The organism is Propioniciclava sp., assembly GCF_047602245.1.
Lineage (GTDB): Bacteria > Actinomycetota > Actinomycetes > Propionibacteriales > Propionibacteriaceae > Propioniciclava.
In genome coordinates this window covers 1,874,063-1,931,733 of sequence record NZ_JASGHT010000001.1, presented here as the reverse complement: position 1 = coordinate 1,931,733, position 57,671 = coordinate 1,874,063, and the positions used below count along the sequence as shown (strand labels likewise).

Here is a 57,671-nt window from a genome sequence, read left to right as displayed (position 1 = left end):
GACCTTGGCCCATCCGGCGGCGTCGGTGTCGTTCGTGACTTCCCACTCGACGCCACCCTGGAGGCCACCACCCTCAACGTCGGCACAGAAGGGGAACACATCCGCGTACACCCCGGCGTCGGCTGACGCGAGCGCGACACGATTCTTCTGCCCCGCGCTGGACGCCTCCGCGAGACTGACCGGACGGGCCTTGACGACGTCGCCGGGATTGACGGGGGTGTAGCTGGGTGCGGCGAGGGCGCCGGGTGCGGTCGCCGCGAGCAGGCCCATGGTGGCCAACCCGACGCCGAGAGCACGAACGATGTGCTTCATGATGTCCTCTTTCACAGATGGCATCCACGCGGATGGCCTACCCCAACCAACACCGCCGACCGAATCCAGGTCAAACGCCGTTGCGCGGCCCATTCACAGCCGGAGTGAAATTGAAATCCACGCCAACGCGGGAGTCCATCAGATTTCACTCACACCCATTCACTTAAGAAGACGTGACAGCCGCCGGTCGGCGAGGAGCTTCCCGCTGGTCTGGCATCCGGGACAATAGTTGAGGAACGAGTCGGCGAAACTCACTTCGGCGATCGGAGTGGCGCAGACCTCGCACGGCGCGCCCTTACGTCCGTGCACCCGCAGGTGCGTGCGCTTGCTGTCCTTCAATGCCGACGGGCGCGCGCCGGCGGCCCGCTCGACGGCACGCGTCAATTCACCCCGGACGGCGGCGAACAAAGCCGTCACCTCCTCCTCGCTCAGCGAGCCGGCCAGTTTGAACGGGCTGAGGCGCGCGGCGAGAAGAATCTCGTCGGAATAGGCGTTACCGATCCCGGCGAACACCGACTGATCCTTGAGCAGCCCTTTGAGTTGGGTGCGCGGGTGGGCGGCCAGCACCGCGGCGAAGTCATCGCGGCCGAAGTCGCCGGCCAACGGGTCGGGCCCGAGGCGTCCGATCCCCGGCACCTCGTCCAGGCCGGCGACCACATAGACGGCCAGGTGCTTCTGCGTGCCGGCCTCGGTCAGTGTGAAGGCGACCTCGCCGGGGCCGGACGGGTCATCGGACGACCCCTCGGCCGCCGGATCAGCCGGTTCCCCCGCGAAAACGACCCGCAACGCGAGCGGGCCCTTGCCTGGACGCACGGGCGTCGCCGGGGCCGGATCGTGCCAGGTCAGCCACCCCGCGCGCGCCAGATGAAAGACCAGCCAGGTGCCACCGGCGTCGAGGGCAAGGAACTTGCCGCGCCGCTCGACCGCCTCCACCTCGGCACCGTGCAGTGCGCTGAGCGGAAGCGCGAAGGTCTTCAGCGCACTGAAAGCCGCCAGGTCGGCGCGCACCACCGTCCGGCCGATCAGGTTCGCGGCCAGGAACGAGCGCAGGGCCTCTACCTCGGGCATCTCCGGCATGCCTTTCACCCTAGCCGCGGGCGCCTCGCCGGGGAACCGTCCGGCACGCCGCCAGAACGCACCGGTTCTGCATGCCCCAGCCCGCTGAAGTCGATCGGCGGCAAGGACAGCGCCTCGTCGAGCAGGCGCAGGTAATCGGGGCGGTCGACCTCGACCGCGCCCAGCGAGGCCAGGTGGTCGGTGACCCATTGCACGTCGAGCAGGCGGCCCTCCACCCCGTCGTTCATCAGTGCCACCAACCCCACCAGCGCAACCTTCGACGCGTCGCGCCCGATGCGCGGGTCGTGGAACATCGACTCCCCCGCGAACAGCCCGCCGAGGCTGACGCCGTAGAGGCCGCCGGCCAGGTCACCCTGCGGCGTCCAGGCCTCGATCGAGTGGACCAGCCCAAGGGTGTGCAATTCGGTGTAGACGCCGACGATGCGCGGGTCGATCCAGCCACCCGGACGCCGCGGGTCGGCGCACGCGGCGATCACCTCGGCGAACGCCTGGTCGGCGGTGACGACATATCTCTTGGCGGACTTGCGCAACGAGCGCGGGACGCGCACGTCGTCGAGCGGAAGGATTCCGCGGCGCACCGGCGACCACCAGCCCATCGCGTCCGGCCAGCCCGATTCGGGCAGCCCCATCGGGAACACCCCTGCGCGATAGGCCTCCGCGACCAGATCGGCGTCGAATTCGGCCGACATGGCGATCAGGTCCTGCGCGGGCCACGTGGCCTCAGGACCGAACACCGTCGACAACCTCATGCGGGCAGTCTGGCACGCGCCGAGTCCGGCCCGCACCGCCCGGACCGCCTGCGGCCAGGCCGCCGGGGAGGCGTCCGGGCCATCACCCATCGCCGCCCGCGCCCGAGCGCCTAGGCTGTGCCCATGACCGAGAACGTTCCCGAGGAGCCCCGCACCATCGTTGCGCGCGCCTCCGAGGGTGCGGGTAACGCGTTGCGAACCCTGCTGGAGATCGCCATCAACGGCTCCGGCGTCCTGCCCGGAGCGAAGACCGCCGCGGCCAAGCAACTGGTCAAGGCCGATTCGGTCGAGGAAGCCGTCGAGGCGCTCGTCCTGGGCCACGCCGGCCTCGCCGCCGCGCAAGGTTTCGTCACCAATCTGGGCGGACTGGCCACCATGGCGGTCGGCCTGCCCGCCAACATCGCCGGACTGGCCGTGGTGCAGACCCGGCTCGTCGCCGCGATCGCGCACCTGCGCGGCTACGACATCGACTCCCGCCAGGTACGGACGGCGCTCGTCCTCACCCTGCTGGGCGCCGACGGCGTCGACCGCCTGATCCGTCTCGGCACCCTGCCCACCACACCGCTCGCCATCGCGACCGCCCCCGTCTTCGACCGGTCGCTCGACCGGGTGGTCAGCGAGAAAGTGCTGGCCTCCCTCGCCGGACGGATCGGCGGACGCAACGCCGCCGTGCTGTTCGCCCGCCGCATCCCCTTGCTCGGCGGTGGGGTGTCGGGCGCGATGGACGGGGTGGCCACGGTCGAGATCGGCGCCTACGCACGCGAGCAGTTCGTCCGCCGGCGCCGCCTCACTCCCGGCTGATCCCGGCGGTTCCCATCGGGAGCGCCCCTGGCCCGCACGGACAGGGTGAGGCCCCGGACCGATCTGCTGCGGCCAGCGCCGGCCCGGTCTACGATCAGAACAAGGTCACCTTCTTCACCCCTGCGTGGCCCCAGAATTGAGGCAATGATGCGTCGGTCCATCCTGCTACGGCTGTTCTCACTACTGCTGGTGCCAGCCCTGCTCTTCACGTCCGCACCCCCGGCACAAGCGGCGACACCCACGTTCGTCGATGTTCCCCAGGGAACCCAGTTCCAGCGAGAGATCGAGTGGCTCGCCACTCAGGGCATCTCCGAAGGCTGGACCGAGAACGGCAAGCGGTACTACAAGCCGCTCCAGCCCATCGCGCGCGACGCCATGGCTGCTTTCCTCTACCGCTTCGCCGGACGCCCCGCGTACACCCCGCCGGCCACCTCGCCCTTCGCCGACCTCAAACCCGCCGACCAGTTCTACAAAGAGATCACCTGGCTGTACTCCACCGGTATCACCACCGGCTGGGTCGAGAACGGCAAGCGCTACTTCAAGCCGCTGGCCCCCATCGCCCGCGACGCCATGGCCGCCTTCCTCTACCGCTACTACGTCCGTGCCACCGGCGACACCAGCTTCGACCCCAATGGCTGGGACTTCTTCGACGATGTCTCCTCCCAGGACGCCTTCTTCAAGGAGATCACCTGGGTCGCTTCGAACGGCATCTCCACCGGCTGGCTCGAACCGCGTGACACCGGCCTGTTCAGCTTCTTCCGCCCGCTCGATTCGGTGAAGCGCGACGCGATGGCCGCCTTCCTGTTCCGCACCAGCCTCGTCCTCGCGATGCACGGTGACACGCCTCAGCGCGGAAACATGCCTGCGGGCTTCTCGTTCACCGACGTGACCCGCCAGTCGACCGACTTCGGACCGCTCATCCTCTGCTTCCCCCAGCGCATCCCCTATTACGCCAGCCTCGGCGCCCGCACCGCGGGACGGATGGTCGAGAACGGCGGCGGTTACGGCGATGAGGGCGAAGAGCACTACTACTCCGAGGCCGCGCTGGTCTTCCCGACCGCGGCGGCCGCGCAGCAGTACGTGGCGGACATCGCGGCGGCGTCCGCCACGTGCGCCAGCTCGGGCTACCCGGGCTTCGAGTCCCGCACCACGCAACCCACCGGAAACTGGACCGAAGCCATCTCCACGATCAGCCAGTTCGCCGATACCTGGACTCCGTGGGGTACCGAATCGCTGGTGGCGCGGCGGGGCCGCAGCGTCGTCCATGTGTTCTATGCCGCGCAGCCCATCGAGGCACCCGACTCGATCACCCAGGAGGCCCGCACCACCGCGACCACGCTGCTCGACAAGTTGCCGGGCTGACCACCAGCCCCCACGTGGTGGACGGCACGCTCGCCGCAGGCCGTCCACCACCACACCATTGATCCGGCGCCCCGCCTGACCGACGCGTCCCTTAACCGGTGGCCTGGCATCGCCTGGAACCACCGGTTAAGTTCGTCCTTAACTTTGGCTGAACGTTGTCAAAACCGAGGAGTGCTGGTTTACCATCGAGCACCAGGCCACGCTTCGCCACGGCGGTACGGACCACGAATCGAGGCAACGATGCGCCACCCCGCATGCTCCGACTGCTCACACTGCTCCTCACCGCAGCACTGCTCCTCACGCCCGCGCTGCCAGCACGGGCAACAACGCCGCTTTTCAAGGACGTGCCCTACGACAGCCAGTTCCACTACGAGATCGAATGGCTGGCCTCGCAGGGCGTCTCCACCGGATGGGTCGTCAACGGCGACCGCTACTACCGGCCGCGGCAACCCATCGCCCGCGATGCCATGGCCGCCTTCCTCTACCGATTCGCCGAACACCCCGCGTTCACCCCACCGGCTGTCTCACCGTTCGCGGACCTGAATCCAAGCGACCAGTTCTACAAGGAAATCACCTGGGTCGCCGAGTATGGCGTGGCCACCGGCTGGAGCCTGGGCAATGACATCCAGGTCTACCGTCCGCTGGACACGGTGAGGCGAGATGCCATGGCCGCCTTCCTCTTCCGCATCGACCCCGTGATCACCATGTTCGGGAGCGGTCCACAGCGCGGCCCCATGCCCGAGGGTTTCAGCTTCGTCCATGCCACGCGGCAGTCAGAGGATTACTGGCCCCTGTCGCTGTGCCGCTGGACGTACACCTCGTTCACCGCGAGGAGTTTCAACGCTCGCACAGGCGGGCGCATGGTCGAGCATGGCCAGTACGGAGACGAGGGCGAAGACCACTACTACGCCGAGGCCGCGCTGGTGTTCCCGACCGTCGCCGCGGCGCAGGCGTACATGGACGACGTCAACCGTGCGTCCCTCGTCTGTTCGGTCGAGACCTCGATCGGCACCGCGACGACGTCCTATCCCACCCACAGCGGCTGGGACCAGGCTGTCGTCACCCTCAGCGGCAACGACCGCGGCCGGCCGCCCGGGGGAACCGAATCACTGATGGCCCGGCGCGGCGCCCATGTCGTCCACGTCCTCGACAGGCGCGAACTCGCCGAGTTGCCCATCTCGATCTCGGAGCGCACCCGCACCACCGCCATCACCCTGCTCAACCGGCTATCCGCCTGAGGGCATTCCTAGCGCAGATGCGCCGGGCGCTGCAGGAACAACACGGCGATCACGCCGAGCAGGATCGCCGCGTTCGGTAACAGCAGCGCCTGGCTCATCGCGGCGGCGAAACCGTCGGCGACCAGCGGCGGCAGGGCGCCCTGGCCGAAGCCCTCGGCGTCCGCTGCGCCCGGAAGGTGTGCAGCCAACCGGTTCTGCATGAACGCGGCGATCGCCGCCGAGCCGAGCACCGAGCCAACGGTGCGGGTCGTGTTGTAGACACCCGAACCCGCGCCGGCCTGGTGGGGCGGAAGGTCGCGGTTCGCGGTGGTGGCCAGCGGACCCCACATGCCCGCATTGCCGATGCCCATCAGCGCCGACGGGATCAAGAACATCCAGATCGGTGTCTGCGGCGACATCAACAAGGCGTACCCGCCGAGCCCGAGCGCGACGAAACCGAGCCCGGGCACCAAGAGCACCCGCGGGTCGTGCCGGTCGAGCAGGCGTCCGGCGTAGGGGGCCAGGACGCCGGACAGCACCGCCTGCGGGATCAGCAGCATCGCCGACTGCGTCGGCGACAGCCCGCGGGCCAGCTGCAGGAAGAACATCAACGGCAGCGACATGCCGGTCACCGTGAAGCCGACCGCGGCCACGCCGATGTTCGACACGGTGAAGTTGCGCAGGCGGAACAACGACAGCGGCACCAGCGGTTCGGAGCGGGTGCGCGCCTGATACCGGACGAAGACCGCCATCACGGCCACCCCGGTCGCGATCATGCCCCACACCCATGGCGCCCAGTCGTGCTGCTCGCCCTCCTGCAGCCCGAACACGATCAGGAACAGCCCGGCGCCGCTGAGCGCCACCCCGGCCAGGTCGAAGCGGTGGTCGTGGGTCTCCAGGGCGGGGACCAGGCGCATCGCCAGGATGAAGCCGACCACGCTGACGGGGAGATTGATGAAGAAGATCCACTCCCAGCCGAAGCCGTCGACCAGGAAGCCGCCCAGCAGCGGGCCGACCAGCGCCGCGACCCCGGCGGTGGCACCCCACAGCCCCATCGCCGCGCCACGGCGGTCGGCGGGAAAGGTCCGCGCGATCACCGCCATCGTCTGCGGCGCCACCAGCGAGGCGCCCAGCCCTTGCACGGCGCGCATGATGACCAGCATCTCCAGGCTGCGGGACAGGCCGCACCCGAGCGAGGCCAGCGTGAACACGGTCAAGCCGGTGAGGTACATCTTCTTGGGGCCGAACTTGTCGCCGAGGCGTCCGGTGACCAGCAGCGGCACCGCGTAGGCGAGCAGGTAGGCCGAGGTGACCCACACCACGCGGTCGAGATTGGGCGTGTTGGGGTCGAGAGCGGCCTTGATCGCCGGGTTGGCCACCGACACGATCGTCGTGTCGACCAGGATCATGAAGAACCCGATCACCAGCGCCCACAGGGCCGGCCACGGATTCTCGGGGAGCGAGGGGCCGCTCGCGACGGGTTCAGTGCGCACGGCGAGCGACTGTACGCCCCGGACGCCCGATCGCGGCGCGGTCCTGCGATCCGGCCGCGACCGCCCCGGCACGCGGGCCGTCCGGATCTGATCGTGGGCAGCGCCGGCGGGTGGTCAGGGGCGAGCGGCCGTCCGGCCCACCCGGCCGGTGATCAGGCAGGTCACCTCATAGGGAATGGTGCCCATCAACTCGGCGATCTCGGCGACGGTGATCTCCTCCTCGCCTTGCCGTCCGACCAGCGTCACCACCGCGCCGGGCGCAAGCGCGGCGTCCGGGCCGAGGTCGACCATGGCCTGATCCATGCACACCCGGCCCACGAGCGGGAACGACCGGCCGCCGATCAGCACCCGCCCGCGATTCGACAGCCGCCGGGAATACCCGTCGCCGTAGCCGACCGGGATCGTCGCGATCTGCGTGTCGCGTGCGGACGCCCAGGTGCGGCCGTAGCCGACCGTCTCGCCCGCGGCGACGCGCTTCACGAACGAGACCCGGGTGGTCCATTCCAGGCCCGGCCGCAATGCGACGGTATCGGGCGTGGCCGGATCGGGTTTGGAGCCGTAGATCATGATGCCGGGGCGCACCAGGTCGAACCAGGCGTCCGGGTGCATCATCACCGCACCCGAGTTGGCCAGGTGGGCCAGCTCGACCCGCCCGCGGGCGGTGGTCACGGCGTCCAGCACCGCGGCGAACCGCGCGATCTGAGCCTGGGTGAACTCCCGGCCGTCCTCGGTGTCGGACACCGGCAGGTGCGAGAACAGCCCGCGCAGCCGGACGCCGGCGGCGTCCGCCCGGCGGGCCAGGCCGGGCGCGTCGGCGGGTTCGCAGCCGATCCGGCGCATGCCGGTGTCGACCTTGAGGTGCACCGACGCCTGCCGCCCCAGCGCCGACGCCACCCGCGCGACCTGGTCGATGCCGGCGGCGTCCACCACCGCGAGATCGACCTCGCGCTCGACGCACGCGGTGATCTGGGCCTCGTCGAGCGCCTGGCTCAGTTTGAGCACCGGCAATCGCACCCCGGCCTCGCGCAGTGCGACCGCCTCACCGGCGGTCGCCACCCCCAGCCAGTCGGCGGACGCGGTGGCCTCGATCATCCGGGCCACGTCGGCGAGGCCGTGACCGTAGGCGTCCGCCTTCACCGCCGCCAGCACCCGCCGGCCGCCCACCCGGGCGCGGACGCCGGCCAGGTTGGCGGCGATGTGATCGAGCCGGGTGGTGGCGATGCTGGTCGCGAGATCGTCCATCGCCAGACTCAACGCTGCCGGAAATCGCCGTCGCGGCGCGAGGCGATCTCATCGACGCGGTCGTGGATGCGGATCAGCGCGACGATCGCCTCGAGGATGAAACGCATATAGGCGATGAACAGCAGCGCAGGGATCCAGCCGAACAGCAGCGCCACCACGCCCATCGCCGGCCCGCCGGCGTAACGGCCCGCCCCGAAGCCGGAGATGATCGCCATCACCCAGACGAGCACGGCGCCGACCACCGAGAGGATGTAGACGACCTTCACGATGCCCGGGGTCGCGAACTTGGTGAACCCGAAGTCGAACAGGGCGGCCAGCGGGTTGGCGTCATGCCGCGACGGCGGCATCGGCGGGGCGGCCCAGGTGGGCGGCGCCTGCGGCGGCGGAACCGACCCCGCGCCGTAGGGCGCATAGGGGGCCTGGCCGTAGGACTGCGGCGGCTGATCCGCCTGCTGCGGGTCGGTGTAGGGCTGCTGCGGGTCGCCGTAGGCCTGCGGGGCGGAATACGGCGGCGTGGGCGCGCCGTAGGGGTTCGCGGACTCGGCCGGCGACGGCCAGGGGCTGTCGGACGGCGCCGCGAACGGCGGAACGGGATCGCCCGTGGGAGGCTGCCAGGACTGATCAGGACGCTCGGGGTTGTCAGCGTTGGTCATGCGTCCATTAGATCAGAGCCCACCGACAACCAAGCGGCCACCGGGCAATCGGCCGGACGCCGGCGCTCAGAACAGCAGCGAGAGCCCCGGATCCTCCAGGATCGTGGCCACGTCGGCGAGGAAACGCGAGGCCTGCTCGCCGTCCAGCACCCGGTGGTCGATGGTGAGGGTCAGCTTGGCCACCGAACGGATCTCGATGCGTTCCTCCTCGCCGGTACCGACCACCCACGGCCGCCGGTTGAAGGTGCCCAGCAGCAGGATGGCCGACTCGTTCGGGTTGAGGATCGGCGTGCCCCCCTCGACCCCGAACACGCCCACGTTCGTGATGGTGAAGGTGCCGTGCGCGGCGTCCGAGGGGGTGATCCGGCCCTCGCGCACCTTCGCGACCAGGTCGTTGAGCGCGTGGGTCAGCTTCAGGATGTTGTGCTCGTTGGCGGCCTTGATGTTGGGCACGATCAGCCCGCGCTGGGTGGCGGCGGCGATGCCGAGGTTCACGTCCGGGTGGACGATGATCTCCTGGCGCGCCAGGTCGAGCGTCGAGTTGACCTCGGGATGCTGGGCGAGCGCCAGGCAGACCGCCTTGGCGAGCACCACGATCGGCGAGATGCGTAGCCCCGAGAACTCCCGGCGCGCCTTGAGCTGGTCGATGAGCTCGACGGTCTTGGTGACATCGACGTCCATCCACACCGACGCCTGCGGCACCTGCACCGAGGCCTGCATGGTGTGCAGCATCTGGCGCCTCACGCCGCGGATCGGAATGCGGGTGGGACCCTTGCGCCCGCTCGCCTCACCGGCTGCCGCCTGCGCCACGTCGGTGGGCGTGATCAGGCCGCCCGCCCCGGTGCCGGCCACCGTGCCCAGATCGATGCCCAGGTCGCGGGCGAGCCGGCGCACCGCCGGTTTGGCCAGCGGACGCCCGACCGGATCGGTCGCCACCTCGGTGCTCGCCGGACGCCCCTCCTCGGGACGCGGCAACGGCGGTTCCTGCGGCTCGCCGGTCACCGCGGGCGTCGGGTACACCTCCTCGACCCGGTGCCCGGGAGCCTCGTCGAGTCCGTAGCTGTCGTGCACCTGATCGGTCTCCGGGGTCGCCATCGTGGCGCCGCCCTTGCGCGGACGCCGGGTGACCCGCGCGGACGCCGTCCCGTACCCCACCAGCACCGACCCGGACCCCGCCGGCGCGGCGGGAGCGGAGGGCGCGGCCTGCGCCGTGGGAGCGGTAGGCGCGGCGTGCGCCGTGGGAGCGGCGGGCGCGACTGGAGCGGACGCCGTCGGCTGCGCGGCGTGAGCCGCCGGGAACACACCCGCCGCACCGGAGACCGGGGCGCCCACCGTCGGCTCGGATGCGGGCTGCGCCGACACGGCGGCCGCGGCGTCCGTGTTCGCGGGACCCAGCGGACCGCCGGCGTCCGCGGACTCGCCGGGAGCGAGAATCGTCATGATCACCGACCCGACCGGGACCGTGTCGCCCTCGTTCGCCAGCAGCGCGCCGACGATGCCCGCCTCGGGGGCGGGCAGTTCGACCAGCGACTTGGCCGTCTCGATCTCGATGACGATGTCGTTGACCTTCACCTCATCGCCCGGCTTGACCAACCAGGTGACGATCTCGGCCTCGAGCAGGCCCTCGCCCGGATCGGGCAGTTTCATCTCGAACATGTCGCTCCTGTTCAGTACGCCAGGGATCGGTCGACGGCATCGAGGATGCGGTCGAGGTCGGGAAGGTACTGGGCCTCTACTTTGCTGGGCGGGTAGGGCATGTCGTAGGCCGCCACGCGCAGCACGGGTGCTTCGAGCGAGAAGAAGCAGGCCTCCTGGATGCGGGCGGCCATCTCGGCGCCGATCCCCAGAGTGCGGACCGCCTCGTGCACCACGATGGCGCGGCCGGTCCGTTCGACCGACGCACGGATGGTGGCGTCGTCCAGCGGCGACAGGCTGCGCAGGTCGATCACCTCAAGTGAGCGGCCTTCGGCTGACGCCGCGAACGCGGCCTCGACGCAGGTCTTCACCAGCGGACCATAGGTGAACAAGGTGGCGTCGTGGCCCTGCAGCACGGTGCGGGCGGCGTCCAGGGCGAGCGGCGGCTCGCTCAGATCGACCTCACCCTTCTCGTGGTAGCGCCGCTTGGGTTCGAGGAAGATCACCGGATCGTCGGAAGCGATCGCCTGCTGGATCATCCAGTAGGCGTCCAGCGGCGTGGACGGGGAGACGACCACCAGGCCGGGTGTGTGCGCGAAGTAGGCCTCGGGTGACTCCGAATGGTGCTCGATCGCGCCGATCGCGCCGCCGTAGGGAATGCGGATGACCATCGGGACGCCGAGGCGTCCCATCGAGCGGAACCGCATCCGGGACACCTGCGAGACGATCTGGTCGAAGGCCGGGTAGACGAACCCGTCGAACTGGATCTCGACCACCGGCCGGTAGCCGCGCAGCGCCAGTCCCAGCGAGGTGCCGACGATGCCGGACTCGGCCAGTGGCGAGTCCACGACCCGCTCGGCGCCGAAGTCGCGCTGTAGGTGCTCGGTGATCCGGAAGACGCCGCCGAGCTTGCCGATGTCCTCCCCGGCCAGCAATACCTTGGGGTCGGCCTCCAGCGCGCGGCGCAGGCCCGCGTTGAGCGCCTTGGCCATGGTCATGGTCTCACTCACGCCTCATCCTCCTGCTCGAAGCTGGCCTCATAGGCGAGGTACTCGTCGCGCTGGGTGGCCAGGCCGGGCGGGGTGTCGGCGTAGACGTGCTGCCAGTAGTCCTCCAGCCGTGGGACGGGTAGTTCCAGGCAGCCTTCGCGAATCCGGACGCCGAGGGCTTCGGCTTCGGCGTCCAGCGCGTCGAGCCAGGCCTGGTCGATGGCGCCGCGCCCGAGCAGGTAGCCGCGGACCCGGGCGATCGGGTCCCTGGCCTTCCAGCGCTCCTCCTCCTCGCGGCGGCGGTACTTGGTGGGGTCGTCGGAGGTGGTGTGCGCGCCCATCCGGTAGGTGAACGCCTCGACCAGAGTGGGGCCCTCGCCGCGCCGGGCGCGATCCAGCGCCCACTCGGTGACCGCCTGCACCGCGAGCACGTCGTTGCCGTCGACACGGACGCTGGGAATGCCGAAGCCGGCCGCGCGCCGGTAGAGCGGAATCCGGGACTGCACCTCGATGGGTTCGGAGATGGCCCACTGGTTGTTCTGCACGAAGAAGACGACCGGCGCCTGATAAGAGGCCGCGAACACCAGCGCCTCGCTGACATCGCCCTGGCTGGTGGCGCCGTCGCCGAAGTAGACCAGCACCGCCCCGTTGTCGGACTGGTCGGCGTTACCGACGAGTCCGTCGCGCTGCATGCCCATCGCGTAGCCGACCGCGTGCAGCGACTGGGTGCCGATCACGAAAGAGTAGAGGTGGAAGCGGTGGGCGCGGGAATCCCAGTCGACCATCGCGGTGCCGCGGAAAGTCTTGAGCATGTCGAGCGGGTCGATGCCGCGCATCAGCGCGACCGAGTGCTCGCGATAGCTGGGGAACACCTCGTCGAGCCCGGCCACCGCCGCCCCGGACCCCACCTGGGCGGCTTCCTGGCCCAGCGCCGGCGGCCACAGGCCGAGCTGGCCCTTGCGCTGCAGCGCGGTTGCCTCGGCATCGAATCGGCGCCCAAGCACCATGTGGCGCAGGTTCGCGGCGATCACGTCGTCGTCATGCCGGAACTCGAACACCGGATCGCTGACCCGCTCCCCTGCCGGGGTGAGCAACTGGATGAACTCGTGCCCGCGCTCGATGCGGGTACCGCCGGGCGTCGTGGTGACTTCGACGGGCTGTGAACCGGGAGTGCCGGTGACATCCGCGGGATCGGAACCGGAGGTCGTTCGTGTGACGGTCACACCCTGACTATACAGTTACGTAACCGTAGGTTTTGCTGAGGTGGTCGCGACAGCGTGGTCATTTTCTATGTCCAGATTCATCGCCCGGCACATTCCCCCTAGTCGTAGCACCCCGTCTCCGATCTGGACATAGAAAAAGACCACCACCCCCGCGACACCCCTCACCCCACCGCGTACCGGCCACCACCATCGGGCCGGCACAGGCCCCGGGCACGGGAACCCCTGGTGTGGAAGGCGGCCTCCGGCTAACCTTTCAAGGCTTTGACCCGCGACCGAGGAGCCCGATGGCCCACGCCGACTACCGGCGCAGCTTCACCGCCGTACTCGTCAACACCCTGATCGCCAACGTCACCACCAGCTTCTTGTGGTTCTGCGTCACCTTCTGGATGTACCTGGAGACACGCAACGTGCTGGTGACCTCGATCCTGGGTGGCACCTACATGCTCGGACTGGCGATCTTCGGGGTCCCGTTCGGGAGCTGGATCGACCGCACCCGCAAGAAGACCGTCATGGTGATCGCGCAGATGATCACCACCGCGTGTTTCGCGGCGGCGGCCGCGGTCTACTTCGCCTTCCCGCGCGAGGAGCTGCTGCGCCTGGGCAGCCTCCCGTTCGTGTTGTTCATCCTGCTGTTGCTCACCGGCGCGATCATGGAGTCGGCGCGCGGGATCGCGTTGTCGACGGTGGTCACCTTGTTGGTGCCCGACGGTGAGCGTGACAAGGCCAACGGCATCGTCGGCATGGTGAATGGGCTGTCGTTCATGATCACCTCGGTGATCGCGGGGCTCGCGGTGGGCCAGCTCGGTATGACCGCCGCCCTGCTGATCTCACTGGGGCTGACCGCGGCGTCGCTGGCGCACATGGTCACCGTGCCGATCCCGGAGGCGGAGATCGTGCACGCCGATGGCGCACCGAAGCCGGTCGACTTCGCGGGCGCCTGGCGGGCGGTGCGCAAGGTGCCGGCGCTGATCTGGCTGATCCTGTTCTCGACGTTCAACAATCTGCTCGGCGGCGTCTACATGGCGCTGCTCGACCCGTACGGCCTGTCGCTGATGTCGGTCGAGGCGTGGGGGTTCGCGTTTGGCCTGGTCGGCATCGGGTTCCTGGTCGGCGGGGGGCTGGTCGGTAAGTTCGGCCTCGGCGTCCGCCCGTTGCGCGCCCTGCTGCTGGCGAACATCGTCATGTGGATCGTGGGGGGGCTGTTCACGATCCGCGAGTCGGCGCCGCTGCTGATCGTCGGCCTGTTCGCCTACATGCTGCTCATCCCGGTGGTGGAGGCCGCCGAGCAGACGGTGCTGCAACGGGTGGTTCCCCTGGAGACCCAGGGGCGCGTGTTCGGGTTCGCGCAGAGCATCGAGGTGGCGGCCTCCCCGGTGAGCTCGTTCCTGATCGGCCCGATCGCGCAGTTCTGGCTGATCCCGCTGATGGACAGCGATGCGGGCCAGGCCACCTGGGGGTGGCTGCTCGGCCCGGGCGAGGCGCGGGGCATCGCGCTCGTGTTCGTGCTCGCCAGCCTGATCGGTCTGATCTTCACCACGGCCGCGCTGCTGTCGAAGCCGTACCGGACGCTGTCGCGGGCCTACCTGGAGGCCCCCGCTCAGGGCGCCTCGGTCTGACCAGGCACCACGGACCACCCCGGACGCCGCACCATCCCCCTCCCCCTCGGGGCATCGCTCAGGCAGACTGAATGCATGATTCGCGCCGTCGTGTTCGACCTTGGCCACACGCTCGCCTCGGGCGAGGGGGTGATCAGCGAGCCGGCGCGGCTGCTCGATGTCGACGAGGAACGGTTCGCCGCGCTCTATCCGGTCGGGCGCGACGCCTACGACCGGGGCGAGTCGGACGCCTCGTACTGGGGCCCGATCCTGACCGCCCTCGACCGGCCGGCAACCCCGGAGAACATCGCCCGGCTGGCCCAACTCGACGCGTCCTTGTGGCTGCGGCTACGCCCGACGGCCCGCCGCCTGCTCGGCGAGGTGCGCGAGGCGGGGCGGACGATCGCGATCTTGTCGAATGCCCCGTTCAGCATCGATATGGCCTTGCTGGACGCCGACTACGCCAACGAGGCCGACTACTGGTTCGTGTCGGCGTCGATGGGTGTCGCGAAGCCCGATCTGGCGGCCTACGACCGGGTCACCGAGGTGCTGGAGCTGGATCCCGCCGAGATTGCCTTCCTCGACGACCTCGAGGTCAACGTCGAGGCAGCCAGGCGCGTCGGCTGGCAGGCCGCGGTGTGGACCTCGGACGCCGACTCCCGCGGTTGGCTGATCTCCCTCGGCGTCCTCGACGACTGAGCACTCCGGGCCACGATCGCGTGCGGCTGCCCGCCTCGCGTCCCGGCCGGGTGGTCAGGTCAGCGTCGCGACCAGGACTGCCTTGATGGTGTGTAGCCGATTCTCGGCCTGCTCGAACACCAGGGACGCCTCCGACTCGAATACCTCATCGGACACCTCCAGTTCCCGCAGGCCGGTCAGGTCGTGGACCAGCTGGGCGGTCGAGGTGTCGAGGTTGTGGAAGGCCGGCAGACAGTGCATGAACTTGGCCCCCGGCGCGGCCATCGCCATCACCTCAGCGGTCACCCGGTAGGGCGCCAGGACGCGGCAGCGCTCGGCCCACACGCCGCGCGGCTCGCCCATCGACACCCAGACGTCGGTGTGCACGAAGTCGACGCCGGCGACCCCGGCCTCGATGTCGTCGGTGACGGTGATCCGCGCGCCGGTCTCGGCGGCGATCACGCGGGCGGCGTCCAGCAGCGCCCATTCGGGTGCGAACGCGGGTGGGGTGACGAGGCGAACGTCCATGCCCATCATCGCGGCCATGGTGAGCAGCGAGTTGCCCATGTTGAACCGGGCATCACCCAGGTAGGCGAACGAGATGTCGCAGGGGCGGCGTCCGGAGGCCTCAACCATGGTGAACGCGTCGCACAGCGACTGGGTGGGGTGCCATTCGTCGGTGAGCCCGTTCCAGACGGGCACGTCGGCGTGAGCCGCCAGCTGCTCGACGGTCTCCTGCTTGTCGCCGCGGAACTCGATGCCGTCGTACATCCGCGCCAGCACGCGCGCGGTGTCGGCGGCCGACTCCTTCGATCCGATGTGGGACGCCGACGGGTCGAGGTAGGTGGTGCGCGCACCCTGGTGAGCGGCGGCCACCTCGAAGGCGGCACGAGTGCGGGTCGAGCTCTTCTCGAAGATCAGCGCGAGGTTGAGACCTTCCAGGCGTCGCTCCTCGCGGCCTTCGCGGCGAGCGGCCTTCAGCTCGCCCGCGAGGTCGACCAACCCGGCCCACTCGTCGGGGGTGAAGTCCACCTCTTTGAGGAAGTCCCGTCCGGTCAGATCTGCCACGATCAGCGCCTTTCTGCGACCCGGCCCCGGCCGCCCGAGCGAGGGGCGAACGCGGGTTGCCCCGGGGACGCCATTGTGCCCCACATGGAAGGATGGACGCCGTGATCCTACGTATCCTGGTCAATGCGCTCGCGCTGGCGGTCGCCACCTGGCTGTTGCCGGGCATCCGCCTCAGCTACGAGGGTGAGCCCGGTGGCGCCGCGCTCACCATGCTGATCGTCGCGGCGATCTTCGGCGTGGTGAACGCCGTGATCCGCCCGCTGTTCATCTTCGTGACCTCGCCGCTGCTGTTGATCACGCTGGGCTTCTTCCTGCTGGTGGTCAATGCCGCCCTGCTGATGCTGACCTCGTGGGTGTGCACCCAATTCGGCGTTCCCTGGCATGTGGACGACTTCTGGGACGCCTTCTGGGGCGCGTTGATGGTCTCCATCGTGAGCTTCGTTCTCAACTCGTTCGTCCGCCCCCGCGGCCAGGTGCATTCCTGATGCGCGCCGTCGAGGTCGTGTTCGTCTGCTGGGGCAATATCTGCCGCTCCCCGATGGCCGAGCGGGTGGCCCAAGGCTGGGCCGAGCGCGAGGGCCTGGAGGGCGTCCGGTTCACCTCGGCGGGCGTGAGCGCCGAGGAGTCGGGCAACCCGATCGATCCGCGCGCCCGGAGGGTGCTCAGCGCACACGGCTATGACGTGGGCGGGCATCGTGCGCACCGGATCACCGCAGCAGAGATCGAGCGCGCCGATCTGGTCATCGGCTTGGAGCGGTTGCACGTCGACCGGATGCGCCGGCTGGCGCCGGGGGCGTCCGGTTTGTGCCTGTTGACCGACTTCGATCCGGACGCCGAACCCGGCTCGGGAATCGACGATCCTTGGTACGGAGACGCCGCCGGATTCTCCGGCACGCTGGCCTCGATCGAGGCCGCGATGCCCGGAGTCCTCGAACGTGTGCGCCGGTTGCAAGGCCGCTAGGGGTAATCCCGTTAGGATGGCGGCATGCACATCCTTGTAGTCGACGACGACCAGGCCGTCCGGGATTCGCTGAAGCGGTCGCTCCAGTACAGCGGCTACGAGGTTGCGGGCGCCGGCGACGGTGTCGAAGCGCTCGCGCACCTGTCCTCGCACAAGGCCGACGCGGTGATCATGGACGTGATGATGCCCCGGTTGGACGGCCTCGAGACGACGCGCATGCTGCGCGCCCAAGGCAATGATGTGCCGATCCTGATCCTGACCGCCCGCGACGCGGTGGGCGACCGGGTCGATGGCCTGGACGCCGGCGCCGACGACTACATGGCCAAGCCGTTCGCGCTCGATGAGCTGATGGCACGGCTGCGGGCGCTCACCCGGCGGTCGGGCCGCGATCCCGAGGACGCCTCCGCGCCGGAGAACCAGGTGCTCACCTTCGCCGATCTGCGCGTGGATCTGGCCACCCGCGAGGTGACCCGGGCCGGCCAGCGGATCTCGCTGACCCGCACCGAGTTCGCCCTGCTGCAGACCTTCATGGAGAACCCGCGCCGCGTCCTGGAGCGGTCGTGGCTGCTGAACGAGGTGTGGGGCTTCGAGTTCCCCACCACGGCGAATTCGCTCGAGGTCTACATCGGTTACCTGCGCCGTAAGACCGAAGGCGGCGGCGGTTCGCGGCTGATCCACACCGTGCGTGGCATCGGCTACGTGCTGCGCGAGTCGGCCCCGTGAGCTGGCTGCGTACTTTCTTCTCCGCGGCTCACCGGCCGCTGCAGGATCGGCTGGCGATCCTCATCGCCGCTGCCGTCACGGCCGCCGTCGCCACGACGGGCGTGGCTGCGTATGCCCTCACCCTGCTGACCGTCTACGACCAGCTCGACAACGAGCTGGTCGAGGTGGCTTCCATCATGTCGGGCGCGCTGGCCTCCGACCTGGAGAACATGGGCGGCATCGATGATTCGGTGTGGCAGGCGGCGAACGTGATGGTCACGGTGGTCCGCGCCGACGGGGGGGAACTGCCTCAGCCCGACCGGCAGACCACACAGCTGATCTGGGACCATGACGAGCTGGCCATCGCGCGGACGTCCTTCGGCTGGTCCTCGCGCACCGGCATCGACTCGGCGGGCGATGCCGTCCGCATCGTCGCGGTGCCGCTGGTCGACAACAACACCTATTACGCGCTGGTGCTGGGGCGTCCGCTCACCCCGACGCTGGCGATCCTGCAGACGACCGGGTTGTCGCTGTTGGTCTTCGGAGGCGTGGGCGCCCTGCTCGCGGGCGCTACCGGGTATGCGATCGCCCGCTCCGGGATGAGCCCGATCCGCAAACTGGCCGATGCGGTGGAATCGATCACCGAGACGAACAAGCTGACCCCCATCGAGGTCACCGGTGATGACGAGGTGGCCAACCTGAGCCGGTCGTTCAACCAGATGCTGTCGGCGCTGGAGAGCTCGCGTGAGCGGCAGAAACGCCTGATCGCGGACGCCGGCCACGAGTTGCGGACGCCGTTGACCTCGATGCGCACCAACGTGGAGCTGCTGGTCGCCGACGAGCGCCAGGGCATGCTGCCCGAGGGTGCCCGGTCGGAGATCCTGCGCGACGTGGCCGCGCAGCTGGGCGAGTTCACCCAGCTGGTCGGCGACCTGGTGCAGTTGAGCCGCGACGAGACGGTGCAGCCGGCGCCCGAGCCGGTCGACCTGCGCGACGTGATCGAGTCGGCGCTGGCGCGGGTGAAGCGCCGCGGCCCGGGCCTGGTGTGGGACGTCCATCTGGAGCCGCTGTACCTGATGGGCGAACCGGACGCCCTCGAGCGGGCCATCACGAACCTGCTCGACAATGCGGTCAAATTCTCCCCCCCAGGCGGGACGGTGACCGTGAGCCTGGTCGGCGACCGGTTCCGGGTGGCCGATCAGGGGCCCGGCATCGCCGAGGACGACCTGCCGCACGTATTCGAACGGTTCTACCGTTCCGAGGACGCCCGGACGACGCCCGGCTCAGGTCTGGGCCTGTCGATCGTCGCGCAGACGATCCAGGCGCACGGCGGATGGGTGAAGGCCGGCCATGCCCCCGAGGGCGGCGCGGAGTTCATCGCGCGGCTGCCCGGCTCCCCCACCCCGCCCGAGGACGAGCTGGACATCGAGGACGAGGACGTCGGCCCGTTCGTGGACTGAGCAGGGGGATCAGTGTCCACCCACCGATTGTGTGAACAACCCTGTGGATAGCGTTTCTGAGGAAACTAGGCGCTGGTTGCCGCGTGAATCATCCATTCCTGATTATCTCGACGTGAAGCTACACGGGGTTCTGCACCGGGTTATCCACATCCCAGTCCACAGCTGGGGAGAACTTACACGCGTGTGATTCACACCCGCCGAGCGGACGCGTGCCCCGCATCGACGACGCCCGTCAGTGTCGAATCGTGGTGCGTCTACACACCACAACTCGACACTGATGACGCTTCCGGGCAGCCAGATGCGCATCCCCAGTGACCGAGACTCGCGTCCTGGAGCTCAGGCGCGCAGTGCGGTGGCGGGCGACACCTGTGAGGCGCCGACGGCGGGCACCAGTCCTCCGAGGAATCCGATCACCCCGCCGAGGAACGGCACCAGCAGCACCCCGGTGGTGGACACCACGACCGGCCACCCATGGACCAGGGCGACCGCGATCACGGTGAGACACCCCAGCGAGGAGCCGAGCAGCCCGCCGATGAATCCGATCGCGGACGCCTCCAAGCTGAACAGGGCGAACACGCCGCCGGCCGAGTAGCCGACCGCGCGCCGCAGGCCGATCTCACCACGTCGTTCCAGGACGCTCACCGACATCGTGTTGCCGATCGACAGCACACCCACCGCGAGCGAGATGCCCGCCATCACGCCGTAGAGCACCGAGAGATCTGCCACGACTCCTCGCCGCAGCGCGTCGGGACTCGGCGGCACCGACACCGTCCACTGCCCGACGCTCTGCGGCGCGACGACCTGGCGGGCGATCTCTCCGACGGACGCCGCCCAGTTGGGCCGGGTACGCACGACGATGTCGGCCACAGCGCAGTCGTCCCCCCAGTGCTGCTGCATGGCCGCCAACGGCAGGACGACCTGGTTCAGCATGATCGGCAGACGGGGCACATCGTCCACGATGCCGCTGACGCTCACGTTGCGTCCGTCGACGCGCAGAGACGCCCCGTGCTGCGGCGAACCGAGGGCGAGACGGCGCGCCACTGAGGTGCCGACAAGGGCCACCAGCCGGTCGTCGAGCATGGACACACCGCCGGCGTCCGTCCCCGCGGCGATGCGCGGCTCGAGGACGCCGACCGCGCCGGGGCTGACGCCGACGACTTCGAGCGACACCGGTTCGCCGCCCCAGGCGTCCGACACCTCCCGGAACCCGAGATGGCAGACCCATGCCACTCCTTCGACACCGTCGACGGCACGGAGCCGATCGAGGTCGGCCGCCCTCACCTGCGCGGCAGCGGCCCCGGGCGCCGACAGCAGTACTTGCGTCGCGGCGTAGCGGTCGAACTGGCGCACGACGTTCTCGCTCATACTGCCGGTCACGCCCGAGATCGCGACGAGCGAACCCAGCCCGAGCAGGACTCCTGCCGTCGTGAGCAGGGTGCGCATCCCGCGGCTGAACAGGCTCAGCGCGGCGTCCGCGATCAGGTCGAACAGCGTCGGCATCAGCCCTCCGGTGCGTCGTCGCGGGCGTGGCCGTCCGTCACCTGCAGCACCCGCTGGCCCCAGCCGGCCCAGCGCGGATCGTGTGTGACGAGAACCACCGTGGTTCCCTGCTCGTTCAGCTGGGTGAGCAGGTCCATCACCGAGGCGCTGGCGGCGCTGTCGAGGTTGCCGGTCGGTTCGTCACACAGCAGAATCCCCGGATCTCCGGTGAGGGCGCGCGCCACGGCGACCCGCTGTTTCTCGCCTCCCGACAGATGTTTGGCCAGGGCGTCCGCGCGCGAGGTGAGACCGACGCGCTCGATCAGCGCCTCGCAACGCCGGGCGCGCTGCCGCCGGTCGACGCGTTGCACGGCCATCGGCAGCGTGACGTTCTCGCGCACGGTGCGGTCGGGAACGAGATGGAATGACTGAAAGACGAACCCAAACTCCCGAGCCCGCAAGGCGGCCATCTCGCGGTCGCCGAGCGAGCCGCCGTCCTCGCCGGAGCCGAACACGGTCCGTCCGCGGCACCACAGCGCACCCGAGGTCGGGCGTTCGAGAAGCCCGAGAACGTTCAGCAAGGTGCTCTTGCCCGAGCCGGATGGCCCGATCACCACCCAGCGTTCGCCGGTGCGGATGTCGAGCGTCACGTCGCGCAGCGCGGTGAACGCCGGCGGCCCTGGGTAGGCCACGCCCACCCCTCGCGCGCTCAGAAGAACCTCGCCCTCCATGTCAGCCCACCACCCAGACGGTGTCGCCCTCCCGTAACCCATCGGGGCTCCCGGGCGTGACCTGTGCGTAGCCATCCACGACCAGGCCGACCTGCACGGGTACCGTCGCGCGGTTTCCGTCCCGCATCACGGTGACGGACGCCGACGAGCCCCCACCCTGCAGGCAGGAGACCGGCACCGCCAGCACCCGGCCGTGAGTGGACGCGATCGTCACCCGGCCACGCAGCGACGTGCCGTCGGCCAGCGCCGTCTCGTCACCGATCAGCGACACCCGCGCTTGGGCGCTGCTTCCGCTTCCCTCGCTCGCTTCACCCGCTGCGGGGGTTTCCTCGGAGTGCTCGAAAGTGCCGGTGACGCCGGAGTCGCCGAATGCCACCGCCGCCCCCTGAACCAGTTCCCCGATCCGGGGCGTCGTGCAGGACGCATAGGGCTGCCCGGTGTAGTAGGACGCCAAGTCGGCGTCCAGGGTGGTGCCGACGCTGGGAAGCGGGCGGGTGAGTGTCACCGGGCTGTCCGGAACCATCAGCAATTCGGTGGGACGCGCGATGGTCGCGCCGGCGTCCGGCGTTGCCGGAGCGGTATGACCCAGCCCGCGGTACAACCCGGCCAGGGAACTGCTGGTGGCCGCATCGAATGTGCCCGTGACCGGGATGTCGCGCCGGACGCGGTTGAGCGCGCGTTGCAGCATCTTCACGTCGTCGCCCTGATCGCCCATGGTGAGCGGACGGTAGAGCGGATAGGGCCCGACCAGCAGGATCAACGGACGCCCGGCGACCTCAAGCAGGATGGTCCCCTCGTCCGCGACCGTTCCTTCGAGAGGACGCCTGGTGACGATCGCAGCGCTGCCCTCGGGCGGCGCGGGCGGTTCGATCCGCCGGGAATCACGGTGAACGACACATTCGACGGACGCCGTGTCGCTGAGTTCCAGCGCCCGGACAACGGTCGTGGGCGGCGGCTGGGTCGGCTGGACCTCCGGTGTGGCATTGGCGCCCCCCAGCGCCAGCCCGGCCCCGATGCCCAGACCGCCGACCGCCAGCACGCTGACCGGCCACAGCCAGCGAGCGCGCCGCCCGGGGACGCCATCGCTCACGTCAGCTTTCCGTCCAGCACGTCACGGACGCGCTGGTAGCGGGCATCCATGAGTTCCTTCCACTCGGTGACCAGACCCGGATTCGCTGAGGCGTAGCGGCGCTCGGCGGTAGCCACCGCAGCCTCGGCGGTAGCGACATACCCGGTCTCGTTCTTGCAGTCCAGGTCCGCGATGGCGTCCTTCCACGAGCGCAGCGTCACCCCGGGAGTACGCGCATTAACCACGTCCGTGGGAACGTCGTACGCGAACCCCTTGCCTCGCATGCACTGCGACCACTTCGCGGCCGCGTCCCGCACCTCCGCCGAGTTCGCCGCCTCATTCCCCGCCCGGGCCAGTCCGTTGTGGATGCGGGCGACCAGTACCCGATCTGCCTTGTAGGAGTCGATCCCACCCGACAGTGTGATGAACGCCTCGGCCTGGCACCCGTCGGTCTGGACGCTGCTGACCACCACACCGTCGATGACGATGTCTTGGCGTTCCTCTCGCCCATTCAGCGCCTCCAACCCGGCCCTGGACAAGGGTGGCCCGTCGTGGGGCTCCGGGCCATCCCCGGACCCGCCGGGGCCTTCCTCCAGGCTGGTGTACCCGAGGAACCCGAGCGATGCCTCCGTGTGAGCCACCGCGACCGAGGTGGTCGTCTTCCGGCGGTAGTCGAAGCCGGCTTTCTTCATGCACGCGTTCACGAGCATGTCGATCGCCTGGTTGCCGAGTTCGTCGGAACGGGCTGCATAGTCGAGAGCGTCCGTCAGTGGACGGCCCTGCGCGGCGTCCGGCTCGTTGCTGCCGCTGCCACATCCCGTGAGCAGCACCACACAGACGCCGGCGGCGATCAGCCAGATGGGCGCGCGTCGGGCACGCGATGGGCTCGGATTCATGCACGCCACTCTCGCGCGACTGCGCTCGCACGCGCCTGACAGCAAGCCCCCGAACAAGGTCGGGATAACCCCCGGAACCGGCGGAATGCCAACCCCACACGGGTCACCGACGCCCGTCAATGTCGAGTTGTGGTGCGTCTATTCACCACAACTCGACACTGGTCGCCTTTTCCGGACGTCAGTGGGCGTCCCGCGCCGCCGCGATCGCCGCCCGGACGCGCTCGACTCCCTGGGCGAGAGTGACGGCGTTGGTGTCGACCACGATGTCCGCGCCGATCTTCGCCCGCTCTGCCGCCCATCGCTGGTAGACGCGACTGAGGAAGCGGTGTTCCTTCGAGATGCCGCGGGTCGGATCCGCTTGAGCCCGCGCGAAGGCGACCTCGAAAGGGCAGGTGGTGACGACCGTGACGGTCACGGAGCCCGGGGGCGCCTGGTCGAGCAACCTCGCCACCTCGTCGTGCGATCCCGAGCCCTCGGCGATGACGCAGGTCAGCTCCGCGTGGGCCCACAGGCCGGTGACTGATTCGAAGATGTGGTGAGCCGTCTCCCATCCGGGAAGGGTCGGCAGCGCCATCGCCGCGATCTGGTCGAGTTCGACGAGCGCGACCCGCTCGCCGTCCTCACGCAGCGTCGCGCTGAGGGACGCCGCCAGCGTGCTCTTGCCGGACGCCTGCGGCCCGGCGACCACGACGAGCGCCAGCGGAGTTGAAGCATCCATCGCCCCAGTCTGCCGCCGCGCCTGCGCGGCCGCACATCCACGTCCCCGTCGGATGACGCCGATCAATGTCGAGTTGTGGTGAATAGACGCACCACAACTCGACATTGATCGGCCCGGATGTCAGCGGCCGACAGCGCCCACGGACGCCAGCCGCGCGGCCAACTCTTCCAGCACGTGTACGTAGGTCTTGCCGGTGGCTCGGGTCATGCCGAGTTCGCAGGTGCGGTTCAGGGACAGGTAGAGGTCGGCGTCCAGCGCCTTCGCCTCACGGGCCTCCTCGCGGGTGGCGGTCGCGGTGAGTTCCTCGTGCAGCAGGCCGCGGTCGCCGGCGAAGGCGCAGCACCGCCAGCCGTCCGGCACGATGACTTCGTCGGCGACCAGCCCGGCCAAGAACAGCAGGTGGTCGTTGACGCCCATCAGTGTCGAGGAGCAGGTCGGGTGCACCACGGCGCGCCCAGCCCGCGGCAGTTCGGGCAGCCGCGGGGCGACGTTCTCAGCGACCCATGGGGTGGCGTCCATCACCCGGACGCCGCCGACGCGGCGGTTCTTCAGCGCCACCTCGATCCCCTCGGAGCAGGACACGTTGTCGCAGACCAGCGGCAGCCGTCCCTGCTCGGTGGATTCCAGGATCCAGGCGACCAGCTTGTCGGTCATCGTGTCGTAGCCCGGGGCGAGGCCCTTCGACTTCCACGGCGTCCCGCAGCACAGGGCCTGGACGCCCTCGGGCGTCCGCAACGACAACCCTGCCGCGGCGGCGAGTTGGCGCACCGCGCCCGCGACTCCGGTACCGCAGGCATGCCCGGTGCCGAACATGGTGCCCACGCAGGCGGGCAGGAAGATGGCGTCCGCACGGTTGGCCGCCTGCGGCGTCCGGAGCGGGCCACCACCGGGCAACTCCTCAGACAGGGTCGGCACCACGTCGGTGCCCACCACCCGGCGGGCCGCGCCGAGCGCCCCGCGCACCACGGTATTGGGCACCTTGTCGACGGTGCTCATTCCCAGGCTGGCGACGCGGAGCACCGCGCCCCAATGTTGGGCGGCCACCTTCCAGCCGGCGTCCAGCACCGCGGATTGGCGCTCACGCCGCAGGTCGCGGATCAGGTCGCCGGTGTTGATCTGCACCGGGCAGGCGGTCGAGCACATGCCGTCGACGGCGCAGGTCTGCACGACGTCGTAGCTCTCCTGCTCGTACAGCGCCGTCGCGAGCTTCTCATCGCCGGTGGCCTCGGCGTCCGCGATCGCCCGCTGCACCACGATGCGCTGCCGCGGGGTGGTGGTCAGGTGCTGGCTGGGGCAGACCGGCTCGCAGTAGCCGCATTCGACGCAGTCGTCGATCACCGGGCGCACCGGCGAGGTCGCCTTGATGTTCTTCAGGTGCAGGGCCGGATCCTCGGTGAGCACCGCGCCCGGGTTGAGAATGCGGTCGGGATCGCAGGCGTCCTTGACCGCCCACATCGCCGCGTACAACTCGTCGCCGTACTGGCGGCGGACGAACGGAGCCATGATCCGGCCGGTGCCGTGCTCGGCCTTGAGGGTGCCCTGCGCGCCGAGCACCAGGCTGACCATGTCTTCGGTGAACTCCTCGTAGCGCCGCAAGGACGCCGGGCCGGCGAAGTCCTCGGTGACCAGGAAGTGGATGTTGCCGTCCTTGGCGTGCCCGAAGATCACCGCGTCGGCGTAATGGTGCTTGTCGAACAGGCCGTGCAGTTCGGTGCACACCCCGCCGAGGGACTCCATCGGCACCGCGACGTCCTCCAACAGCGCGGCCGTCCCCTGGGGCCGGTTGCGCGCCACCTTCGTGTACAGGCCCTTGCGCATCACCCACATCCGGCCGCGGCGGGCGGCGTCCTGGGTGAGTTCGGGGGACGCCTCCAGGCCGGTCAGCCCGGCGAACGCCGTCTCGCCGGCGGCCAGGCGCGCGGCGAAACCGTCGCCATCGTCGGCGGAGTACTCCACGAGCAGGGACGCCTGCTGCCGCGGCTGGAAGCCGGCCGGCAGGACGTCGGCCGCGTCGGCTCCCATCGCCCGGATGGACGCCGCGTCGATCAGCTCCACCACGTCGGCGCCCGAGTAGACCAGGTGCGGCAGCGCCGTGGTGGCCGAGGCCAGCGAGTCGAACAGCAGCAGGCCGGTGGCGGTGCGCGCGGGCACCTTGACCGTGCGGAAGACCGCCTCGGCGACGAAGCCGAGCGTGCCCTCCGAACCGATCATCAGGTGTTCGAGGATCTTCACCGGGGTGTCGTGGTCGAGGAACGAGTTGAGGCCGTAGCCCATCGTGTTCTTGATCGCGTAGCGGCGGCGCAGGTCATCGGCGACCGCCTCACGGCGCAGTTCGTCGCGCAGCCGTTCCAGCACCTCGACCAGCGCCGGTTCAGAGGCTCGCAGGTCGGCGTCCGCGGTGGGTGATGCGGTGTCGACCACGGTGCCGCTGGGCAGCACGATCGTCATCGACTCGAGGGTGTTGTAGGCGTTCTTGGTGGTGCCACAGGTCATGCCCGAGGAGTTGTTCGCCACCATCCCGCCGATGGTGCAGGCGATCTCGGAGGCCGGATCGGGCCCCAGCTTGGTCTTGTGCCGGGCCAGGGCGGCGTTCACCTGGCGGATCGTCGCCCCGGGTTGGACGCGGACGCGCGCGCCGGCGTCCAGCACCTCGATGTGGCGAAAGTTGCGCCGGACGTCGACGGTCAGCCCGAGCGACATCACCTGGCCGGACAGGCTGCTGCCGCCCGAGCGCAGCGTCAGCGGCCAGCCCGTCTGCCGGGCGACCGTCATCGCGACGGCGACGTCCTGGGCGGTGCGGGCGCGCATGATCGCGTCCGGCGTCCGCAGGTAGTGGGACGCGTCGATCGCCAGGGCGATCCGGTCCAGTTCGCGGGTGCTGACCGCGTCATCGCCCAGCGCCGCCCGCAGCGCGCTCACCGCCGCGGTGTTGACGGGTTCGAGGAATGCGCGTGAGACCGACACCGACATGAGTCACCTTCCACCATCGCTGAATGGTCCGACCCTCGTCACGATAACCACGCCGCGACCGGTTGGGGGCCGATCGCGCCACCGAATTAGCGCACCTTTGCCTCCACAAAAGACCTTGTCATCCGAGTGCTGCCGCCGCTGCCCGGCGTCCGAGCCGGTAGCGGGCGAGGACGCGGCAGGCGTCCGGCTCCCACCAGGTCAGCAGCAGCTCCTCGGCACGACAGGACGCCGGGAGCAGCCCCGCCACCGACGCCCGGGTGCCCTGTTCGGTGACGCCCCAGCCGATCCGGTCCAGGGTCAGGTGCGGCACCGGATCGAACCAGCCCCAATACGGGACGACCTCGGGCACGGCGCGGCGGGCGGCGTCGGTGAGCGCGCGAAAGCCGTCCTCGGGCGAGGGCGGCAGGTAGATCACGCCGTTGGGGAACGAGCGCACGCACGTCAGCGCGTAGTCGAAGGGCTCGACCGCGGAGGCCACGGCCGCGGCCTGCGCGAAGCCGTCGGGTGGGAAGGGGGCCAGAACCGTGATGTGGGCGTGCGCGAAGCGCGGATCGCGGGAGACGTAGGTCGCGTCCTGCTCGGCCGTCCGGGCCCGCACCCACCCCTCCAACTCGGGGACGCCGACCAGCAGCACCGCGTGTCCGCTCATGAGGGACATCGTGCCCGACATGCCGCCCGGCGCGGCGGCGTCCGGGAATACACGAGCGCCGCGACCCCCAAGGGGCCGCGGCGCTCCAGCGCTGTTTGCGTCTGCGCGTCAGACGGGGACGATGTTCGTCGCCTGCATACCCTTGGGGCCGCGCTCGGTCTCGAACTCAACCTTGTCGCCCTCGTTCAGCGAACGGAAGCCCCGCGAGTTGATCGCGGAGTAGTGGGCGAAGACGTCGGCAGAGCCGTCGTCGGGAGAGATGAAGCCGTAGCCCTTCTCGGCGCTGAACCACTTGACGGTTCCGGTGGCCATGTTTCCTGCTTTCCTGATGTGATGCTCACCCCCCAGGACTGGGAGGCTCGGGTGACGCTCGAACTTCTTCCCGACAGGTGCCGCAAGAACTACCAACCTCAACCGCCTACGACCCTACACGCCTCGGGGCCGGGAACCGGCGTCGCGATGTCCCTCCGGACACCGAAACTGAAGATCGATAAACAATCGTCATCTTCGTCTGGCGTCGAAGCGGCATTCAGAGCACAATGCGTTACAGGGTAGGAGCCGGGCATTGTGTGCCTGGTTGGTTGTAAGGGGATCTATGTCAGACGTGCTGGGCACCGCCACGCCCAACAGACGGTACCGGCGCGCGGTCGGCGCCATCGCGGCGAGCGCGTGCGTGTTCTTGTCCGCGGGCTTCGCCGGCTCACCCACGCTCACCGCGTCAGCGATCGGCAGGACGCCTGTGCGTCCGGTCGCCGCGCCGGCCTCACCGGTGTCCACGGCGGAGTTGCTGTGGGCCCAAGGCCGCACGTCCGGGCCCTCGCTCGATACGGCGATGGCCGAAGAGCTCCCCGAGTTGCCCGAACTTCCCGAACTGCCGGCGCTCGACGAGGACGAAGCCGTGGTTGATCCGGCCACCGAGGCCAGTGCGCTCGCCGCCACCACCCGCTACGTGGCTCCGGTGCCTGGCCCGATCACCTCGCGTTTCGGCCCGCGGTTCCACCCGATCCTTCACTACGTCCGCAACCACAATGGCGTCGACATGACCGCCCCGTGCGGCACTCCGGTCGTCGCCATGACCGACGGCCGCGTCACCCGCGCCGGACGCGCGGGTGGCTACGGGAATCTCGTCGAACTGGACCACGGCACCGTCGATGAGGACCGGATGTCCAGCCGGTACGCGCACCTGTCGGTGATCGGCGTTCAGGTCGGGCAGCGGGTCGTCAAGGGGCAGCAGATCGGGCTCTCGGGAACGACCGGATTGTCCACAGGCTGCCATCTGCACTTCGAGGTGCTCATCAACGGCTCCTACGTCGATCCGGCGGCCGTCCTCTCAGGCGCGCCGTACACGCGCCTAGACATTCCGATGACGCCGGTCACCACGCCGGCCGATCTGACGCCGTCGGCGTCCGCACCGACACCCAGCACCACGCCCACTCCTGGCGCCACGCCGTCCCCGACGCCCGGTGGCACACCCACGCCGGCACCGACACCCGGGGGGACCCCGGCCCCGACCCCGGGCAGCACGCCGACGCCCACGCCGGGCGGAACACCGAAGCCCACCCCCGGCGCCACGCCGACACCGACCCCGGAGCCGACTCCCGAACCGTCGGCCAGCCCGGAGCCGAGCGCCACCGCGCCGGCGCCCAAGCCCACGCCGACTCCGTCCGCCACGGCCCCCGCGCCCGAGAAGACGCCCGGCCCTGAGCCCACCTCGACCCCGGCACCCACGCCGTCGGCCACGCCCAAACCGTCGGCGACGCCCAAGACGTCGGTGAAACCGGGCCGTCCGACACCTCCGGCCGCTTCACCGGCGGCCACGCCCAGCACGGCTGCGCAGGAGTCGGCGCCGGTGCAGACGGATGCCGCAGGCACAGCCGGCTCCTAGGTCCATCACCTAGGATGCGGTCATGCCTGAGACACGCAAGCATCGCGTGACACCACGCGACGAACTGGACCGAGCACTGTTCGCCGCCCTCGGCGAACCGCTGCAACCGCTCACCCCAGGTTCACTGGCGCCACCGGAGACCTTCTCCGACGACGTGGCCGAGGACGCCCCGAGCCAGAAGCCGGCCGAGAGCATCGTGCACACCACGCCGATCGTGGCCCGCGGTACCGCGTTGGGCGGCTTCACCTTCGGCGGACACTCGCGCTGACCGCGCCGCCGAGCCGACGGCCCACCGAGCAGGACGCCCGCCGAGCACGGCCCGCATACTCAGGACAGCCACTCAGCACACCGGAACGCAGTAACGCCGGTCACCCCAGACAGGGTGACCGGCGTTACTGCGTGTGGGTCGCGTCAGGCGGCGACGACCTTCACCGGCAGGTGCGCGGTGACGGCGTCGGTCAGCTTCACGCCGACCTTGTGCTCGCCCACGGTCTTGATCGGCTTGGCGATCTTGACGGCGCGCTTGTCGACGGCAGGACCGCCGGCCTTCTTGATCGCGGCGGCGATGTCGGCGGCCTTGACGGCGCCGAACAGCTTGCCCTCGCCGGCCGAACGGGCGGCCAGCTCGACGGACAGGCCCTCGAGCTGCGCGCGCAGCGCGACGGCGTGCTCGTTGTCGCGGACCGTACGGGCGTCCCGAGCGCGGGTGATGCCCTGGATCTGCTTCTCGGCGCCACGCGTCCAACGGATCGCGTAGCCACGGGGCAGCAGGTAGTTACGGCCGTAGCCGTCCTTGACCTCGACGATGTCACCGGCAATGCCGAGGTGGTCGACAGCAGCAGTCAGAATGAGCTTCATCGTGGTGTCTTCCTTTCTCAGCGAGCGGTGGACGCGTAGGGCAGCAGGGCAACCTCGCGCGCGTTCTTGATCGCGATGGCGACCTTGCGCTGCTCCTGCACGGACAGGCCGGTCACACGACGGGCGCGGATCTTCCCGCGCTCGGAGATGAACTTCCGCAGGGTCGCGGTGTCCTTGTAGTCGATGTGACCGATCTTGATGGACTTCGCCGGAGCGATCTTCTTCTTGTTCACAGGCTTGCGCTGTGGAGCCATTGTGGTGCTCTCTTCCTCGACAGAGCCCGGCATACGCCGGAATGACATGGGGATCAGGTGGTGCGATCAGGCACCGGGGACGATCAGAACGGCGGTTCGTCGCTCTGGGCGCTCGCCCACGGATCGTTGACCGGCTGCTGCGGCTGCTGCTGCGGACGTCCGCCGCCGTAGCCGCCGCCACCACCATGGCCCTGGTTGGACGACCAGTTGTCGCCGCCCCCGGAGCCGCCCTGGCTGTAGCCACCGCCGCCGCCACCACCGCTGGAGCGGGTGACCTTGGCGGACGCGTAGCGCAGGGAGGGACCGATCTCGTCGACCTCAATCTCGAACACCGTGCGGCGTTCGCCCTCGCGGGTCTCGTAGCTGCGGCTCTTCAGCCGGCCCTGAACGATGACGCGCATACCCTTCTGCAGGGTTTCGGCCACGTTCTCGGCGGCCTGGCGCCACACCGAGCAGTTGATGAACATGGCATCCCCGTCGCGCCATTCGCCGGTCGCCCGGTCGAAGTTGCGCGGGGTGGAGGCGACCGTGAAGTTGGCCACCGGGGCCCCGGAGGGGGTGAAGCGAAGTTCGGGGTCAGCCGTCAGGTTGCCCACGAGCGTGATGATGGTTTCGCCGGCCATGTGAGATTCTCCGATTTCGGACGTGTCTGGTGAGTCGCCTACCAGCCTGCCAGCCCCGTCCGACATTTTCGCCGAAGGGGGAAACGGGCGGTACGCGCTCGGCGTCAGTGGTGCAGGTCGGGGCGGATGACCTTCGTCCGCATGATCTGCTCGTTCAGCGTGTACTGGCGGTCGAGTTCCTTCACGACGGCCGGCTCGGCGGTCACGTTCAGGACGGCGTAGATGCCCTCGGACTTCTTCTGGATGTCGTAGGCCAGACGGCGGCGACCCCAGTGATCGATGTTCTCGACCGTGCCTCCGGCGGCCTTGAAGGCCTCCAGCGGCTTCTCCACGACACCGGCGACCTGACGATCGTCGACGTCGGGGCTCACGATCACCATGATTTCGTAGCTGCGCATGTGTGTAACCCCACCTCCTCTGGTCTTGACGGCCACGGGAATCTCCCGGGGCAGGAGGGTTCATGCAAGGTGAGCGCCCGGGTGGGCACTCAGATGGTCAACCTTACCGGACGCCGCCCGGCCCGGCCGAATCAGCGCGGCGATGTCACGGTCGAGCGAGGCCCGCTCGGCCAGCACCCGGGCCACCAGGCCCTCGGCGCGCTCGATCGAGCCGAGCAGCGCGATGATGGCGCCCTTCTCGTTGGCCGGCACCTCGGCCGAATCGATCACGCCCCAGCGGACCGCCTCGAAGGCGGCCAACTGGGAGCCGTCGCGCTCCACATGCGGCTGCGGCGTCTCGGGGCCTTCCAACAGGTGCAGGGTCGACTCGAGGCGTCCGAGCGCGGTCTCGACGAACGCGTTGCCGGCGTCGCTGTAGCGCTCGCGCTTGACCCGGCGGGCGATCTGGTTGAGCGTCTCGGCGAGCGATCCGGTGAAGTCGACCTCTTCGATCATGCTGGCGACCAGGTTCATCTGGTCGCGGTCCAGATCGTTGCGGAACAGGTGCGCGGAGTACTCGCGGATCTCGCGGGCCAGCGCGTCCACGGCCGCATAGTGCTCGCCGGGATCCTTGGGCACGTCCGGCTTGCCGCGAGCGATGTCGAGGAAGACAGCCGCGCCGTGCATCAGCCGCGCCGATTCGGCCTGCATCAGCGGCACCGCGCGTCCGTAATCGGCCAGCGCAGCACGGTCGAGGTAGCGGGGCTGGGTGTAGTCCTCCAGGTCCTCCTCGCTGGTGTGGCCGATGCGCAGCAGGAAGCGCTCCATCTGGTTCACGAACGGGAACATGATGACCACGTTGAAGATATTGAAGAAGATCGAGAACAGCCCGACCGCGACCGGCACCAGCGGGAAGGTCTCCTGGCCGTCGGTGATGACCGGGACACCGGGGTCGCCACCGAAGAAGCCCATCACCCAAGTGAGCACCGTGATCGCCGGGAAGAACAGGGCCAGCACCACGCTGACGCCGACCGCGTTGAACATGATGTGCGCGTACGCGGTGCGCTTGGCGTTCTTCGACAGGTTCAGCGAGGCGATCCACGAGGTGATGGTGGTACCCAGGTCGGCGCCGATCGCGAAGGCGATCGCGGTCTGCCAGTCGAGAACACCGGACGCCCCCAGGCCCATCACGATGCCGATGGTCGCCGACGAGGAGTGGATGAGCGCGGTGACCAGGGCGGCGATCAGCGCGCAGGTGAGGACGCCGACGATGGTCGAGGAGTCCAAGCCGGAGATCAGGTCCATCACCTGCGGCATATTGCGCAGCGGCTTGAGGCCGCCGGTGAGCAGGTTGAGGCCGTAGAAGATCAGCGAGAAGCCCATGGACGCCAGCGCGATGCTCTTGGTCTTGTCGGACTTCGCGAAGCAGTACATGGTCGCGAAGACGCCGGCGCACAGCAGCCCGATCGGGCCCAGCGGCAGTGCGATCAAGCCGTTGCCGAGGGTGGTGCCGATATTGGCGCCCATGATGACGCCGATGGCGCCGCGCAGGCTCAGCACACTCGCGTTGACCAGGCCAACCGTCATCACCGTCATCGCGGTCGACGACTGGATGACGCCGGTGATGATCGTGCCGGCGAAGACACCGCGCAGCGGGGTACCGGCCATCTTGCTCAGCAGATCGCGCATCTTGTTCGCCGACAGCGACTGGATGCCCTTCTCCATGAACTCCAGCCCCAGCAGGAAGATGCCGAGGCCGCCGACGACGGGGACGATGACGTCCTTGAACAGATCCACATCCATGAGTGAGGTCCTTGCTTCGTGCGGCGCGGCCGCGGGTTGGTCAGGAGGCGGCGGGGTAGCCGAAGGTCGTCTGCCAGGTGGCGGTCACCGCGCGGGCGGCGTCCTCGGGCAGCGGCAGGTAGCCGAGGTCGCGGGCGGAGGCGTCCGCCTCGCTCAGCAGTGAGCCGAGGAAGCTCAGCACCTGATGGGCGCGCGAGGTGTTCTCGGCGCGCAGCAGCGCGTAGATGGCGACCGTCATCGGGTAGGCCTCCGGGGCGTCGGCGGCGATGATCGGCTCGGCGTAGCCGCCGTCGCCCGACCAGTCGGCGCCGGCGACGGCCGCCGTCATCGCCGCGGGGGTGGCGGTGACGAATGCACCGGACGCGTTCCCCACCGCGACCGGGGCGAGTCCGGCCCGGGCTGCCTGGCCGTGGTCGACGTAGCCCAGCGCGCCGGGGTGGGCGCGGAGTTCGGCCAGGACGCCGCCGGACCGTTCGGCGCCGCGGCCCACGGCGTCCGGCCAGCCGACCAGCGCGCCCGCGCCGGGCCCGGACGCCCACGCCTGGCTGGTGGCGGACAGCCAGCCGGTGAAGCCGAACGTCGAACCGGAGCCGTCGGTGCGGTGCACCGGGACGATCGGCTGCCCGGGCAGGTCAAGCCCAGGATTGAGCGCCCGGATGCGGGCGTCGTCCCAGCGCGCGATCTCGCCCAGATAGATGGCCGCGACCGTGTCGCCGTCGAGCCGCAGCTGCGCGCCGGCGGGCAGGTCGAGGGTGTGCACGAGCGCCACGGCGCCGACGGCGAGGGGGAACTGCGCCAGGCCGTCCTCGGCGAGGGTCCGCTCCGACAGGGGGTAGTCGGAGACGGCGAAGTCGACCGCGCCGGCCCGCAGCCGCATCAGGCCGCCCAGCGAGCCGACCGCCTCGTAGTCGATGCCGCCGCCATCGACCGCCGGGTCGCCACCGGAGGGGCGTCCGGGATCATCGGCGGACGCCGCGGCGCGGAAGTCGGCGGCCGCGCGCTCGATCAGCGGCTGGGCGAGCGTCGAACCGCTGCCGGTCAGCGCGCTCTGCGGACGCCCGGTGAGCGCGATCGCGAGCGCGACACCGGCCAGGACGACCGCGACGATCAGCGGGACGACCAGGTTGCGGCGGCGCGCCTCGGGGGTGCGCAGCACGGGCACGCCATCATCGGTGGGACCGAACACCAGACCTCCTCGGGAACGGCACGGGGCGGCCGTCGCGGAGATTCTGTCCGGCCCATCCCCACCAACCGGTGACCCCTGAGTGGACGGGAAGTGAACTCTTCTGGTCGGGACGCCCACGCCCGCCCGGCGACGGTTCCGGCACCGTCCGAAGACCTCCGAGCCGGGCGCGACCTCTCTTCTCGGCGAGAGGAGGCGTACCGACGCCGAGCGGGGCAGGATGGTGCCAACGACGCAAGAGGGGGCAGGCATGGGCATCGTGGAGTCGGTCCTGGTGGGCCTGGTCGGTGTCATCACGACGGTCTTGTGGGTGTGGGCGCTCGTGGTGACCGCCCGGCGCGTCCTCGGCGCCCCGACCGGGCTGCTGCGCACCGCGCTGATCATGGGCGGCGTCCTGGTGGTGTCGGCTCCGGTGCTGCTGGCGGTGGCGCGCCAGGCGAACGTGCTGGGGCCGGACGGGATCATCGTCGACGAGGGCGCCGCGGTGATCGTCACCCTGGCCGCCTTCGGGCTCACCTTCGGCATCGCGCTCACCCTGCTGGTCATTTCCGAACTGGTGCTGCCTTCGCGCCGCGACGTGGTCGGCTTCCGCTCCCCGTTCGCGCTGGGCGCCACCGTGCGCCAAGGGGTCCGCTCGCTGCGGATCAGCACGATCTTCGCCCGCCACGGCGCCGGCCGGATGGTGCTCACCGCGCTCGGCAGCGCGAGCGAGGCCGAACGGCGCCGGACGGCGGTCAACCTCAAGCTGGCCCTGGAGGACTGCGGCGCCACCTTCGTGAAATTCGGGCAGATGCTGTCCACGCGTCCCGAACTGCTGCCGGCCGAACTGATCGACGAGCTGGCCAGCCTGCACGCCGACGTCGCCCCCGAACCGTACGCACGCCTGCAGCGGGTGCTGGCCGAGGACGCCGACCCTCGCGCGTTCGCGTCCTTCGACGAGAAGCCGTTGGCCGCGGCGTCCGTCGGGCAGGTGCATCCGGCCGTCCTCACCGACGGCACCGAAGTCGTGGTCAAGGTGCAGCGCCCGGACGCCCGCCGCCAGGTCAGCGACGACATCGCCGTGCTGACCCGGCTGTCGCACCAGTTGGCCAAGGCGAGCGCCTGGGCGCGCGGGTTCGGCCTCGGCGCCCTGGTGGACGGCTTCTCGGCGTCCCTGTTCGAAGAGCTCGACTACCGGATCGAGGCCGGCAACGCGCTGGCGATCGCGGCCCGGCCGTCGGCGGCCAGCGCGGGCACGATCGTGATCCCGAAGGTGTACACCGAGCTGTCCAGCGCGCGGGTGCTGGTGCAGGAACGCATCTACGGCGTCCCCGTCTCGTCGGCGTCCGGACAGCTCGCCGCACTCGGCGACGAGCGGCGCGCCCAACTGGCGGACGCCCTGCTCGGCGAGGTGCTGCACCAGGTGCTCGACACCGGGCTGTTCCACGCCGACATCCACCCCGGCAACGTGTTGATCACCGACGACCGGCGCCTCGCCCTGCTCGACTTCGGGTCGGTCGGACGCCTCGACTCCGGCTCCCGCTCGGCGATCACCATGCTGTTGTTCACGTTGCGGTCGGGGGACGCCGCGCAGGCGACCGCCACACTGTACGACCTGCTCGGGCGTCCGGACGGCGTCGACGACCGCACCATCGAACGCCAACTCGGCGCCTTGCTGCTGCGGGTGCAATCCTCGACCGGCGACACCTCGGGGCTGTACTCGGCGCTCACCCAATTCGCGTTCGGCAACGGGTTCAGCATTCCGCCCCAGGTCGCCGCGGTGTTCCGGACCCTGTCGGGCCTGGAGGGCACGCTGGCCCTGATCAGCCCCGGATTCAACCTGCTGTCGGCCGCCGAGACCGCCGGGCGCGGCCTGATCGCCGCCAAGCTGACCCGCGAGAACCTCACCGACGAACTCACCAACCGGCTCGTCCCCCTGCTGCCCACCCTGGAACAGCTCCCCCGCCGCATCGACCGGCTGCTCAGCACCGTCGAAGAAGGACGCCTCGAGGTCGGCCTGCGCCCGTTCGCGGCTCCCGCCGACCGGGCCTTCATCGCCGGCCTGGTCAACCAAGGGTTGATCACGGTGCTGGCCGCGACGAGCATCGTGTCCGGCGTCCTGCTGCTGATCAACGGCCCCGGCCCGATCCTGACCGCCAATATCGGCCTGTTCCCGACCCTGGGCAGCACGTTGCTGTTCATCGGGCTGATGCTGTCGTTGCGGGTGCTCGCCCAGATCTTCGTCCGGCGCCCGGAGTAGCGCGGCTCGCTCGCCGGGGATGCCGCGAACTCTAAGCCAACTTTAAATAGGCACTTTCATTTAGAGTTACGCTGGTGTCGTGAAGATCCCCGCCTCACCACCGCCACTCTCCCTCGATGTGTTCGAGGGTGCGATGGACCGCTGGCTCGACGCGGCATTGCGGGTGAACGCCTCCGAGGATCCCTACCTCCCCTGGGAGAGATTCCGGTTTCACACCCCTCCCCACGGCCTCACCCCCACCCAATGGTGGGTCGCCACCGCGCTCCAGCGGAAGGGCCAGCGCCGCAAACTTCCACTGACTGATCTCAACGGAGACTCGTTCAGCTACGCGCTTCCGGACGAGGTGCTGCGACTTGCCACACAGGTCGCAGCCAAAGCGGGCGGCAAGATCGGCATGGCGGAACCCGTCACGAACCCCGCGACACGCGAGACCTACGTCGTGCGCTCACTCATGGAAGAGTCGATCACCTCGAGCCAACTCGAAGGCGCGGCCACCACTCGACGTGTCGCCAAGGAGATGCTCCGCACCGGCCGCGAACCGCGCGACAAGAGCGAGCAGATGATCTGGAACAACTACCAGGCCATGCAGTTCGTCCTCAGCCATCAGGGGGAGCCCATCACGCCCGGACTCGTCCGGGAACTCCACAGCATCGTGACGTTCAACACCCTGGACGACCCGGCTAACGCCGGCCGCCTTCAAGACTCCGGCGATGCCCGCGTCTATGTCGCGACGCCAGACGGCGACACCCTGCACACACCGCCACCCGTCGATGAACTACCGAGCCGCCTGCAAGCCCTGTGTGCCTTCGCCAACGCCACAGATGGGGGCGGCCCGTGGCTGCACCCCATCCTGCGCGCCATAGCGATCCACTTCATGATCGGTCACGACCACTACTTCGTGGACGGCAACGGCCGCCTCGCACGCGCCGTCTTCTACTGGAGCATGCTCAACCAGGGCCTGTGGCTGAGCGAGTTCATCACCATCTCCACGATCATCAAGCGCGCACCCGTGCAATACGCGCATGCCTATCTCAACACCGAGTACGAGTCGGACCTCACCTACTTCTTCATCTACCACCTCAGGGTGCTCGACCGGGCGTTCGATGAGTTGAACGACTACCTTGAGGCCAAGGTCCGCCAGCAGCAGACGGTGCGCTCACTCCTGAGCGAACGCCATACGGAGTTCAACCATCGCCAGCTGGCGGTTGTGGACCGGGCGCTGTCCGACCCGGCCGCGGAGTTCACGGTAGCCTCGCACGCCAACACTCATCATGTGACGGGAGTCACCGCCCGCGCTGACCTGCTCGCCCTCGCTGAGGCCGGCATCCTGACACGCCATAAGCGAGGCAAAGCATTTGTCTGGCGCCCGGCACCCCACGCACACGCGACACTGGGGGTCGGCGCAGCCACCAACTCTTAAATGAAAGCCCTCATTTAAAGTTGGCTTAGAGTTGCGTTGCTCAGAGGCCTCGGGGCGCCGCCGAGTCCCAGGGGGCCAGCCGCGGGATCGCCGGGCTCGGCCCGCGTGGAACCATGGTGAGGTGACCAGCACCTTCTACGAACGCGTCGGCGGGGCCGAGACGTTCCGCACACTCGTCGACCGGTTCTACGCCGGCGTCGCCGAAGATCCCCCGCTGCGACAGATGCACCCCGAGGAAGACCTCGGCCCGGCGGCCGACCGGCTGCGGATGTTCCTGGAGCAGTACTGGGGCGGCCCGAAGACCTACGGCGAAACCCGCGGGCACCCGCGCCTGCGCATCCGGCACGCGCCTTTCGCGGTCACCCCACGCCAGGCCGAGCGCTGGCTGCACCACATGATGGCCGCCGTCGACTCCCTCGAACTCCCCGAGGCCGAGGACGCCGAACTCCGCGAGTACCTCAACCGCGCCGCCTGGTTCATGGTGAACGCCACCGACGAGTAGCCCCCACGGCCCCTGGCCCTTGCATCACGGCATCACGTTGACCCACGCGCACGAACCAGATGCTCACATTTGGGCAGTAGAGCGGGGTCCCGGCGCCCACCGGTGCCACGCGACGCAGCCTGAAGGGCAGAGTCCAGTTCTTCCGGCCTCGCATGTGCGGTCTGGTGCTGCATTACATACCTGGGAAGGTATGAATTGCGACACCAGACCGCACAAGCCGGTCGTTCAGGTGACCGGGTTCAGTCAGGACTGCTGACGTAGGTCGTCGAAATCATCTCTTCGAGAGCCGCACGGTCACCCGGACTAACCGGTTCTCGATCAAAGACGAGAACCAACGGATCATACTGCTCGGCCTGATCCACCAGCGACTCAGCGAAAGACCGGGCATCTTCGATCGAACGAAACTTATACAACGTGTGATAGGTGCCACGTACAGCCTGAACACAAGCAGGAGGCGGCCCACACAGTTCCGCGGTTGCATCACGAGCCTTGAGAAGGGAGGAACCGTCGAAGTCAGGACGCGTGTAGTCCAGCAAATCAATTTGCGAGCGCATCCAAGCATCACTGCATCCGGCGAGCATCGTGACGATCGCCACGACACCCACTGCAACCACCTTCATCACCAGTTGCATCCGTGGCCCACCATATTGCCAAGCCAATCGGGTTTCGAGGGACGCCAAGTCTCCAAATCCCAGTGGAGTCCAGCCTTCCAGACATTATAACCACCCACCACGTGACAAGCGTACTGCTGTTCCATAGTCGCAGGTGGGGATTGGCCAAGCATGCGTTGCTTCCATTCATTCCAACCATGCCAGCGCACCATCCGGTTACCGTAAACCACACCGATAGCAGGCGCCGGAAGAGGCGTTGCGACTCCCGTGTAGACCGCCCAACCCCACGGAGTCAAAGCCGCCGTATACTTATATCCTCTTTCGCGCGTGTGCCACGCCCTCCTGAAGCCATCGAAGAGCCATATGCCGAACCACGGGTCAGCAACCACCGGGTACGACACCGCGGCCGAGTGCTCAACGACCTGAGTCAGCGTCGCGCCGTCCAACTCATAGTGCGTGGGGACGCTACGGCCCTGGGCGTCCTTGGCCCACGCAGGAGCAACCGCACTCAGGAACTCCCCGGCCGCGTTCGTGATGATCACGATTCCGCCTTCCAGCGTGGCTTTTCCGCCCGTGGGAAGCTGCAGGTCGTAGGAGTACCGCTGCGGGGCGGAGGCGGTCTCAATGACGGTGTTGATCTGAAGGCTCCCGTCATTGCGGAGGATGGGCACCGTCGTCGCACCACTGTCGGTGAAACTGACGATCGCTGGCGTTACCTGTTCGCCCCGCGTGGAGATCGCCCGCCGCGGCTTCACGCCGACCGTCCCTGAAGGCCTCGTGAGCGTATAGCCGTCGCTCGGATCTGCGGAGACCGCGGTGGTCGCACCCTCGTGGGTCACCGCGCTCCCATTCTTGCCTCGCTGGACTCGGTCAGCGGAAGCCGCGTTGTCGACCAACGAAGAATCAACGGCATTGATGGCACGGAGGGCCTTCTTGGCGCGAGCCGATGTGGTGACGGCGACTTTTGCGCTCCCGATGCTCTCAGCGGAAGGCGCAGCCCAAGATGGCGTGACGGACGTCACCGTGATGATGGCAACGGTCACCGCCAACAGCCTGACGGGTCTTTTCATGAGTGGGGGTGTCCTCTCCATGGTCCGGCAGAGATTTCTCTGCCTTCTTGTGACCACACACTAGAAGCCGCAGTGAGGAAAAAACCCAGAAGAGGACCAAATGTGGCCGAAAGTTAGCAGCGGAATTCCTCACTCGCCGTGGTGGCGCAGGTGCTGGACGCGCTCGTACATTTCCTCGATCACGTGGGCGAAGCGTTCCTCGACCTGGCGGCGGCGCACCTTCAAGGTGGGCGTGAGCAGGCCGTTGTCGAGGCTGAACTCCTCCATCATCACGCGCAGGTCCTTGATCCGGTCCTGGCTGGGCAGGCGTTCGGTGAGACGGTCGACACGACGGCGGATCTCGTCGAGGATCTCGGGAGCGTTCACCAATTCGGCGACATCGGCGAATCCCACCTGCAATTGCGCGGCGATCTCCTCCAAATGGGGCAGCGAGGGCCGCACCAACAAGGTGACGTAGGGCCGGTTGTTGCCCAAAACCACCGCGTGCTCGAACAGCGGATCGGCGAGAATCATCCCTTCGATGGGCGCCGGGGCGATGTTCTTGCCGCCCGAGGTGACGATGATGTCCTTGAGCCGGTCGGTGATCACCACGTAGCCGTCGGTATCGACATAGCCGACGTCTCCGGTGTGCAGCCAGCCGTCGGCGTCGATGGCTTCGGCCGTGGCCTGCGGGTCGTTCCAGTAGCCGGCCATCACATTGGGACCACGGAAGCAGATCTCGCCCTCATCGGCGATCTTGATCTCCCCTCCCACCATCACCCGTCCGGCCGTGCCGAACTTGAATCCGCGCGGGGAGTTGAACGACACCAACGGGGACGCCTCGGTGAGCCCGTAGCCGGTCGACAGCAGCATGCCGGCCGAGGAGAAGAACTCCTCGATCTCCTTGCGCACGGGCGCCCCGCCGCAGGCCATCACCGACTTAGGCCCGCCGAGGGCGTCCCGGATCGAGGAGAACACCAGCTTGTCGGCCAGCGGCAACTGCGCGCGCAACAGCGCATTCGGACGCCGGCCCTTGCGGTAGGCGTGCTGGCAGGCGCCACCGACCCCCATCGCCCACCGGAAGATCCGCTGCTTGGCCGGCGACCCGGCCACCCGCTCGTGCACGGTGAGGAAGACCTTCTCGTACAGCCGCGGCACGCTGACGAACATGCTCGGCTTCGCCTCGACGAGCGCCTGCGCGACGGTGCGCGGGTCGCTCACATAGGTATTGAGCGCGCCGGTGGTGAGCACCTTGAACGTCCAGGCCCGCTCGAGGGCGTGCGAGAGCGGCAGGAAGGCCAGCGACGAGTCCTGCGGGGTGATCACGAAGAAGGCATCCAGGCTGTCGAGTTCAAAGGTGAAGCCGCGATGCCGGATCGCTGCCCCGCGCGGCTCACCGGTGGTGCCCGAGGTGTAGATGATCGACGCCAGGTCGTCGCCGGACGCCTCCGCGAGGCGCGCGTCGACGCCGGCCCGCCGCTCGGCGGTCGGAGAGAGGGCGGCCACCTCGTCGAGGGCACGGACGCGGTCGTCGTCGGTTCCGGTCGGTTCGAAGGTCCACACCCCGCGCACGCCGCCGAGATCCGGCCACACGGAGGTGAACCGCGCGAGCAGGGTGGCGTTCTCGATGATGGCGAAGACCGCGCCGGAGTCGGCGGCGATGTGCCGGATCTGCTCGGGTGTGCTGGTGGGATAGATCGGCACCGGCACCGCGCGAATGCTCAACAGGGCGAGGTCGATCTGGGACCATTCGGGCCGGTTGTTCGACAGCAGCAGGACGCGGTCGCCCGCCTCGATGCCCTCACCGATCAGGTGCGCCGCGAGCGTCGAGACCCGCTGGACCAGCTGCCCGTAGGTGCGCACCACCCAGTCGCCGCCGTCCTTGATGCGCGTGGCCGGGCGCGAGGCGTGCGCGCGTGCGGTCTGGGAGAACCTGACGGCCAGGTGTTCGGTGTCCACTGCTGACTCCCTCGTCGTTTCGGACGCCCCGGGCGGACCGTGCCGAGCGGAACGTGCCCTAAAGGTGCCACATGCCGCACACCCACCACCACATGCCGGCCACGCGGCACACCGCGGCGTCCGCCACCGGCCTAGACTTCCGCCATGGCCGGCCTTACCAATCTGCACGAGATCCTCGGCGCGCTCCGTCCGCGCGTGCGCCCGGGCTCCTTCGTCTATGTCACCTCCGCCACCCCTCCCGAGGTAGAGGCGCAGGCGCGCATCGTCGAGGACGAGGGCGTCACGCTGGTCCTCGACCAGGCCACCGCGGACGCCCACGGGCTCGGCTACGAGGGCACCTTCGGCTGGATCACCCTGCAGGTGCACACGTCGTTGTCGTCGGTCGGTGTCACGGCCGCGGTGTCGAACGCGCTGGCGCGGGTCGGCCTGTCCTGCAATGTGATCGCGGGCTTCTACCACGACCATCTGCTCGTCCCCTCCGACAGTGTCGCCGAGGCCGTCGAGGTGCTCGGGGGCTTGGAGGGATGACGGCGTTCGCCCATCCGATCGGCGCCCACGCGCACGGCGATCCTGTCGCCTACGCGCGCGAGGGCGGTTTCCCGATCGTGCAGACCTTCCTCGGCGACCCGCAGGCCTGGAAGGGTCATGCGGTCGATCATCCGGGCGGGGCGGCGGGCCTGAAGGCGGACGCCGAGGCGTCCGGTGTGGGCCTGTACGTCCATGCGCCGTACGTGATCAACGTGGCCACCACCAACAACCGGGTCCGGATCCCGTCGCGGCAGATGCTGGCCCGGCAGATGAAGCTGGCCACCGAGGTGGGCGCCCGCGGCCTGATCGTGCACGGCGGCCATGTCGGCGCCAAGGACGACCCGGCCGTCGGTTTCGACAATTGGCGCAAGGCGATCGACGGGCTCGACATCACCGTTCCGCTGCTCATCGAGAACACCGCCGGCGGCGCGAACGCGATGGCCCGGCACCTGGACCGGATCGCCCGGCTGTGGGATGCCATCTCGGCGGCGGACGGTTTCGGCGATGTCGGCTTCTGCCTGGACACCTGCCATGCGCACGCGGCCGGGCTGGAGGCGTCCGAGGTGGTGGACGCCGTGCGCGCCATCACCGGGCGGATCGACCTGGTTCATCTCAACGATTCCCGGGACGCCTTCGGGTCGGGCGCCGACCGGCACGCGCCGCTCGGGGAAGGGTCCTGCGACCCCGACGCCCTGGTCCGGATCGTCCGTGAGGCGGGCGCTCCCGTCATCTTGGAGACGCCCGGCGACGCGTCCGCCCATAGCAGCCAAATCGGGTGGTTGACGGGGCGTCTCTGAATTCGTCCTCCCCGGTTCGGCCATCGCGCCTGACTACGGTTATCCTGACCGCGTGACTCGGAGCATCTATGTGATGGCGCCTGAGGGGCGGACGGGGAAGTCCGTCATTGCCCTCGGCATGGTGGACGCGCTCGCGCGCGAAGTCGAGACGGTCGGCGTGTTCCGGCCGATCATCAAGAGTGGTGACGAACGCGACCCGATCCTGAAGACGCTGCTGGCCCAGCCCGCGGTGAGCCAGGAATACGAGGAGTCCTACGGCGTCACCTACGACGATGTGCGGGCCGACGCCGACGAGGCGCTGGCGACGATCGTGCAGCGGTTCGGTGACCTCGCGGGCCGCTTCGGCGCGATGGTGGTGCTGGGTTCGGACAACACCAGCAACCTCGGGTCGGGCGAATTCGGCCTGAACGCGCTGATCGCCGCCACGTTGAACGCGCCGATCGCACTCGGCATCCAGGGCCACAACCGGACGTCCGAACAGGTGACCCAGCTCGCCGTGAGCGCGGTCAAGGAACTCAAGACCCAGCATGCCTCCGCTGTCGCCGTGATCGCCACGCGTGTGCCGGCCGAGCAGGCGGGCGACTACGCGGACGCGCTCAAGCAGGCCCTGCCCGAGGTGGTCGTCGGCGCGCTGCCGGCCCACCGCGTCCTGTCGGCTCCCACCGTCGCCGCGCAGATGGAGGCGGTCGGCGGACGCCTCATCGCCGGCCACCCCGAATCCCTCCAGCATGAGAGCCAGAGCCCGCTGGTCGGCGCGATGACGCTGCCGAACCTGCTGGCACGGCTGCAGCCCGAATCGACCGTCATCATGCCCGGCGACCGCACCGAGCTGATCCCCGGCCTGCTGATGGCGCAGTCCTCCGGCGCGTTCCCGCAGCTGGCGGGCCTGATCCTCACCGGTGGCTACGAGGTGCCCGAGACGATCCGGGCGCTGATCACGTCCGTGCCGCACGCGCTGCCGATCATCGTCACCGACCTGGGCACCTACACCACCTCCGAGCGGCTGTTCCAGCTCGAGGGCACCATGACCAGTTCCGAACGCAAGATCGAGCTGGCCCGCCGCCTGTTCTCCGAATACGTGGACGCCGACGCGGTGCTGGCGGCGATGAAGGTCGACCGGGCCGCCACCCGGACGCCGATCATGTTCGAGTACCAGCTCAACGAGATGGCCCGCCAGGACAAGCGCCGCATCGTGCTGCCGGAGTCCGGCGACGACCGCATCCTCGAGGCCGCCGACATCGTGCTGCGCCGCGGCACCGCCGAGATCATCCTGCTCGGCGACCCGACCGAGGTGAAGGCCCGCGCGCTGAAGCTGGGCTTCTCGCTCGAGGGCGCCGACATCGTCGCGATGGACACCCCCGAGCTGGTCGAGCAGTTCTCGGCCGAGTACGCCCGGCTGCGCGCCAAGAAGGGGATCACCCTGGAGCAGGCCCGCGAGAAGATGACCGACCCGAGCTACTTCGGCACGATGATGGTGCACCTGGGCATGGCCGACGGCATGGTGTCGGGTGCGGTGAACACGACCGCCAACACCATCCGCCCCAGCCTGGAGTTCATCAAGACCCGCCCGGGCGTCTCCGTGGTGAGCAGCTCGTTCCTGATGTGCATGGCCGACCGCGTCGACGTGTACGGCGACTGCGCGGTCAATCCCGACCCGACCGCCGAGCAGCTGGCCGACATCGCGATCAGTTCGGCCGCGACGGCCAAGGCGTTCGACATCGAGCCGCGGGTGGCCATGCTGTCCTACTCGACGGGCACCTCCGGTTCGGGTGCGGACGTCGACAAGGTGCGCGCCGCGACCGAGATCGTCCGCCAGCGTGCGCCCGAGCTGATGGTCGAAGGGCCGATCCAGTTCGACGCAGCGGTCGATCCGTCGGTGGGTTCGCAGAAGATGCCGGGCTCCGAGGTGGCCGGCCGCGCGACCGTCTTCATCTTCCCCGACCTGAACACGGGCAACAACACCTACAAGGCCGTGCAGCGTTCGGCCGGGGCGTTGGCCGTCGGGCCCGTCCTGCAGGGGTTGAACAAGCCGGTCAACGACCTGTCGCGCGGCGCACTGGTCGACGACATCGTCAACACGATCGCCATCACCGCCATCCAGGCCCAGCAGCACTGACCACCCGCGCCGCCGAAACAAGGAGCACCATGACCACTCCCATCCTGCTGCTGAACGCGGGATCCTCGTCCATCAAGTACCAGGTGATCGACGCCGACGACGAGCAGGTGCTCGCCACCGGCCTGATCGAGCGCATCGGCCAGGACTCGGGCCGCCTCACCCACTCGGTGGGCGGGCAGGACTTCGTGGCCGAGGACGAGTACAGCAACCACACTCTGGCGCTGGCCGCCATGGTCGGCATGTTCAAGGAGCACGGCCCCTCGCTGGACCAGGTGAAGGCCGTCGGCCATCGCACGGTGCACGGCGGCGACCGGCTCACGAAGACCATGCTGATCGACGAGTCGGTGATCGCGACGCTCACCGAGTTGTCGCCGCTCGCGCCGCTGCACAACCCGCCGGGCATCGCCGGCATCCGCGGTGCGCAGAAGGCGTTGCCGGACGTGCCGCACGTGGCGATCTTCGACACCGCGTTCTTCAGCACGCTGCCGCGCGAGTCGTACACCTACGCGATCGCGTCCGATGTCGCCGAGCAGTACTCGATCCGCCGCTACGGATTCCACGGCACCTCGCACAACTACGTCTCGCACAAGGCCGCCGAGTTCTTGGGGCGTCCGTACGAGGAGACCACGCAGATCGTGTGCCACCTCGGCAACGGCGCGTCGATCTCGGCGATCAAGAACGGCGTCGCGATCGACACCTCGATGGGCCTGACCCCGCTGGAGGGCCTGGTGATGGGCACCCGCTCCGGCGATGTCGACCCGGGCCTGATCGCCTACCTGCACCGCCAAGCCGGCATGAGCACCGACGCGATCGACGCCCTGCTGAACAAGAGCTCGGGCGTGCTCGGCATGGCCGGCATGTCCGACATGCGTGACCTGTCCGCGGCCCGCAACGCCGGCGACGAGCGCGCGCAGCTCGCCTGGGACGTCTACATCCGCCGCATCGTCGGCTACATCGGCCGCTACTTCGTGCTACTGGACGGCATCGACGCGCTGAGCTTCACCGCCGGTGTCGGCGAGAACGCCTCCGACGTCCGCGAGGCCGTCGTGTCGCGGCTGGGCTCGCTAGGGGCGGTGCTGGACGCCGAGGCGAACGGCGTCCGTTCGAAGGAGTCGCGCGCGATTTCTGCGGCGGATTCGCGCTTCGCGGTGCTGGTGATCCCCACCAACGAGGAACTCCAGATGGCCCGCGAGGTGAAGGCCGTCATCGGCTGAGCCTGCTCGACCCGGCTACGGGCCCGCGCCGCATCGCCGGTGCGGGCCCGTAGTCTGTGCCCATGAGCACCGCACTCGTCACCGGGGCGACCGCCGGCATCGGCGCCGAGTTCGCCCGTCAGCTCGCCGCCCGCGGCCACGATCTCGTCCTGGTCGCCCGAGACGCCGCGCGGCTAGAGGCGTCCGCCACCGCGCTGCGGGCCCTGGGCGTGCGGGTGGAGGCGCTGGTCGCCGACCTGGCCGACCGGGACGGCATGGGCCGGGTCGCCGAGCGTCTCACCGACGCCTCCCGCCCGGTGGACGTGCTGGTCAACAACGCCGGCTTCGGCACCACCGGCCGCCTTGATGATCCGGACACCTCCGATCAGGAGCGCGGTATCGCGGTGATGGCGGTGGCTCCTTTGGTGCTGGCCGCGGCCGCGGCGTCCGCCATGAAGCAGCGCGGGCACGGCCGGATCATCAACGTGGCCTCACTCTCGGCGTGGATCACCCAGGGCGGCTACTCGGCGGTCAAGGCGTACGCGAAAGTGTGGTCCGAAGGCCTGTCGGCGCAGTTGGCCGGCTCGGGCGTGACCGCGACGGCACTGTGCCCAGGCTGGGTGCGCACCGAGTTCCACCAGCGCGCCGGGCTCGAATCGGGGGGCATCCCGTCCTGGGTGTGGGTGGACGCCGAACGGTGCGTCCGCGAATGCCTCGAACACGCCGATCGGGGCAAGGTGCTGTCCATCCCGACCAAACGCTGGAAGGTCGCCGCGTTCGTGCTGCAACACGCGCCCCGGTCACTCGTCCACGGAATCAGCCGCCGGGTGGCCGGCATGCAGCACTGACGACGTGGACGCCGCGGTGGCGGGTCCGACCATGGCGAGGGCGGCCGGGGATGCAGCACTGACCGCCGGCGTCCGCCGACATGGTGCGGAACGTCTTCCGCGGAGCCCGACACCTCGCCCGTCGCGAGACCTGGTGCGGCGGCCGTGCGGGATCGTAGTGCAGAATGAACGGGTGAGCAGCAAGGGCAAGTCGGCGGGCCGGGACGACCTGGGCAAGTACTCCGACGCCCCGCAAGCGGCGGCACGCTTCGTCGCGCAGCAGTTGATCATGAAGCCCTACGTGTGGTCGGCGCTGTCGGTGCACGTGCACGGACGCCGCCACCTCGACGACCTGGAGGCGCCGTTCATCGCGATCGCCAACCACTCCAGCCACGTCGACACCACCGTCATCTACGGCGCGCTGCCGCGGCGGCTGTCGCGCAACCTGGCCGCGGGTGCGGCTGCCGACTACTTCTTCAACCAGAAGGGCAAGTCGCTGGGCACCCGGCTGTTCTTCAACGCCTACCCGGTCGACCGGGGCGGCATGAAGGGCCACGCCGGCCTGTCCGGGCGGCTGCTGGACGACGGCGTGCCCCTGTTGATCTTCCCCGAGGGCACCCGCAGCCGGACCGGCGCGATGGCGAAGTTCAAGATGGGCGTCGCGGCCCTGTCGATCCAGCATTCGATTCCGGTGCTGCCGATCGCCCTGGTCGGCGCCTACGCGGCGATGCCGTACGGCCAGAAACTCCCGGTGCCCGGGCGTCCGGACGTGCACATCGTGTTCGGTCATCCGCAGCGTGCGCTGCCCGGAGAGACCGTCCCTCGGTTCACCGAGCGCCTACACCACCTGGTGGTCGAACTGCACGACACCACCGCCCGCGCCTACGGCATGCCCACCCAAGAGGACTTCCAGCGCGCCGTCGCCTTGCGCGCCGCCGCCAAGAAAGCCGCCCTGGAGGCAGACAAGCCCAAGGACGCCGCAGGCGACGCCTGACCGCCTGACCGCCTGACCGCCTGACCGCTGGAGCGTACGCTCCGTCACGTCGCGCTAGAAGTTGTCGTCGCGCGCACGCTGCAACACCCGCGCGACGACAACTTCCTGCGCTTGAGCACGGAGCGTACGCTCGGTCAGTCCAGCGATTCGGCCCCGACGCCGCATCAACTCGCGGCGGCGACCACCTTCTCGATCGTCATCGCACGGGCTCGGTGGGTGGCCCACAGTGCACCGGCGAGGCCGAGCAGCGCCCAGCCGGCCAGCGTCACCAGCGGGATCGCCACTCCTCCGCCGACCGCGAGACCGCGCACGGCCGACAGCGCGGGGGTGAGCGGTGAGAATCCGGCGATGATCGCGACGGCGTCCGGTGCTGCCGAGGTGGCCGCAGCGATGATCGCGAGCAACGCGAGCCCGAGACCGATCAGGCGTCCGGTGTGGCCGAGCAAGGCGGCCAAGGCCTGGCTGACCAGGGCGAACGTCACCGCCGACGCGGCGAGGACGCCGATCAGTCCGAACCCGCTCGGCACGGACCAGCCGAGCGCCCACGCTCCGATCCCGCCGAGCAGGACGGCCTGCACGAACGCGATCACGAAAGCGGGCATCAAGGTGCGCACCAGCAGCCGCAGATCGGACGCCCGCGACGTCAGGGCGTCCGGGGCCACCGGGCGCAGCACCGCGAAGGTGGCCATCGCGCCGGCCCACAGTGCCACCACCAGCAGCAGCGACACCCAGGCCAGGTGCGGGCGCACCACCCCGGCGAGGCCGTCGCCGTCGACCGGTGCGGCGACGACGGTGGCGAGCTTGTCGCGTTCGTCGTCGGTGTAGGTCGGGATCGCCTCCTGGCCCTCGGCGACGCCGTCGGCCAGTTGACCGGCGCCGTCGGCGAGCTCGTGGGTTCCATCGGCCAGCTGCTCCAGCCCGTCGGCGAGCTGAGCGGATCCGTCAGCCGCGGTCCCCACGCCCGAGGCGAAGGCGTCCACACCATCGGCGAGTTGGCGGGAACCGTCCGCGAGCTGGCGCGCGCCGCCGGCCAACTGGCCCATGCCGCCCGCAATGCCGGTGGCTCCGTCGGCGAGTTGTCCGGCCCCCGAACCCAGTGAGGACGCCCCGCCCGCGAGCTGCAGGCCACCGGCGGCCAGCCCGGTGCCGCCCTCGGCGAGGTCGCGTCCGCCATCCGCCAGGGCGGCGCCGCCTTCGGCGAGCTGCGCACCGCCGCCGGTCAGCTGATCACCCGCGGCGATGAGTTGATCGAGCACCGCCAGGATCTCTTCGCGGCTGGTCGGCGTGCCGGGCGGCACCGACCCCACCAGCTCGTCATAGGAGATCCGCAGTTGCCCGGCCCAGGACGGCAGCGCATCGGCCAGCCGGTCGAGTTCGTCGAGGGCCGCCAGCAGCTGCTCGGCAGCGGTCGCGAGAGCACCGGATTCCTGCGCCAGCGTGCCGGCGCCACCCGCGAGACCGGACGCGCGATCCACCAACGCGGCACCCGCCGCGCGGGCCCCGGCCTGATAGCCGGCGCACGCCTCCTCGCTGAGATCCTCGGGGCAGGCCAGGCCCTCGGCGGCCAGCATCTCGGTCCGGGCGCGAGCCTCCGCCGCGGCCGCGGCGAGCCCACCGGCACCGTCGACCGCACCCCCGGCCTGCGTCACGTACGCGCGCACCTGTGCGACGACCGCCTTCACCTGGGCGGACGCCTGCTCGGCCTGGCCCGGCGCCTGCGTGACCCACGCGTCCACCCGGCCCAGCCACGGCCCCCATTCGGGGAGCGCCTCGATGCCTTGGCGGGCCGGCGCGAGCGCGGAGTTGATGCCGCCCGCGTACTGCGCCACGCCGTCGGTGTAACCGGTCACGCCGTCGGCGAACTGGGCCACACCGGCGGTGTACCCGCTCACCCCGTCGGTGAACTGCACCACACCGGTGGCGTAGCCGTTGACCCCCTCGGCGAAGGTGCCGACTCCGTCGGCGAAGGTGCGTGCGCCCGCGGCGTAGGCGTCCGCACCGTCGGCGAGCGCACCGGCACCGCCGGCCAACTCGCCCGCGCCACCGGCCGCCTGCTGTGCCCCGTCGCTGAGCTGAGCGCCGCCCGCGGCGGCCTGGCCGAGCCCTTCGGAGAGTTCGCGCGCACCGTCGGCGGACTGCTTGGCGCCGTCGGCCAGCTGCTGGGTGCCGTCGGCGAGCTGGCGGGTGCCGTCGACCAGTTCGAGCATCGAGGTGCTCATCTCGTTGAAGCCGACGTAGATGTTCTTCAGGTACTCGCGGGTGAGGAAGCCGTTGAGCGCCTGGGTGGACGCGTAGGCCACCGATTGGCCGATCGCGGTCTCGCTGAGTCCGGCGACCGGCGAGGTCTGCACCCTGATCGTGGCCTGGGTGGCTTCGTCGGCGGGCTTGGCGAACGAGGTGGCCGCCGCCGAGAACTCGCGCGGAATGGTCACCACCGCGGCGTATTCACCCGACGCCAATCCGTCTGCGGCCTTCTCGGCGGTGGCGAGCTGCCAGGCGAAGTTCTGTTCCCGGTCCGAGTCGACCAGCTCGGCCGCCAGCTGGCGGCCCATCGGCATCATCTGGCCGTTGACCTCGACCATCTCGTCGAGGTTCACGATGGCGGCGCGCACCTGGCGCAGCCGGCCGTCGCTGTCCCAGGTGCCCCACAGCAGGCCACCGGCGAGCAGCACGGGCACGAGCAGCGCGGCGGCCAGCGCGCTCCACGGGAACCGGGGGCGCCCGGCGCGGGCAGCGCGGGTGGCACGGTAGCGGGCGTTCATGCGGCACCTCCGGTGACGAGGACGCCCTCGGCGGGCGCATCCTGCGGGTCGACGGGCTGCGGGGAGCGCAGCGTGAGGGGTGGGGCGGCGGACGGGTCGAGCGCGCCGAGCGCGGCGGCGTCCGAACCGGCGAGGACGAGGGTGACGCCGGAGCCCTCGGCGAGCCAGCGCACGGTGGCGCGGCCGGCCTCGGGCAGCCGGTCGGCGTCGTCGACGACCACCAGGTCACCGGCGGGTTCGCTGAGCGCGCACACCGCACCCGGCGCGGCGCCGTCGACGAAGGTGGCGCGCCCACGAAGCTGGGCCCCCTGCTGCGGCTGGACCAGCCCGAGCACCTTGAGGTCGCCGCCGGTCAGCGCGAGGCGTCCGGCCAGGGCCAGGGTGAGCGCACGCCGGGACGCCGCGGAGCCGGTGAGCAGCAGGGTGCCGCCGGGCGCGAGATCGACAGTCACGCCCGCGAACAGCGGTGTGGTTTCGGTGGACGCCCGCAGGCCTTCGCCGTGGATGCCGGGTGGGGCGTCCGGGCTCGGCCATTGCGCGAGCGAGAGCTGGTGGGTGATCGCCTCGCCCTCGGCGTCCAGCACCGGCAGGCGGCGGTCCAGCCACCGCGGCAGCGACCAGGCGCGCTCGCCGAGCAGTTTCATCACGGCCGGGCCGAGCGTCATCCGGACCAGGAAGGCGTCGATCGCCACCCCGATGGCCAGGCCGAACGCGATCGGCTTGAGGGTGGCGTCGCCTTGCGGAATGAAGAAGCCGAAGACGGCCACCATGATCACGGCGGCGGCCACCACCACCTTGGCGGTGTGCACGAACCCGGATTCGACCGGGTCGACGGTGTTGCCGTGCACGTGCTCCTCGCGCATGCGGGTGGTCAGGAAGACCTCGTAATCCATGGCGAGGCCGAACAGGATGCCCATCAGGATGATCGGCAGGAACGAGATGATCGGCTGCGCCTCGTGCAGGTTGACCAGCTGGCGTCCGACGCCCTGGTTGAACACCAGCTGGGTGAGTCCGAACGCCGCACCGACGCTGAGCAGGTAGCCGAGCGCGGCCTTGACCGGCACCACCAGCGAGCGGAACACGATGGTGAGCAGCACCAGCGACAACCCGACCACGAAGACGCCGAACGGCAGCAGTGCACGGCCGAGCTGGCCCGACACGTCGATCGCCACGGCGGTGAAGCCGGTGATCGCGGTGGCCACGCCGTATTCGCGTTCCCAGGCGGGGGCGTGGGCGCGCAGCCGCTCGACCAGCTTCTCGGTGGCCGGGTCGTCCGGGCCGGTGGTGGGCACCACCTGGATCAGCATGGTGTCGACACTGGGGTTGGGCACCGCCATGGCGACCATCTGGACGCCTTCGGTCGCCTCCACGTCGGCGCGGATGCCGTCGACGACGCCGAGCGGATCGTCGGATTCGACGATGCTGCCGGTGATCACCAGCGGGCCGTTGAAGCCGACCCCGAACTTCTCGCTGATCACGTCGAAGGTCTGCCGGTCGGGCGCCGCGGGCGGATTGTGCCCCGAGTTGGGCAGCGCCAGGTGCAGTCCGCTCGCGGGAATGGTCAGCCCGCCGAGCAGCACGACCACCAGCGCCACGGTGACCAGCGGACGCCGCGTGATCACCCCGACCCACCAGCGGGACGGATTGAAGGTGCTGCGGCGTTCGGCGGCGGGCTTGCCGCGCAGCCGTTCGCCCATGAAGCCGAGCAGCGCCGGCAGCAGCGTGACGGCCAGCACCACTTCGATGGCGACCGCGATCGCCGCGAAAATGCCCATGATCGCCAGGAACGGCATGCCCGCGATGCCGAGGCCGACCAGGGCGATGATGACGGTCATACCGGCGAAGGTGACCGCCGATCCCGCGGTGGCGGTGGCGCGCGCGGCCGACTCGGCGGCGTCCATACCGTGCGCCAGCTGGTCGCGATGCCGCGAGACGATGAACAGCGCGTAGTCGATGCCGACCGCCAGCGCCAGCATGAGGGCGAGCATCAGGGTGGTCGAGTTGATGTCGAACACGCCGGACGCCGCGGTGATCACCAGCACCGACGCCCCCGCGCCGACCAGCGCGATCGCGAGCGGCAGCAGCGCGGCCAGCAGGGAGCCGAGGGTGAGCACCAAGACGATGATCGCCACCACGACGCCGAGTCCCTCGACCAGGGACAGGTGCGGCAGGGTCATCGAGAACAGGTCGCCGCCGACGTGCACGGTGCTGCCGGGAATGGCGGCCTGCAGGGCGGCGCCGGCGTCCAGCAGCATCTGGCGCTGATCGTCACTGAACGTCGAGACGCTGTACCCCTCGACCTGCACGCGCAGCATGGCGGCGGTGCGGTCGGTGCTGATCAGGCCGTCGACGTATTCGCTGTAGGGAAGCTGCGCGGTGTCGACCCACTCGATCTTCTCCAGCTCGGCCGCGGCCTTCTCCAGCGGCTCGCGGACGACCGCGTCGTCGACGGTCGCACCCGGCGGGGCGACGATGACGAACGTCGAGGAGCTCATCGCCGCTTGCGGGAAGGTCATCTGCAGCTGATCGAGCGCCGCCTGCGAGGACGCCCCGGGAATGCGGAACTCGTTGGAGTAGCTGCCGCCAATGGTGCCGGCCAGGACGCCGAGCAACGCGAGCACGGCAGCCCACAGCCCGACGACGGTCTTGCGGTGCCGCCAAGACGCCCCCGCGAGCCGATAGATGAACGTCGACACATCGCCCCCTCGATACCCGTTTCCGGATACACATTCGTATTCGATACAGGAGTGTATGCGATACAGTGACGTATCCCACGATGCGATCAGGGACGGAGCACCACGTGACCGGGGTAAGCACGCGCCGCGCGGCGACGCGCGAGCGGCTGGTCGAGGCCGCCGTCACGGTCTTCGCCGAAAAGGGCGTCGGCGGCGCCTCGGTCGAGGAGATCTGCGAGGTTGCCGGGTTCACCCGCGGCGCCTTCTACTCCAATTTCGAGCACAAGGACGCCTTGTGCGAGGCCGTCCTGGAGACGCTGCACGCCGACACCCTGCTCGCCATGAACGAGGCGCTCGCCGCGGCCGACGCGCTCACCGATGCCACCCTCGACACCCTGATCCCCTCGGTGATCGGGGTCTTCATCGAGAGCCAGCGCGCCGACCGCACCTGGGCGCTCGCAGGCCAGGAGCTACGCCTCTACGCCGCGCGCGAGCCAGCGCTCGCGGTCGTCTACCGCCGGTTCCATCACCGGGCGACCACGGTGTTCGGCCAGGTGATGGTGGACGCGCTGCGCCGGCACGGCTTCGAGCTGACCGCCGCCCCCGCGGACGCCATCGGCGTCCTGCATGCGGTGCACGACTACGGCACGATCGGCGCCCTCATCGGCTCGGACTCGATCGAGGGCGACGTGAAGCTCCGCATGCTCGTCGAGGTGCTGCGCGCCTTCATCCGGCCGCTGCCCGAGGCGTCCGCACCGCATTAAACTTATGACCTACCCCTCGCACAACACGAAAACCATAAGTTTCTGACCCTAAAACTTATACCCATGTGCCAGGATGGGCACATGGGTATAAGTTTCGGCTCAGACCCGGTCAGGGAAGCGATCGCCGGCCTCCTCGCACGCCTGGACTCCGGTGAAACCGTCGACGCCCGCGCGGAGTCCAAGCTCGTGGACCTCAAGGAAGAGGCCGGACGCCGCGACAGGCAGGGGCATGTCCTTCCGGGCACTCCGAAGAACGAGGAGGCTGCCGCCAAGCTCGCGCGGGAGGCCGCGTGCATGGCGAACACCCCAGGCGGGGGCGCGCTCATCGTCGGGGTGTCCGACAACGGGCAACTCATCGGTGCCGACCTCGATGCGGAGTGGTTGCGGCACCGGATCTATGAACTCACCCAGCGCCTGCTCACGGTCGAGGTGGCCGAAGCCATCGTCCAGGGCATCCGTCTCCTGGTCATCACGTCACCGACCGCCGTGGAACCGGTCCGCTTCAACAACAAGATCTTCTGGCGGGTCGACGACCGCTGCGTCGAGGTCGACGCCGCCACCTGGCACGCCAAGCGGATGCAGGTGCTCAACTACGACTGGTCCAACGACACCTCGACGACCCCGATCAGCGAAGCCCGGCCTCAAGCGCTCGCCGTGGCACGCGACTTCCTGCTCGCCAGCGCCGACACGTCATCGGAAGACCTGGCCGGCAGCACCGACACGCAGTTGCTTCGCAGACTCAACGTGGTCCGTGACGGCCTCCTGACGAACGCCGGCGTTCTCGCCTTCATCGGACGCTCAGCACCCTGCCTCGATTACATCCGCCGCGACTACACCGGAGGTGACAGTACGGCACGCGTGCGCCGTACCGGTCGATCGCTTCTCGAGGAATTGGCCGAGGTGTTCCTCACCATGGACGCTCACAACAAAATGCGGCACCTCCAGGCAGACCTGGTGGTCCGCCAAGTACACGACATTCCGAGACTGGCCGCACGCGAAGCCGTCGTCAACGGGGTCGCACACCGAGAATGGGGGCTCCCGGAGCCCACCCTCGTCGAGCACATCGGCCACACCCTCCGCGTCACCAGCCCTGGCGGATTCTTCGGCGGCGTCAACGAATCCAACATCATCACCCACCCGTCCCAATCGAGGAACCCGGCCCTCACCCAACTGCTGGCCGATCTCAGGGTGGCTGAACGCGAAGGCATCGGGGTCGACCGCATGGTGCGGGAGATGCTGCGACTCGGCTACACGCCCCCGGCCATCCGTGAGATCGACGGCCCCTTCGTCCGGACATCACTGGTCGGGGACGTCCTCGACGAACCATGGATCGCCTGGCTCGAAGGAATCAGGCCTCCGCACGAATCCTCGGACGTGTCATCGTTGCTGTTGCTCCACCATCTGCTGACGGAAGGCTGGATCGACGAGCGGCGCGCGGTTCCCCTGATCCAGTTGCCCATCGAGGAGACCCGCGGAGCCATCCTCAAGCTGGCGCGCGCGACGATCGACGGCGTGCAGCCACTCCTCACCCAGGTCGAGGGGGTCCCCGATGGCGCACCCGCTGCCTGGCGCCTCAGCCCCCAAGCGATGGACGCCCTGACCGCCTTCGACGCACGATCGAATCACACCCGGCCGCTACCCACACGCACCGAGATAGCCCAGTCCTACGCGCGATCACGCGGACGGATCAGCAGCACCGAACTCGGTTCACTCCTCGGCGTCAGCCCGACGAACGTCGGCTCGACACTGAAGAGCCTCGCCGCGGACGGCGTCCTGGAACCGTCACGACCCACAGGGCTGGGGCGCGGTCTCTACTACCGCTGGGTAGCCGAACGCTGAACCCGCTCCGTCCTATCGCCCAGGTGCTGCGCCCTCATCGGGCCGCTGCCCGAGGCGTCCGTCAGCTCGACCAGCGGCCGGTGAAGAAGAGCCAGGCCCAGAGGCATTGCAGCGCCACGGCGAGGACGGCGACGGTCCAGCCCAGGATGATCCAGGCGCGGGTGCGCGGGCGGGATTCGACGAACTCGCCGATCAGCCGCCACAGCGGGAACCACAGCAGCACCGCTCGGTTGACGCTCATCAGCCAATAGCTCAGCGAGAAGGCGAGCACCTGGACGCCCACCCAGGACGCCTCTGCCACCCGTTTGCGGGCGAGCGCGATCACGGTGACGAGCACGCCGATGATCCACGAGATCATCTCGGCACGGAAGATCCACACCCATTCGGGGTGTTCGGGGGTGGGCCGCCACAGGGCGCTCCACTGGTGGGCGACCGCCTCCCACGGCCAGTGGAAGGCCCGGTTCCAGCCGGCCTCCTGCGCCGAGAACCAGGCCGTCCAGGAGCCGGTGAGCCCGTAGAGGTAGGTGATGTAGGCGATCAGCACCGCGGCCGGCAGCATCAGCCAGGCCAGCCGGGAGCCGACCGGACCATCGCCGCGGCGTCCGGCTTGGGTGAGCGCGAGGATGACCAGGGCGCCGATCAGGAACAACCCGGACACGCGCAGCGTGCAGGCGAGCGCGGCGA

52 protein-coding genes (2 of these 52 running past the window's edge) are annotated in these 57,671 nt (G+C 69.4%); 22 read left to right on the top strand and 30 right to left on the bottom strand.

Annotation, left to right across the window (positions count from 1 at the left end):
- From QM708_RS09195 to aat, 3 genes are all read right to left on the bottom strand, one after another.
- Positions 1-312: the start of an S-layer homology domain-containing protein gene (locus QM708_RS09195; RefSeq protein ID WP_415107165.1), read on the bottom strand. It extends 771 nt beyond the left edge of the window; only the first 312 of its 1,083 coding nucleotides appear in the window; the start codon lies at positions 310-312; its stop codon lies beyond the left edge, outside the window.
- A gap of 159 nt (positions 313-471) precedes the next feature.
- Positions 472-1,389 carry an Fpg/Nei family DNA glycosylase gene (locus QM708_RS09190; RefSeq protein ID WP_415107162.1) on the bottom strand — a complete coding sequence of 306 codons (918 nt, stop codon included), beginning with the start codon at positions 1,387-1,389 and terminating at the stop codon, positions 472-474.
- Between the two features lie 5 nt (positions 1,390-1,394).
- Positions 1,395-2,138 (bottom strand): leucyl/phenylalanyl-tRNA--protein transferase, encoded by a 744-nt coding sequence (gene aat, locus QM708_RS09185; RefSeq protein ID WP_415107160.1) that lies wholly within the window; start codon positions 2,136-2,138, stop codon positions 1,395-1,397.
- A gap of 123 nt (positions 2,139-2,261) precedes the next feature.
- Here aat and QM708_RS09180 point away from each other — a divergent pair, with 123 nt between their 5' ends.
- From QM708_RS09180 to QM708_RS09170, 3 genes are all read left to right on the top strand, one after another.
- Positions 2,262-2,939: a hypothetical protein gene (locus QM708_RS09180; RefSeq protein ID WP_415107157.1), complete on the top strand. Its 678-nt coding sequence runs from the start codon at positions 2,262-2,264 to the stop codon at positions 2,937-2,939.
- A 144-nt stretch (positions 2,940-3,083) separates the two neighbouring features.
- Positions 3,084-4,301 carry an S-layer homology domain-containing protein gene (locus QM708_RS09175; protein WP_415107154.1) on the top strand — a complete coding sequence of 406 codons (1,218 nt, stop codon included), beginning with the start codon at positions 3,084-3,086 and terminating at the stop codon, positions 4,299-4,301.
- 254 nt (positions 4,302-4,555) lie between these two features.
- Positions 4,556-5,539: an S-layer homology domain-containing protein gene (locus QM708_RS09170; RefSeq protein WP_415107151.1), complete on the top strand. Its 984-nt coding sequence runs from the start codon at positions 4,556-4,558 to the stop codon at positions 5,537-5,539.
- Between the two features lie 8 nt (positions 5,540-5,547).
- On the opposite strand, the gene QM708_RS09165 is transcribed toward QM708_RS09170, so the two are convergent.
- From QM708_RS09165 to pdhA, 6 genes are all read right to left on the bottom strand, one after another.
- Positions 5,548-7,011 (bottom strand): DHA2 family efflux MFS transporter permease subunit, encoded by a 1,464-nt coding sequence (locus tag QM708_RS09165; RefSeq protein ID WP_415107148.1) that lies wholly within the window; start codon positions 7,009-7,011, stop codon positions 5,548-5,550.
- Positions 7,012-7,125: 114 nt separating this feature from the next.
- Entirely contained in the window at positions 7,126-8,253 is a 1,128-nt protein-coding gene (gene alr / locus QM708_RS09160) for an alanine racemase (protein WP_415107145.1), read from the bottom strand.
- Between the two features lie 8 nt (positions 8,254-8,261).
- A complete protein-coding gene (locus QM708_RS09155; protein ID WP_415107142.1) occupies positions 8,262-8,906 on the bottom strand; it encodes a DUF4282 domain-containing protein in 645 nt (214 codons plus the stop codon).
- 66 nt (positions 8,907-8,972) lie between these two features.
- Entirely contained in the window at positions 8,973-10,562 is a 1,590-nt protein-coding gene (locus QM708_RS09150; protein WP_415107139.1) for a dihydrolipoamide acetyltransferase family protein, read from the bottom strand.
- Between the two features lie 11 nt (positions 10,563-10,573).
- Complete coding sequence (locus QM708_RS09145) at positions 10,574-11,539, bottom strand: alpha-ketoacid dehydrogenase subunit beta (protein WP_415111365.1); 966 nt, start codon at positions 11,537-11,539, stop codon at positions 10,574-10,576.
- Positions 11,540-11,547: 8 nt separating this feature from the next.
- On the bottom strand, positions 11,548-12,753 hold the full coding sequence (gene pdhA / locus QM708_RS09140) for a pyruvate dehydrogenase (acetyl-transferring) E1 component subunit alpha (RefSeq protein WP_415107136.1): 1,206 nt from the start codon (positions 12,751-12,753) through the stop codon (positions 11,548-11,550).
- A 284-nt stretch (positions 12,754-13,037) separates the two neighbouring features.
- Between pdhA and QM708_RS09135 the strand changes: the two genes are divergently transcribed.
- Together QM708_RS09135 and QM708_RS09130 are read left to right on the top strand one after the other, a co-directional pair.
- A complete protein-coding gene (locus QM708_RS09135; protein ID WP_415107133.1) occupies positions 13,038-14,369 on the top strand; it encodes an MFS transporter in 1,332 nt (443 codons plus the stop codon).
- A 75-nt stretch (positions 14,370-14,444) separates the two neighbouring features.
- The gene (locus QM708_RS09130; RefSeq protein WP_415107130.1) at positions 14,445-15,047 is read left to right on the top strand and encodes an HAD family hydrolase; all 603 of its coding nucleotides are present in this window, start codon (positions 14,445-14,447) and stop codon (positions 15,045-15,047) included.
- Positions 15,048-15,101: 54 nt separating this feature from the next.
- Here QM708_RS09130 and argF read toward each other — a convergent pair whose 3' ends face one another.
- The gene (gene argF, locus QM708_RS09125) at positions 15,102-16,097 is read right to left on the bottom strand and encodes an ornithine carbamoyltransferase (protein WP_415111362.1); all 996 of its coding nucleotides are present in this window, start codon (positions 16,095-16,097) and stop codon (positions 15,102-15,104) included.
- 98 nt (positions 16,098-16,195) lie between these two features.
- Here argF and QM708_RS09120 point away from each other — a divergent pair, with 98 nt between their 5' ends.
- From QM708_RS09120 to QM708_RS09105, 4 genes are read left to right on the top strand one after another with little or no spacing between them, the layout of a single operon-like run.
- Entirely contained in the window at positions 16,196-16,579 is a 384-nt protein-coding gene (locus QM708_RS09120; RefSeq protein WP_415107127.1) for a phage holin family protein, read from the top strand.
- A complete protein-coding gene (locus tag QM708_RS09115) occupies positions 16,579-17,055 on the top strand; it encodes a low molecular weight protein-tyrosine-phosphatase (RefSeq protein ID WP_415107124.1) in 477 nt (158 codons plus the stop codon). The genes QM708_RS09120 and QM708_RS09115 overlap by 1 nt, the downstream gene beginning before the upstream one ends.
- A gap of 24 nt (positions 17,056-17,079) precedes the next feature.
- Positions 17,080-17,778, top strand: a complete 699-nt coding sequence (locus QM708_RS09110) for a response regulator transcription factor (RefSeq protein WP_415107121.1) — start codon at positions 17,080-17,082, stop codon at positions 17,776-17,778.
- Entirely contained in the window at positions 17,775-19,217 is a 1,443-nt protein-coding gene (locus QM708_RS09105; RefSeq protein WP_415107118.1) for an ATP-binding protein, read from the top strand. Before QM708_RS09110 ends, QM708_RS09105 begins: the two co-directional genes overlap by 4 nt.
- Before the next feature lie 336 nt (positions 19,218-19,553).
- Here the strand turns inward: QM708_RS09105 and QM708_RS09100 are convergent, their stop codons facing one another.
- The 8 genes from QM708_RS09100 to QM708_RS09065 form a co-directional block, all read right to left on the bottom strand.
- Positions 19,554-20,717 (bottom strand): ABC transporter permease, encoded by a 1,164-nt coding sequence (locus QM708_RS09100; RefSeq protein WP_415107115.1) that lies wholly within the window; start codon positions 20,715-20,717, stop codon positions 19,554-19,556.
- Positions 20,717-21,388, bottom strand: a complete 672-nt coding sequence (locus QM708_RS09095; RefSeq protein ID WP_415107113.1) for an ABC transporter ATP-binding protein — start codon at positions 21,386-21,388, stop codon at positions 20,717-20,719. The genes QM708_RS09100 and QM708_RS09095 overlap by 1 nt, the downstream gene beginning before the upstream one ends.
- A gap of 40 nt (positions 21,389-21,428) precedes the next feature.
- On the bottom strand, positions 21,429-22,517 hold the full coding sequence (locus QM708_RS09090) for a hypothetical protein (protein ID WP_415107110.1): 1,089 nt from the start codon (positions 22,515-22,517) through the stop codon (positions 21,429-21,431).
- On the bottom strand, positions 22,514-23,392 hold the full coding sequence (locus QM708_RS09085; RefSeq protein ID WP_415107107.1) for a hypothetical protein: 879 nt from the start codon (positions 23,390-23,392) through the stop codon (positions 22,514-22,516). Before QM708_RS09085 ends, QM708_RS09090 begins: the two co-directional genes overlap by 4 nt.
- A gap of 178 nt (positions 23,393-23,570) precedes the next feature.
- Positions 23,571-24,110, bottom strand: coding sequence for an AAA family ATPase (locus QM708_RS09080; RefSeq protein WP_415107104.1), 540 nt, complete (start codon positions 24,108-24,110; stop codon positions 23,571-23,573).
- A 120-nt stretch (positions 24,111-24,230) separates the two neighbouring features.
- The gene (locus QM708_RS09075) at positions 24,231-27,080 is read right to left on the bottom strand and encodes an FAD-binding and (Fe-S)-binding domain-containing protein (protein WP_415107101.1); all 2,850 of its coding nucleotides are present in this window, start codon (positions 27,078-27,080) and stop codon (positions 24,231-24,233) included.
- 118 nt (positions 27,081-27,198) lie between these two features.
- Positions 27,199-27,729, bottom strand: coding sequence for a 2'-5' RNA ligase family protein (locus QM708_RS09070; RefSeq protein WP_415107098.1), 531 nt, complete (start codon positions 27,727-27,729; stop codon positions 27,199-27,201).
- A gap of 108 nt (positions 27,730-27,837) precedes the next feature.
- The gene (locus tag QM708_RS09065) at positions 27,838-28,041 is read right to left on the bottom strand and encodes a cold-shock protein (RefSeq protein WP_415107095.1); all 204 of its coding nucleotides are present in this window, start codon (positions 28,039-28,041) and stop codon (positions 27,838-27,840) included.
- A 283-nt stretch (positions 28,042-28,324) separates the two neighbouring features.
- Between QM708_RS09065 and QM708_RS09060 the strand changes: the two genes are divergently transcribed.
- Both QM708_RS09060 and QM708_RS09055 read left to right on the top strand, forming a co-directional pair.
- Positions 28,325-29,614: a peptidoglycan DD-metalloendopeptidase family protein gene (locus QM708_RS09060; RefSeq protein WP_415107092.1), complete on the top strand. Its 1,290-nt coding sequence runs from the start codon at positions 28,325-28,327 to the stop codon at positions 29,612-29,614.
- Positions 29,615-29,636: 22 nt separating this feature from the next.
- A complete protein-coding gene (locus QM708_RS09055) occupies positions 29,637-29,882 on the top strand; it encodes a hypothetical protein (protein ID WP_415107090.1) in 246 nt (81 codons plus the stop codon).
- 143 nt (positions 29,883-30,025) lie between these two features.
- On the opposite strand, the gene rplI is transcribed toward QM708_RS09055, so the two are convergent.
- From rplI to pstS, 6 genes are all read right to left on the bottom strand, one after another.
- Entirely contained in the window at positions 30,026-30,472 is a 447-nt protein-coding gene (gene rplI / locus QM708_RS09050) for a 50S ribosomal protein L9 (protein WP_415107087.1), read from the bottom strand.
- A 17-nt stretch (positions 30,473-30,489) separates the two neighbouring features.
- Complete coding sequence (gene rpsR / locus QM708_RS09045) at positions 30,490-30,726, bottom strand: 30S ribosomal protein S18 (RefSeq protein ID WP_182817969.1); 237 nt, start codon at positions 30,724-30,726, stop codon at positions 30,490-30,492.
- Between the two features lie 83 nt (positions 30,727-30,809).
- A complete protein-coding gene (locus QM708_RS09040; protein WP_415107083.1) occupies positions 30,810-31,349 on the bottom strand; it encodes a single-stranded DNA-binding protein in 540 nt (179 codons plus the stop codon).
- A 104-nt stretch (positions 31,350-31,453) separates the two neighbouring features.
- Positions 31,454-31,747: a 30S ribosomal protein S6 gene (gene rpsF, locus QM708_RS09035; protein WP_415107080.1), complete on the bottom strand. Its 294-nt coding sequence runs from the start codon at positions 31,745-31,747 to the stop codon at positions 31,454-31,456.
- Positions 31,748-31,807: 60 nt separating this feature from the next.
- Positions 31,808-33,529 (bottom strand): Na/Pi cotransporter family protein, encoded by a 1,722-nt coding sequence (locus tag QM708_RS09030; protein ID WP_415107077.1) that lies wholly within the window; start codon positions 33,527-33,529, stop codon positions 31,808-31,810.
- A gap of 40 nt (positions 33,530-33,569) precedes the next feature.
- A complete protein-coding gene (pstS, locus tag QM708_RS09025; protein ID WP_415107075.1) occupies positions 33,570-34,715 on the bottom strand; it encodes a phosphate ABC transporter substrate-binding protein PstS in 1,146 nt (381 codons plus the stop codon).
- A gap of 247 nt (positions 34,716-34,962) precedes the next feature.
- On the opposite strand from pstS, the gene QM708_RS09020 reads away from it, so the two are divergent.
- From QM708_RS09020 to QM708_RS09010, 3 genes are all read left to right on the top strand, one after another.
- A complete protein-coding gene (locus QM708_RS09020) occupies positions 34,963-36,951 on the top strand; it encodes an ABC1 kinase family protein (protein ID WP_415107072.1) in 1,989 nt (662 codons plus the stop codon).
- 79 nt (positions 36,952-37,030) lie between these two features.
- Positions 37,031-38,371 carry a Fic family protein gene (locus QM708_RS09015; protein WP_415107069.1) on the top strand — a complete coding sequence of 447 codons (1,341 nt, stop codon included), beginning with the start codon at positions 37,031-37,033 and terminating at the stop codon, positions 38,369-38,371.
- Between the two features lie 121 nt (positions 38,372-38,492).
- Positions 38,493-38,873, top strand: coding sequence for a globin (locus tag QM708_RS09010; protein WP_415107067.1), 381 nt, complete (start codon positions 38,493-38,495; stop codon positions 38,871-38,873).
- A gap of 239 nt (positions 38,874-39,112) precedes the next feature.
- On the opposite strand, the gene QM708_RS09005 is transcribed toward QM708_RS09010, so the two are convergent.
- The 3 genes from QM708_RS09005 to QM708_RS08995 all read right to left on the bottom strand — a co-directional run bounded on the left by QM708_RS09005 (position 39,113) and on the right by QM708_RS08995 (position 42,492).
- On the bottom strand, positions 39,113-39,505 hold the full coding sequence (locus QM708_RS09005) for a hypothetical protein (RefSeq protein ID WP_415107064.1): 393 nt from the start codon (positions 39,503-39,505) through the stop codon (positions 39,113-39,115).
- A complete protein-coding gene (locus tag QM708_RS09000; protein WP_415107061.1) occupies positions 39,493-40,527 on the bottom strand; it encodes a hypothetical protein in 1,035 nt (344 codons plus the stop codon). The genes QM708_RS09005 and QM708_RS09000 overlap by 13 nt, the downstream gene beginning before the upstream one ends.
- 156 nt (positions 40,528-40,683) lie before the next feature.
- Entirely contained in the window at positions 40,684-42,492 is a 1,809-nt protein-coding gene (locus QM708_RS08995; RefSeq protein WP_415107058.1) for an AMP-dependent synthetase/ligase, read from the bottom strand.
- A gap of 144 nt (positions 42,493-42,636) precedes the next feature.
- Between QM708_RS08995 and QM708_RS08990 the strand changes: the two genes are divergently transcribed.
- The 6 genes from QM708_RS08990 to QM708_RS08965 all read left to right on the top strand — a co-directional run bounded on the left by QM708_RS08990 (position 42,637) and on the right by QM708_RS08965 (position 48,947).
- A complete protein-coding gene (locus QM708_RS08990; protein ID WP_415107055.1) occupies positions 42,637-43,020 on the top strand; it encodes an ACT domain-containing protein in 384 nt (127 codons plus the stop codon).
- On the top strand, positions 43,017-43,817 hold the full coding sequence (locus QM708_RS08985) for a deoxyribonuclease IV (protein WP_415107052.1): 801 nt from the start codon (positions 43,017-43,019) through the stop codon (positions 43,815-43,817). Before QM708_RS08990 ends, QM708_RS08985 begins: the two co-directional genes overlap by 4 nt.
- 52 nt (positions 43,818-43,869) lie before the next feature.
- Positions 43,870-45,933: a phosphate acetyltransferase gene (gene pta, locus QM708_RS08980; RefSeq protein WP_415107049.1), complete on the top strand. Its 2,064-nt coding sequence runs from the start codon at positions 43,870-43,872 to the stop codon at positions 45,931-45,933.
- Between the two features lie 29 nt (positions 45,934-45,962).
- Positions 45,963-47,147, top strand: a complete 1,185-nt coding sequence (locus QM708_RS08975) for an acetate/propionate family kinase (protein ID WP_415107046.1) — start codon at positions 45,963-45,965, stop codon at positions 47,145-47,147.
- Between the two features lie 62 nt (positions 47,148-47,209).
- Positions 47,210-47,974, top strand: coding sequence for an SDR family NAD(P)-dependent oxidoreductase (locus tag QM708_RS08970; RefSeq protein ID WP_415107043.1), 765 nt, complete (start codon positions 47,210-47,212; stop codon positions 47,972-47,974).
- A gap of 172 nt (positions 47,975-48,146) precedes the next feature.
- A complete protein-coding gene (locus QM708_RS08965; RefSeq protein WP_415107041.1) occupies positions 48,147-48,947 on the top strand; it encodes a lysophospholipid acyltransferase family protein in 801 nt (266 codons plus the stop codon).
- 164 nt (positions 48,948-49,111) lie between these two features.
- Here QM708_RS08965 and QM708_RS08960 read toward each other — a convergent pair whose 3' ends face one another.
- Positions 49,112-51,709 carry a YhgE/Pip family protein gene (locus QM708_RS08960; protein ID WP_415107038.1) on the bottom strand — a complete coding sequence of 866 codons (2,598 nt, stop codon included), beginning with the start codon at positions 51,707-51,709 and terminating at the stop codon, positions 49,112-49,114.
- Positions 51,706-54,405, bottom strand: coding sequence for an MMPL family transporter (locus tag QM708_RS08955; protein WP_415107035.1), 2,700 nt, complete (start codon positions 54,403-54,405; stop codon positions 51,706-51,708). Before QM708_RS08955 ends, QM708_RS08960 begins: the two co-directional genes overlap by 4 nt.
- Positions 54,406-54,509: 104 nt before the next feature.
- Between QM708_RS08955 and QM708_RS08950 the strand changes: the two genes are divergently transcribed.
- Both QM708_RS08950 and QM708_RS08945 read left to right on the top strand, forming a co-directional pair.
- Positions 54,510-55,148, top strand: a complete 639-nt coding sequence (locus QM708_RS08950) for a TetR/AcrR family transcriptional regulator (protein WP_415107032.1) — start codon at positions 54,510-54,512, stop codon at positions 55,146-55,148.
- A gap of 81 nt (positions 55,149-55,229) precedes the next feature.
- Complete coding sequence (locus QM708_RS08945; protein WP_415107029.1) at positions 55,230-56,987, top strand: ATP-binding protein; 1,758 nt, start codon at positions 55,230-55,232, stop codon at positions 56,985-56,987.
- Positions 56,988-57,048: 61 nt separating this feature from the next.
- Here the strand turns inward: QM708_RS08945 and QM708_RS08940 are convergent, their stop codons facing one another.
- Positions 57,049-57,671, bottom strand: the 3' portion of a protein-coding gene (locus QM708_RS08940; RefSeq protein ID WP_415107026.1) for a mannosyltransferase family protein. 472 nt of this gene lie beyond the right edge of the window; the window shows 623 of its 1,095 coding nt (coding positions 473-1,095); the start codon falls outside the window, past its right edge; its stop codon occupies positions 57,049-57,051.

What these genes read in the sequence shown, in the direction of transcription:
- QM708_RS09170 (WP_415107151.1), top strand. Translation starts at nt 4,556, where the DNA reads ATGCTCCGACTGCTCACACTGCTCCTCACCGCAGCACTGCTCCTCACG.
- rplI (WP_415107087.1), bottom strand. Translation starts at nt 30,472, where the DNA reads ATGAAGCTCATTCTGACTGCTGCTGTCGACCACCTCGGCATTGCCGGT.
- QM708_RS09085 (WP_415107107.1), bottom strand. Translation starts at nt 23,392, where the DNA reads ATGAATCCGAGCCCATCGCGTGCCCGACGCGCGCCCATCTGGCTGATC.
- QM708_RS08960 (WP_415107038.1), bottom strand. Translation starts at nt 51,709, where the DNA reads ATGAACGCCCGCTACCGTGCCACCCGCGCTGCCCGCGCCGGGCGCCCC.
- QM708_RS09100 (WP_415107115.1), bottom strand. Translation starts at nt 20,717, where the DNA reads ATGCCGACGCTGTTCGACCTGATCGCGGACGCCGCGCTGAGCCTGTTC.
- QM708_RS09145 (WP_415111365.1), bottom strand. Translation starts at nt 11,539, where the DNA reads ATGACCATGGCCAAGGCGCTCAACGCGGGCCTGCGCCGCGCGCTGGAG.
- QM708_RS09150 (WP_415107139.1), bottom strand. Translation starts at nt 10,562, where the DNA reads ATGTTCGAGATGAAACTGCCCGATCCGGGCGAGGGCCTGCTCGAGGCC.
- QM708_RS08945 (WP_415107029.1), top strand. Translation starts at nt 55,230, where the DNA reads ATGGGTATAAGTTTCGGCTCAGACCCGGTCAGGGAAGCGATCGCCGGC.
- QM708_RS08985 (WP_415107052.1), top strand. Translation starts at nt 43,017, where the DNA reads ATGACGGCGTTCGCCCATCCGATCGGCGCCCACGCGCACGGCGATCCT.
- QM708_RS09040 (WP_415107083.1), bottom strand. Translation starts at nt 31,349, where the DNA reads ATGGCCGGCGAAACCATCATCACGCTCGTGGGCAACCTGACGGCTGAC.
- QM708_RS09130 (WP_415107130.1), top strand. Translation starts at nt 14,445, where the DNA reads ATGATTCGCGCCGTCGTGTTCGACCTTGGCCACACGCTCGCCTCGGGC.
- QM708_RS09190 (WP_415107162.1), bottom strand. Translation starts at nt 1,389, where the DNA reads ATGCCGGAGATGCCCGAGGTAGAGGCCCTGCGCTCGTTCCTGGCCGCG.
- QM708_RS09055 (WP_415107090.1), top strand. Translation starts at nt 29,637, where the DNA reads ATGCCTGAGACACGCAAGCATCGCGTGACACCACGCGACGAACTGGAC.
- QM708_RS08990 (WP_415107055.1), top strand. Translation starts at nt 42,637, where the DNA reads ATGGCCGGCCTTACCAATCTGCACGAGATCCTCGGCGCGCTCCGTCCG.
- QM708_RS09110 (WP_415107121.1), top strand. Translation starts at nt 17,080, where the DNA reads ATGCACATCCTTGTAGTCGACGACGACCAGGCCGTCCGGGATTCGCTG.
- rpsF (WP_415107080.1), bottom strand. Translation starts at nt 31,747, where the DNA reads ATGCGCAGCTACGAAATCATGGTGATCGTGAGCCCCGACGTCGACGAT.
- QM708_RS09175 (WP_415107154.1), top strand. Translation starts at nt 3,084, where the DNA reads ATGATGCGTCGGTCCATCCTGCTACGGCTGTTCTCACTACTGCTGGTG.
- QM708_RS09080 (WP_415107104.1), bottom strand. Translation starts at nt 24,110, where the DNA reads ATGGATGCTTCAACTCCGCTGGCGCTCGTCGTGGTCGCCGGGCCGCAG.
- QM708_RS09155 (WP_415107142.1), bottom strand. Translation starts at nt 8,906, where the DNA reads ATGACCAACGCTGACAACCCCGAGCGTCCTGATCAGTCCTGGCAGCCT.
- QM708_RS09020 (WP_415107072.1), top strand. Translation starts at nt 34,963, where the DNA reads ATGGGCATCGTGGAGTCGGTCCTGGTGGGCCTGGTCGGTGTCATCACG.
- QM708_RS09135 (WP_415107133.1), top strand. Translation starts at nt 13,038, where the DNA reads ATGGCCCACGCCGACTACCGGCGCAGCTTCACCGCCGTACTCGTCAAC.
- aat (WP_415107160.1), bottom strand. Translation starts at nt 2,138, where the DNA reads ATGAGGTTGTCGACGGTGTTCGGTCCTGAGGCCACGTGGCCCGCGCAG.
- QM708_RS08975 (WP_415107046.1), top strand. Translation starts at nt 45,963, where the DNA reads ATGACCACTCCCATCCTGCTGCTGAACGCGGGATCCTCGTCCATCAAG.
- QM708_RS09030 (WP_415107077.1), bottom strand. Translation starts at nt 33,529, where the DNA reads ATGGATGTGGATCTGTTCAAGGACGTCATCGTCCCCGTCGTCGGCGGC.
- QM708_RS09065 (WP_415107095.1), bottom strand. Translation starts at nt 28,041, where the DNA reads ATGGCCACCGGAACCGTCAAGTGGTTCAGCGCCGAGAAGGGCTACGGC.
- alr (WP_415107145.1), bottom strand. Translation starts at nt 8,253, where the DNA reads ATGGACGATCTCGCGACCAGCATCGCCACCACCCGGCTCGATCACATC.
- QM708_RS09115 (WP_415107124.1), top strand. Translation starts at nt 16,579, where the DNA reads ATGCGCGCCGTCGAGGTCGTGTTCGTCTGCTGGGGCAATATCTGCCGC.
- QM708_RS09005 (WP_415107064.1), bottom strand. Translation starts at nt 39,505, where the DNA reads ATGCAACTGGTGATGAAGGTGGTTGCAGTGGGTGTCGTGGCGATCGTC.
- QM708_RS09070 (WP_415107098.1), bottom strand. Translation starts at nt 27,729, where the DNA reads ATGAGCGGACACGCGGTGCTGCTGGTCGGCGTCCCCGAGTTGGAGGGG.
- QM708_RS08970 (WP_415107043.1), top strand. Translation starts at nt 47,210, where the DNA reads ATGAGCACCGCACTCGTCACCGGGGCGACCGCCGGCATCGGCGCCGAG.
- rpsR (WP_182817969.1), bottom strand. Translation starts at nt 30,726, where the DNA reads ATGGCTCCACAGCGCAAGCCTGTGAACAAGAAGAAGATCGCTCCGGCG.
- QM708_RS09075 (WP_415107101.1), bottom strand. Translation starts at nt 27,080, where the DNA reads ATGTCGGTGTCGGTCTCACGCGCATTCCTCGAACCCGTCAACACCGCG.
- QM708_RS09060 (WP_415107092.1), top strand. Translation starts at nt 28,325, where the DNA reads ATGTCAGACGTGCTGGGCACCGCCACGCCCAACAGACGGTACCGGCGC.
- QM708_RS09180 (WP_415107157.1), top strand. Translation starts at nt 2,262, where the DNA reads ATGACCGAGAACGTTCCCGAGGAGCCCCGCACCATCGTTGCGCGCGCC.